General features: G+C 58.7%; 42 protein-coding genes and 7 pseudogenes (1 of these 49 running past the window's edge). 24 read left to right on the forward strand and 25 right to left on the reverse strand.

All coding sequences use genetic code 11. The annotated features are described in order from the left end of the window. Positions 1 to 79 precede the first annotated feature (79 nt). The 8 genes from tnpB to NKJ17_RS24675 all read right to left on the reverse strand — a co-directional run bounded on the left by tnpB (position 80) and on the right by NKJ17_RS24675 (position 4,195). A complete protein-coding gene (gene tnpB, locus NKJ17_RS24640; RefSeq protein ID WP_352480788.1) occupies positions 80 to 433 on the reverse strand; it encodes an IS66 family insertion sequence element accessory protein TnpB in 354 nt (117 codons plus the stop codon). Further along, positions 430 to 720 carry a transposase gene (locus tag NKJ17_RS24645; RefSeq protein ID WP_352690386.1) on the reverse strand — a complete coding sequence of 97 codons (291 nt, stop codon included), beginning with the start codon at positions 718 to 720 and terminating at the stop codon, positions 430 to 432. The genes tnpB and NKJ17_RS24645 overlap by 4 nt, the downstream gene beginning before the upstream one ends. A 1,277-nt stretch (positions 721 to 1,997) precedes the next feature. Beyond that, on the reverse strand, positions 1,998 to 2,177 hold the full coding sequence (locus NKJ17_RS24650; RefSeq protein WP_031195317.1) for a hypothetical protein: 180 nt from the start codon (positions 2,175 to 2,177) through the stop codon (positions 1,998 to 2,000). Positions 2,178 to 2,350: 173 nt separating this feature from the next. Further along, a complete protein-coding gene (locus tag NKJ17_RS24655) occupies positions 2,351 to 2,869 on the reverse strand; it encodes a hypothetical protein (protein ID WP_352690389.1) in 519 nt (172 codons plus the stop codon). Positions 2,870 to 2,871: 2 nt separating this feature from the next. Then, complete coding sequence (locus NKJ17_RS24660) at positions 2,872 to 3,093, reverse strand: hypothetical protein (RefSeq protein ID WP_352690392.1); 222 nt, start codon at positions 3,091 to 3,093, stop codon at positions 2,872 to 2,874. Positions 3,094 to 3,124: 31 nt separating this feature from the next. Then, positions 3,125 to 3,313 carry a helix-turn-helix transcriptional regulator gene (locus NKJ17_RS24665; RefSeq protein ID WP_352451790.1) on the reverse strand — a complete coding sequence of 63 codons (189 nt, stop codon included), beginning with the start codon at positions 3,311 to 3,313 and terminating at the stop codon, positions 3,125 to 3,127. 5 nt (positions 3,314 to 3,318) lie between these two features. Further along, a complete protein-coding gene (locus NKJ17_RS24670) occupies positions 3,319 to 3,579 on the reverse strand; it encodes a phage integrase central domain-containing protein (protein WP_352451791.1) in 261 nt (86 codons plus the stop codon). A 349-nt stretch (positions 3,580 to 3,928) separates the two neighbouring features. Further along, on the reverse strand, positions 3,929 to 4,195 hold the full coding sequence (locus NKJ17_RS24675) for a DNA -binding domain-containing protein (protein ID WP_352690504.1): 267 nt from the start codon (positions 4,193 to 4,195) through the stop codon (positions 3,929 to 3,931). A gap of 646 nt (positions 4,196 to 4,841) precedes the next feature. On the opposite strand from NKJ17_RS24675, the gene NKJ17_RS24680 reads away from it, so the two are divergent. Further along, positions 4,842 to 5,312: a Ros/MucR family transcriptional regulator gene (locus NKJ17_RS24680; RefSeq protein ID WP_352690395.1), complete on the forward strand. Its 471-nt coding sequence runs from the start codon at positions 4,842 to 4,844 to the stop codon at positions 5,310 to 5,312. A gap of 233 nt (positions 5,313 to 5,545) precedes the next feature. Here the strand turns inward: NKJ17_RS24680 and NKJ17_RS24685 are convergent, their stop codons facing one another. After that, positions 5,546 to 5,758 (reverse strand): cold-shock protein, encoded by a 213-nt coding sequence (locus tag NKJ17_RS24685; RefSeq protein ID WP_352690398.1) that lies wholly within the window; start codon positions 5,756 to 5,758, stop codon positions 5,546 to 5,548. A 309-nt stretch (positions 5,759 to 6,067) separates the two neighbouring features. On the opposite strand from NKJ17_RS24685, the gene NKJ17_RS24690 reads away from it, so the two are divergent. Both NKJ17_RS24690 and NKJ17_RS24695 read left to right on the forward strand, forming a co-directional pair. Continuing rightward, complete coding sequence (locus NKJ17_RS24690; RefSeq protein ID WP_352451793.1) at positions 6,068 to 6,520, forward strand: hypothetical protein; 453 nt, start codon at positions 6,068 to 6,070, stop codon at positions 6,518 to 6,520. Positions 6,521 to 6,904: 384 nt separating this feature from the next. Then, positions 6,905 to 7,324, forward strand: coding sequence for a hypothetical protein (locus NKJ17_RS24695; RefSeq protein WP_352690401.1), 420 nt, complete (start codon positions 6,905 to 6,907; stop codon positions 7,322 to 7,324). A 69-nt stretch (positions 7,325 to 7,393) separates the two neighbouring features. On the opposite strand, the gene NKJ17_RS24700 is transcribed toward NKJ17_RS24695, so the two are convergent. From NKJ17_RS24700 to tyrS, 4 genes are all read right to left on the reverse strand, one after another. Beyond that, positions 7,394 to 7,936 (reverse strand): DUF309 domain-containing protein, encoded by a 543-nt coding sequence (locus NKJ17_RS24700; RefSeq protein WP_352451795.1) that lies wholly within the window; start codon positions 7,934 to 7,936, stop codon positions 7,394 to 7,396. A gap of 440 nt (positions 7,937 to 8,376) precedes the next feature. Continuing rightward, positions 8,377 to 8,763 (reverse strand): hypothetical protein, encoded by a 387-nt coding sequence (locus tag NKJ17_RS24705; RefSeq protein WP_352451796.1) that lies wholly within the window; start codon positions 8,761 to 8,763, stop codon positions 8,377 to 8,379. Positions 8,764 to 10,510: 1,747 nt separating this feature from the next. Further along, entirely contained in the window at positions 10,511 to 10,789 is a 279-nt protein-coding gene (locus tag NKJ17_RS24710; RefSeq protein ID WP_352690403.1) for a hypothetical protein, read from the reverse strand. 323 nt (positions 10,790 to 11,112) lie between these two features. Continuing rightward, entirely contained in the window at positions 11,113 to 12,372 is a 1,260-nt protein-coding gene (gene tyrS, locus NKJ17_RS24715; protein ID WP_352690406.1) for a tyrosine--tRNA ligase, read from the reverse strand. 469 nt (positions 12,373 to 12,841) lie between these two features. Here tyrS and NKJ17_RS24720 point away from each other — a divergent pair. Then, a pseudogene (locus NKJ17_RS24720) lies at positions 12,842 to 13,013 on the forward strand (IS6 family transposase); the annotation flags it as partial. An 84-nt stretch (positions 13,014 to 13,097) separates the two neighbouring features. Continuing rightward, the gene (locus NKJ17_RS24725; RefSeq protein WP_352690409.1) at positions 13,098 to 15,017 is read left to right on the forward strand and encodes a potassium transporter Kup; all 1,920 of its coding nucleotides are present in this window, start codon (positions 13,098 to 13,100) and stop codon (positions 15,015 to 15,017) included. A gap of 201 nt (positions 15,018 to 15,218) precedes the next feature. Here NKJ17_RS24725 and NKJ17_RS24730 read toward each other — a convergent pair whose 3' ends face one another. Then, positions 15,219 to 15,596: a flagellar export protein FliJ gene (locus NKJ17_RS24730; RefSeq protein ID WP_352451800.1), complete on the reverse strand. Its 378-nt coding sequence runs from the start codon at positions 15,594 to 15,596 to the stop codon at positions 15,219 to 15,221. A 299-nt stretch (positions 15,597 to 15,895) separates the two neighbouring features. Between NKJ17_RS24730 and NKJ17_RS24735 the strand changes: the two genes are divergently transcribed. Both NKJ17_RS24735 and NKJ17_RS24740 read left to right on the forward strand, forming a co-directional pair. After that, positions 15,896 to 16,600: an IS6 family transposase gene (locus tag NKJ17_RS24735; RefSeq protein ID WP_352690411.1), complete on the forward strand. Its 705-nt coding sequence runs from the start codon at positions 15,896 to 15,898 to the stop codon at positions 16,598 to 16,600. 224 nt (positions 16,601 to 16,824) lie between these two features. After that, positions 16,825 to 16,975 (forward strand): annotated as a pseudogene (locus NKJ17_RS24740) (IS6 family transposase); the annotation flags it as partial. A 23-nt stretch (positions 16,976 to 16,998) separates the two neighbouring features. Here NKJ17_RS24740 and NKJ17_RS24745 read toward each other — a convergent pair. Continuing rightward, positions 16,999 to 18,185 (reverse strand): IS3 family transposase gene (locus NKJ17_RS24745; protein WP_352690413.1). Its coding sequence is split into 2 segments (ribosomal slippage): positions 16,999 to 17,933 and positions 17,933 to 18,185, totalling 1,188 coding nucleotides; the frame shifts between segments, so codons are not numbered across the junction. 53 nt (positions 18,186 to 18,238) lie between these two features. Between NKJ17_RS24745 and NKJ17_RS24750 the strand changes: the two are divergent. The 3 genes and pseudogenes from NKJ17_RS24750 to NKJ17_RS24760 all read left to right on the forward strand — a co-directional run. Then, positions 18,239 to 18,610 (forward strand): annotated as a pseudogene (locus NKJ17_RS24750) (DDE-type integrase/transposase/recombinase); the annotation flags it as partial. A 468-nt stretch (positions 18,611 to 19,078) separates the two neighbouring features. Further along, positions 19,079 to 19,756: a 2OG-Fe dioxygenase family protein gene (locus tag NKJ17_RS24755; protein ID WP_352690414.1), complete on the forward strand. Its 678-nt coding sequence runs from the start codon at positions 19,079 to 19,081 to the stop codon at positions 19,754 to 19,756. 1,094 nt (positions 19,757 to 20,850) lie between these two features. After that, positions 20,851 to 21,045, forward strand: a pseudogene (locus tag NKJ17_RS24760) (integrase core domain-containing protein); the annotation flags it as partial. 558 nt (positions 21,046 to 21,603) lie between these two features. Here the strand turns inward: NKJ17_RS24760 and NKJ17_RS24765 are convergent. The 5 genes and pseudogenes from NKJ17_RS24765 to NKJ17_RS24785 form a co-directional block, all read right to left on the reverse strand. Next, positions 21,604 to 22,562 (reverse strand): annotated as a pseudogene (locus tag NKJ17_RS24765) (IS110 family RNA-guided transposase); the annotation flags it as partial. 90 nt (positions 22,563 to 22,652) lie between these two features. Then, positions 22,653 to 22,927, reverse strand: a pseudogene (locus tag NKJ17_RS24770) (transposase); the annotation flags it as partial. 726 nt (positions 22,928 to 23,653) lie between these two features. Next, positions 23,654 to 23,830 (reverse strand): hypothetical protein, encoded by a 177-nt coding sequence (locus NKJ17_RS24775; RefSeq protein ID WP_352690416.1) that lies wholly within the window; start codon positions 23,828 to 23,830, stop codon positions 23,654 to 23,656. A 64-nt stretch (positions 23,831 to 23,894) separates the two neighbouring features. Continuing rightward, complete coding sequence (locus NKJ17_RS24780; RefSeq protein WP_352690418.1) at positions 23,895 to 24,755, reverse strand: matrixin family metalloprotease; 861 nt, start codon at positions 24,753 to 24,755, stop codon at positions 23,895 to 23,897. An 87-nt stretch (positions 24,756 to 24,842) separates the two neighbouring features. Beyond that, on the reverse strand, positions 24,843 to 26,363 hold the full coding sequence (locus NKJ17_RS24785; RefSeq protein ID WP_352690421.1) for a hypothetical protein: 1,521 nt from the start codon (positions 26,361 to 26,363) through the stop codon (positions 24,843 to 24,845). Positions 26,364 to 27,319: 956 nt separating this feature from the next. Here NKJ17_RS24785 and NKJ17_RS24790 point away from each other — a divergent pair. Beyond that, positions 27,320 to 29,269, forward strand: coding sequence for a C1 family peptidase (locus NKJ17_RS24790; protein WP_352690424.1), 1,950 nt, complete (start codon positions 27,320 to 27,322; stop codon positions 29,267 to 29,269). 218 nt (positions 29,270 to 29,487) lie between these two features. On the opposite strand, the gene NKJ17_RS24795 is transcribed toward NKJ17_RS24790, so the two are convergent. After that, positions 29,488 to 29,808, reverse strand: a complete 321-nt coding sequence (locus NKJ17_RS24795; protein WP_352642569.1) for a hypothetical protein — start codon at positions 29,806 to 29,808, stop codon at positions 29,488 to 29,490. A 147-nt stretch (positions 29,809 to 29,955) separates the two neighbouring features. Here NKJ17_RS24795 and NKJ17_RS24800 point away from each other — a divergent pair, with 147 nt between their 5' ends. After that, positions 29,956 to 32,520, forward strand: a complete 2,565-nt coding sequence (locus tag NKJ17_RS24800) for a caspase family protein (protein WP_352690428.1) — start codon at positions 29,956 to 29,958, stop codon at positions 32,518 to 32,520. Positions 32,521 to 33,146: 626 nt separating this feature from the next. Further along, positions 33,147 to 33,402, forward strand: a pseudogene (locus NKJ17_RS24805) (HU family DNA-binding protein). A gap of 16 nt (positions 33,403 to 33,418) precedes the next feature. Here NKJ17_RS24805 and NKJ17_RS24810 read toward each other — a convergent pair. Continuing rightward, positions 33,419 to 33,658 (reverse strand): hypothetical protein, encoded by a 240-nt coding sequence (locus NKJ17_RS24810; RefSeq protein ID WP_352690512.1) that lies wholly within the window; start codon positions 33,656 to 33,658, stop codon positions 33,419 to 33,421. Here NKJ17_RS24810 and NKJ17_RS24815 point away from each other — a divergent pair. Continuing rightward, entirely contained in the window at positions 33,554 to 33,868 is a 315-nt protein-coding gene (locus NKJ17_RS24815) for a WGR domain-containing protein (protein WP_352690508.1), read from the forward strand. The genes NKJ17_RS24810 and NKJ17_RS24815 overlap by 105 nt on opposite strands. A gap of 374 nt (positions 33,869 to 34,242) precedes the next feature. Here the strand turns inward: NKJ17_RS24815 and NKJ17_RS24820 are convergent, their stop codons facing one another. Continuing rightward, a complete protein-coding gene (locus NKJ17_RS24820; RefSeq protein ID WP_352690431.1) occupies positions 34,243 to 35,571 on the reverse strand; it encodes a hypothetical protein in 1,329 nt (442 codons plus the stop codon). Positions 35,572 to 35,718: 147 nt separating this feature from the next. Here NKJ17_RS24820 and NKJ17_RS24825 point away from each other — a divergent pair, with 147 nt between their 5' ends. From NKJ17_RS24825 to NKJ17_RS24840, 4 genes are all read left to right on the forward strand, one after another. Next, the gene (locus tag NKJ17_RS24825) at positions 35,719 to 36,975 is read left to right on the forward strand and encodes an endonuclease/exonuclease/phosphatase family protein (protein WP_352690434.1); all 1,257 of its coding nucleotides are present in this window, start codon (positions 35,719 to 35,721) and stop codon (positions 36,973 to 36,975) included. 268 nt (positions 36,976 to 37,243) lie between these two features. Beyond that, positions 37,244 to 39,058, forward strand: a complete 1,815-nt coding sequence (locus NKJ17_RS24830; RefSeq protein WP_352690436.1) for a hypothetical protein — start codon at positions 37,244 to 37,246, stop codon at positions 39,056 to 39,058. After that, positions 39,058 to 40,602 carry a hypothetical protein gene (locus NKJ17_RS24835; protein WP_352690439.1) on the forward strand — a complete coding sequence of 515 codons (1,545 nt, stop codon included), beginning with the start codon at positions 39,058 to 39,060 and terminating at the stop codon, positions 40,600 to 40,602. The genes NKJ17_RS24830 and NKJ17_RS24835 overlap by 1 nt, the downstream gene beginning before the upstream one ends. Continuing rightward, complete coding sequence (locus tag NKJ17_RS24840; RefSeq protein ID WP_352690442.1) at positions 40,599 to 45,929, forward strand: FtsK/SpoIIIE domain-containing protein; 5,331 nt, start codon at positions 40,599 to 40,601, stop codon at positions 45,927 to 45,929. The genes NKJ17_RS24835 and NKJ17_RS24840 overlap by 4 nt, the downstream gene beginning before the upstream one ends. On the opposite strand, the gene NKJ17_RS24845 is transcribed toward NKJ17_RS24840, so the two are convergent. Continuing rightward, the gene (locus tag NKJ17_RS24845; protein ID WP_352690445.1) at positions 45,917 to 46,369 is read right to left on the reverse strand and encodes a hypothetical protein; all 453 of its coding nucleotides are present in this window, start codon (positions 46,367 to 46,369) and stop codon (positions 45,917 to 45,919) included. The genes NKJ17_RS24840 and NKJ17_RS24845 overlap by 13 nt on opposite strands. 131 nt (positions 46,370 to 46,500) lie before the next feature. On the opposite strand from NKJ17_RS24845, the gene NKJ17_RS24850 reads away from it, so the two are divergent. The 6 genes from NKJ17_RS24850 (at position 46,501) to NKJ17_RS24875 (ending at position 57,326) form a co-directional block, all read left to right on the forward strand. Then, the gene (locus NKJ17_RS24850) at positions 46,501 to 47,634 is read left to right on the forward strand and encodes a cysteine desulfurase family protein (RefSeq protein WP_352690448.1); all 1,134 of its coding nucleotides are present in this window, start codon (positions 46,501 to 46,503) and stop codon (positions 47,632 to 47,634) included. Between the two features lie 40 nt (positions 47,635 to 47,674). Further along, on the forward strand, positions 47,675 to 48,610 hold the full coding sequence (locus NKJ17_RS24855; protein ID WP_352690451.1) for a DUF4007 family protein: 936 nt from the start codon (positions 47,675 to 47,677) through the stop codon (positions 48,608 to 48,610). Further along, positions 48,607 to 51,948, forward strand: a complete 3,342-nt coding sequence (locus tag NKJ17_RS24860; RefSeq protein WP_352690454.1) for a hypothetical protein — start codon at positions 48,607 to 48,609, stop codon at positions 51,946 to 51,948. The genes NKJ17_RS24855 and NKJ17_RS24860 overlap by 4 nt, the downstream gene beginning before the upstream one ends. After that, positions 51,945 to 52,793 carry a phosphoadenosine phosphosulfate reductase domain-containing protein gene (locus NKJ17_RS24865; RefSeq protein WP_352690457.1) on the forward strand — a complete coding sequence of 283 codons (849 nt, stop codon included), beginning with the start codon at positions 51,945 to 51,947 and terminating at the stop codon, positions 52,791 to 52,793. The genes NKJ17_RS24860 and NKJ17_RS24865 overlap by 4 nt, the downstream gene beginning before the upstream one ends. Positions 52,794 to 52,977: 184 nt before the next feature. Beyond that, entirely contained in the window at positions 52,978 to 55,344 is a 2,367-nt protein-coding gene (locus NKJ17_RS24870; RefSeq protein ID WP_352690460.1) for a sensor histidine kinase, read from the forward strand. Then, entirely contained in the window at positions 55,341 to 57,326 is a 1,986-nt protein-coding gene (locus tag NKJ17_RS24875; RefSeq protein ID WP_352690463.1) for a hypothetical protein, read from the forward strand. Before NKJ17_RS24870 ends, NKJ17_RS24875 begins: the two co-directional genes overlap by 4 nt. 279 nt (positions 57,327 to 57,605) lie before the next feature. On the opposite strand, the gene NKJ17_RS24880 is transcribed toward NKJ17_RS24875, so the two are convergent. Further along, positions 57,606 to 57,671 carry the 3' end of a type I restriction endonuclease gene (locus tag NKJ17_RS24880; protein ID WP_352690466.1) on the reverse strand. Its footprint extends 2,292 nt past the window's final position, so 66 of the gene's 2,358 nt are visible here — the last part of the coding sequence; its start codon lies off the right edge, out of view; it ends in the stop codon at positions 57,606 to 57,608.

Raw genomic sequence — 57,671 nt, forward strand, 5'->3', positions numbered from 1 at the left:
TCAGATTCATGCACTAAATCAACCACATGATCTCCGATAACGCCATTGGAGACAAGGCACCTGAGTCACTGTGCCACACTCATCCGGCCAGCTGCGGACGCCGTGCCCGCTCGGGGCGAACCAGTCTCCAATCCAGCCCTTCGAACAAGGCCGCGAACATCGCCGGCGACATGCGCATCACGCCGTCGCGAACCTGCGGCCAGACGAACTTCGAGCCCTCGAGCCGCTTGTGCACCAGCACAAGGCCGGTGCGATCCCACACCAAAATCTTGATCCTGTCAGCCCTTTTGGCCCGGAACACGAAGGCTGCCCCACAGAACGGGTCGAGGCCTAGCATCTCCTGCACAGCCAATGCCAATCCGTCCATGCCGCGCCGGAAGTCAACCGGCCGGGTCGCCACGTAGATCTTCAGATCGTTGCCCGGTGCAATCATCGCGAGGCCCGAACCGCTCGGATCACCTGCGACAGCTGTTCGAGGTCAACCGCCGTTCGGATCACCATGTCGTCGATCACGATCTCCACCTTCGCCGGCGTCGATTTCGATGGCCTCATCCTCCGCTGAGGCACCGATGTTTCGTCCACCATCAACTGCGCGAACATCGGCGCCATGCTTTCCGGCAGTGCCAGTTGTCCCTGACGAAGGCGACGCCGCCAATCGTAGACCTGCCAGCGGGTCGCGCCATGCTTGCGTGCGACCGCCGCCACCTGCACCCCCGGCATCAGGCTCTCGGCCGCAATCCGGGCTCTCTCAGCCTCCGAGCGAACCCGCCGTCCCGTTGGACCTTCCAGAACCTCGAGCCGGCCTGCGTAGCCAGCTGTTGGGGCGTCCAAATCGACGTCCATTTTGCCGTCTGCTCCCACGTAGGCCCTCCGTCTCTCGCGATCGGGGGGGATTCTTCGCACATTCACCTCATGCCCCGCACGAGGGGAGCGGCGTGGCGCTTACGGAAATTCGTGATTGCGATGGTTTAAAAAAAACACCGTCGCAGCCCTGAAGGCTGGACGGTGAGCGCACGCAGCCTGGCCGGAACGCGCGCAATAATTCCCGCCTCTGGTGCCAGATTGACGGGTTGCGCCTGACGATGACGAGGCGTAGGGCCCAAAGCGGGTGGGACGCCGAAGCGCCCCATTCGTTGCTGTTGCCCCTTTAGGTTTTTGGGGCCACGATTTGGCACACGTCCCTAAGCGGCCCTGATTCTCGGGTTGTCATTCGCCACCGCCAACTTCGCCCACTTGCCAGCCGCCAATAGCTCAGCGCCTCCGCGACGGTCTGCATATCCGCCTTTAGCGCCGAAAGCCTTGCCGACCTCAGCAACGTTGCCGCCTGCTAAGATGACCTCGATGACAGTATCGATATTGGCCGGTGGGGTGATCGGATCGGCAGTTCCAGCCAGCCGTACGTCTCCACGACTCCTGCCCAACTTAAGCTGGCCTAGTCCGCCTATTGCACCCAGAAAGAATGCGCCAGGTGCGATCTCTGGAGGATGGAAGCTGAAGCAAGTTGCCGACGTGAATACTGCGTCGGGATGTATCCACTCCTGCGATTTTATAGAGACACCTGGCGACACCGCATCCCAGTTGCCTGCTCGTGCCGGTTCCGGTTCGGCATCGCCGAGCCGCGGTTGGGCAGACGGCAGCGCTATGCAGGGATCCAACGAACGTGGATCTGGATTCTTCCCTCTTGGCCTGCCGTCCTTTCGGCTCCGGTCGACATGCAGTGGGCAGGTTGTCGTTGGCGGCCTGCGGAAGGCGCTCTCGAACGATGAGCCACAATGCGGCGGCCCTTCCCGTCGTGCTTTTTCAGCCAATTCCAAGCTGGCCGACCGCCACGAAAACGAAGCCGTACAGCGGTGCGCTTCTCCGCCGGGTTGGCCTTCACGAAGGCGTCTGTTGCTTCTAGTATTTCCTTGCGGGTGGTCTTTGTCATGGGTGGTCATCCCAATTCGAGAAACCGGCCAGGCCGGGTAGTCCGTTTCCGCAATGCGCGGGACGGGTAGTCAGTCGTCATCCTTTAAATCTTCGGCTTCGTCCTTGAGCTTCTGCCAGTCAGCGCCGTGCTTCCGCAATAATGTGCGCGCCTGTTTGGCCGATAGGTCCGTGACTTCGGTAAGGTGCTCTACCTCAAGTTCTGCGCCCTTCTTAACGCGGCTATCGTCGCTCTTTTTCTTCACGGCCATATCTCCGCGCTCCTCGCCCATCGATCAGAGGCAACGAGCGCTAGTGAGCATTGTTCCGGACCTGTGGAACTATCTGCCCGCCGCATTGGTTTCTCCATTGAAAGGAGGACGATCATGCTAAAATGTTTACTTGGTCTTGGCGCGCTCATGCGGTGTTCCAAATCGGCCGAGACTTACAACGACAATCCTCCTAAGTCCCGCTTCAAGATGACCTGGTTTGACGACATTGCTGATAGCCGCCCTGAGAACTTTCTCATCAAGGGCGTCTCTCTATCGATGTAAATAATCCCGGCCGTGTCGGCGTCACATTCTGGAATGTTGTCGACCACAACGCACCAGCGGAGGGCCTCACTGATATCTGCAGGTTCGTTGTCGGGTCGCGGGTGTAACAGTTCGCGCTTGAACGTGTAGTGGTCCCAGGCCACGTCTTCCGGCGCAACCATGATCGATCCGCCTGTCCTGGCCATATTGCCGTAGTGAAAACTGGCCAGCCTCTCTGCGTCGCCATTGTTGATAAGGTCGAGGAACGTTTTTGCTTCAGTGTGGGTGCGGTCATTCGGCGTCGGCTCCATGAGCGCGGCAACAGCGGCGCTGGCAATTTCGGCAACAAGAGAACGAGAAAACGTGACGACGCGCCCACCATGAGCGTTCGGCGCGAAAACGGCGAAGCCGCCATCGGGTCGCTTGGACACCTTCAGATTATGCGCATTGCTGTCATTTCAATCAATTCGCCAAGGAAGCGGATGCTGACTAAGCCCTGCGCTTCTCGATCTTTGTCTGTTCGGTCGATGGGCCACTCCTCTTGCAGTAGGTGCAAGCCGGTTGCGAACTTTTCCCTATTGAAGTCCGGAACATCCTCTATCAAGCGGATCAGAAGATGCTGCAGGAACGCCTTCTCGGTAGCCTTCCAAAGCATAAACATTTCGCAACAGTTTCGGCATTGTGGCTCATGCTGCCGCGCTCGCGGCGATACGCTTATCAATCCACTCTTCGACCTCGGCACGCATATATGCACTACGTCGTTCGGATAGCGAAACGGGCTTCGGGAACCCCCCGGCTTCCGCCATCAAAATCAATAGTGTACGAGAAAGAGACGTCGCTGCCCCGCGCGTGAGCTTCTGTCGAGCCGGAAGCATATCCTTCAGGCCTCTCCGCCAGTCGGCAGGGTTGAAAGCCGCCTCGCCTTCGCGTAACCCATTACTGCTGCAATGCACATGCGGAGGCGGTCAGCAGTCTCTGGTATCTTCTCCCAGATCGGCTTCAGCGTCTCGACCACGTCGTCGCGCGCGATCTCGGCGATCGGCCTCTTGTGCAGCGGCTTGGCATATTCACGCAACGTCATCGACCACTGCGCGTTGTGCTTCCCATTGCGGAAAGACTTCTCCTTCACCGCTATCTTCATCGGAAAGCTAGCCGGGAAAGTGTCTCGCTTGACGATTCGAAAGACCCGCTGTTTATAGCTTTTTCATCGGCTTCTTTCGTTATCGTTGGCGTCGGAATTGTCCTGCCTGCATGGTTGGCTTTTCATGTTGGCGGTTCGGGTTTGGTTGGCCTCGTGTTGCTGTCGTCCAGCGTGGCGGGTCTGGTGCTCGCACCGGTCGCCGGCCATCTGGTCGATCGTCATGATGGAGCAAAGAACTGAGGTCTTTCAATTTGAACCTAATTCCCGCAGCCCCGACCGTGAGACCGCTCTTTTCGCGGACGCCGTAACCACATCTGAACAGGCGGAGCGTGTCGCCGCCTGTTCGCCCTCATCCGGCGAACAATTCCTTGTAACCGGTCGTCACCATCCAGTTCGCCCGATCGAGATGGCTTCGCACAGTTTTCCGAGCCCGCTCCGGCTCTTGCACCGGATCGATGCCGAGGATGACCTGCGCCATCTCCTCATAGCTTGCCTCGTCGGCACCTGCATCCAGGAGCCTCAGGTAGGTCGTGAAGTGCTGACGGTCGTAGCTGGTCAGGCTGTCAGACCAGGGCACTTCTTCTGTAAGACCTGGTTTAACGTCTGGATATTTCATCATGACATCGGGCTCCGGAAGTAAGTGATCGAAGAGCGATTGTTCTTTTCGACAGCCTAACCAAGGATGGGAAACATCGTAGCTAAGACACCATCGCGATCATGACCCGCAAGCGCCCGCTCGAGGCGATATGCGCATCTTCTGAGCGGTTCGACCCAGGTGAGGGATGAATTGCAAAAAGCTCAAGACCGTGCGGCGCGCACATCGGGTTTCGCATTGTTGGCCATCAAGGTCGTTTGTGACCACAGGATTAACAGGCAAAGCTTGTGCTTGAATTACCGTGATGCTCAGCATCGGTTCAACCACCGTATTCGAGTTCGTAGCGCCTGCCGAGGGCGCGCTGGCCGGGGCGCAGGTCAAATCGAAAGTCAAGAACCGAAGCCTAGCTACCGCATCCGTAAGGGCTTCGTGAGCTGCGGAAGGACGACCTTGGGGCTTCATGGAGGGCGCAAAACATCTTTGGCGCTTCGTTTTGCCCGGCCGACAGCGCGCAGATCAACACGCGCACGACGGCGGATGCAGCGCTATGGTCCTCGGCGCCGACGAGCATCGCGATAGTCCTGCCGGGCTGTATTTGCTTTCAGCGGGGACCGCCACTATGAAGCGACGCTTCGCCGACTGTGTTTCAGGCTGCCCGGAGAATTTCATGACAGAAGAAGCCGCAAAAAACATTGACACCCTCATCGAGCTCACGGCCGATGTCGTCTCAGCCTATGTCTCCAACAATCCGGTCCCGGTGGGGGATCTCCCTGCCCTGATCGGCCAAGTGCACGCGGCGCTGAAAGGCACGGCTGCAGGCGTCACCGCACAAAAGCCGGTTGCGCTTACGCCTGCTGTCCCAATCAGGAAGTCGGTGACACCGGACTACATCATCTCCCTTGAAGACGGCAAGAAGTTCAAATCGCTAAAGCGCCATCTGTCGACCCACCATGGCCTGACGCCAGATGAATATCGCGCCAAATGGGGCCTGTCGGCAGATTATCCCATGGTCGCGCCGAATTACTCTGCCGCACGCTCGACTTTGGCCAAGACGATGGGGCTCGGCCGCAAACCGAAAGAGCCGGAAACGCCGGAGCCGGCACCGGCGAAGCGGACCCGCAAGAAGGTCGCAGCTTAGAATTTCGGCAATCGAGGTTCGTGCTGGAGCGCGCAGCTACCGTCGGCATCTGCGCAGAATACGAGAAGGCGGGGACAGCCCGCCTTCAACTGCAAACATCCTTGTTTCACAAGAAGCGCCTCCGCCAGCAATGTGCTGCGCCGAACCCTATTCTCGCCCGCTCTTGTCTAGCGGCCGTCAGTACATCCGGACTTGCCGCGTCCTTCCGGCTCTTGCCGGGGGCAGGAGAAAAATCAACCAGCTTTGCTGAGGCTGCCAGCGGAGGATTTGCCGGTGCGGCGATCCTGCTCGATCTCATAGTTGATCTTCTGGCCGTCAGCGAGGGTCGAGAGGCCCGCGCGTTCGACAGCGGAAATGTGGACGAAAACATCCGGACCGCCATTGTCGGGCTGGATAAATCCAAATCCCTTGGTGCTGTTGAACCACTTCACGGTTCCAGTCGCCATACGCGTATTCCTTGTAAAGTTTGCAAACGTTCTGGTTCGGCGATCATGCCGGGCCGGTTCATAGTATAACGCAGCAAATGCGAAAGACCGCAAGGCCCGGAGCGACACGCCGTGGTAGGCGCATCGTGGAGCCAGTGGACTGGCCGCGACCAAGCGGCAGTCGCAAAGGCAGACGAAACTTAACGCACCACGTGGTGAACCTTGCAATGAGGAGTCGGGGGCCGGCACCTCGTACGATCGCCATCGTCAAGAGGAGTCGAAGCATTAATCACTCCGGCCAGTGCGGATGCGATCGATCATGCGAGCGTTTTGCTGGATCAGTTCAAAGGTGAGTCAGGAACAACCGCCCAAGCGATCGACGACTTCCTGCTTGATCTGATGACCCTGGTGGTTGTTGTAGAAAACACCCGCAAGAGGCTCTACAATCTGGCAGGCGCGCGTGAGATTGACCAGGATCAGGCTTGTTCGAGGCTGATTAGAGCGCCCACTCTCGCGAAGAAGGGGGCCGATCTGATCATCGACAAAATCGAGCGCAGCAAAGCTGACCTATGGGTGATCGCTGCGCGATTCCTCATGCGCCACCCAGCGTCTGGATCAACGACAACGAGGGCTGCGGAACAAGCCTCGTCAGCGCCACCTGTTGCGACTTCTCAACCCACTCTAAGGGTTGATCGGTGGAGGGAAGCCGATGCGATGTGCACCAAGTGCAGCTTTGGGATTGCCGAGCGCTTGCGAGTGCAATCTGTGCCCGGCCACCCATGACATCCGGCATGCGGACCATCAGCAGCATAATCAGTCGCAGGTGACCGATTCAAAAAATGCGTTGGACGGGTCGATTTACTCGGGAACATGCGAGCATGGAAAAGGTGGCGGCCATCCTCATTGCATTTTGAATATTCTGCGGCTTCGCGATGGGCCTACTAAAGGCGACTGCGTAGGCGATATGGTCATTATGGCGGTCATGCTGACGGCAAGACATCAGATCGGGAGCCTGGGCCTAGGCTCCGGCGGTGAGCCGCTTTAGTCGTGGCTTGGCCGATAGCAACGTCTTCGAAAATGGGTTGGAAAATGCATGGGGGCGGGTGGACGAAAGCGTGCGATCGGCCTAGACGACATTCGCACTCCCCCAAATCCGCCGAGAGCACTATGAAGCAGCAGCGACCTTTTGTCGTCGAGATCAAACAGAAGCGTGGGCTCATGAAGCGGCCACAGTCAATCTGGGGCAGCATCGACCTGGCCGCCATCGCGAACGATATCGCGGAAGCGAAGACTGAAGGTGAGATCGCTGAAGTGCCGATTCTTCCTTGTAAAGATATCCGTTCTCGGCCCATGGCCGCCGTTGGTCAAGGGGTCCCCGATGCCAAGGACGTGACCATTCCCGACGGATCGCTTCCTAAGCAGCCGACGGTTGAGAAAGCGCCGGTTCCGAAGGCATCGAACCCACCGACTGAAGACAGACGGACCCGCCAGAAAAAGCGGTGGGAGAAAAATGTTGCTTTGCCGAGAGGTGAACGATGGAAGCGGCGCCTGCCATGGGTGCTCCGCCAGCGCCGGGCTGTGCCGTAGGTCAACCGCACCAGGATTGAAGCTGCCCGTGTCGAACTGTCCATGACGGGCCGGCAGTGCACTTGCCTATCAGACGCCCTCGGATTTAGGGGCGAGAATGAAATAGAAAACGGGCTCAGGCTGGCCAGGCATCGGCTCTCGCAAAACAGCCGGGAAAGTTGTGGCCGTTTCGGCGTGTACCGCGAGCGCGGCAGGTGTCATTCCGAGTGCGGCCTCAAAGGGCCGGCTCGGCAGAGGCGCCAGCCGACGAAAAAGCGCTGCAGCTCTCGCCGCATGGCGCGCGGCAGCGACCCGCTTTCCCTCGCGGATCTTCACCCCGGCCGCCGCCAACAGGATCAGTCCCTTGAAGAAAAGGCGATGCTGAGTGCTTTGTTTCGCAGCGTGCCAAAGAGGCTCCCAAGCCTCATGGGCTTCCCAGTAATAGCCGTGATTGAAAAGGTCGATACCCCATCGGAACGCGTTTGAGCTGAGTGATTCCTCGACGGCAACAACGGTCCCCGGGTCGCTTTGGTAACTGTGACCCAGCGGGTCGCGAACCGGATGCGGATGTTTGCCAGGCAGGTATGCGTAGCCCGGGAAATTCTTTTCGGGTAGCAAGCGACGACGTGACATAGACCCCAGCAATCATGAAAGCACGTCGATGACAATTCATGTCCTATGGAATCTGATGGGACACCGCCTGCATTGGCTGCTGGGTCCTTCCATCCCTGAGATTTCAGCCTCCGCCGTACACGCACGACGCCGGACGTCTTCGGTGGCAGACGCCGATAGCGCTTGACCGTCTTGAAGCCCGACTACTCGCGCACCGAAGACTGACGCTGCTTCTGCGAGCAGCAAGCCCGGTCGCAAGGCCGAAGGCGACCCCAAGGTAGTTCGGATCGATCTCCGCCCGGAGCCAGTCGCGCCGGCGTTCAACGTGAGCAGTTTGAGGACGGGAACGAAGCTGGGTCTCACTGCGGAGCGGCTGCTGCTGGCGGGGATTCGCGCGCTGGTGCCTCATCGCCGCCGCGCCATCTGCTTAGCCCGCAAGGTAGGAAGCGGCGCTCAGCCGGCTAGAACCGGGCGAAGTGACCAGAGCTCCGAAGTTTGGCTAGCAGGATGATGGCCGTTCCGCGGTGGTCAACCCTCGCTTGCTCACGCAGCGGAGACGCATCCCAGGCAGCCAATTCTGCCACCAAAAGGGCGGTGTCCCCGTTTACCGATGCGCATCTAAGTTGTCCGTACTTGTCCATCACGATTATTGCTGTGCCGGTGACGCCATATCCAATCGCGGCCATCCGCTGAACGCAAATATCGCCGTCGACACGAACATCGAAAAGAACCGATCCTGCGGTTTTCTCCGCAGCGTCAGCCACACGATCACAGAACGGCCGATGCAGGCCTTCGATATTGCCGAGTGACTGCTCAAACAACGCCAATTCAACATGCTGCGCCACCATGGCTGCAAAATGCGCGCCGGCTGGCACAATCGACAATAGGCCAGGGCTGACTATCCACGCACCAATCGCCCTCCCGATGCCTACATCGCAACTGCGCTCTTGGCGGGCGCTACTTCGCTTGTCCGCGGCATGCCCAAGCCGTTGGAGCGCTCCTCGAACAGATTGCCCATAACATCACAGCCCAAGATGGCCAATAGGACGAACGACCTTGTAATATCGCTTCATTCGTCCTCCCGAGCGCCGCGCTTCTTTTCCACAAGCGTTTCGGCTTGCCGGAAATTAGGAATCCGCATGGCTTTTCGGTTGGGTGTTGGCAGGAAGACTTATGCGCGGGCGAGGATGGATCAAGGCGTTGCGTCAGGACGACGCTCGGCAAGTGCGTGCGCATTGCGGAACTGGAGCGCGATCTCATGGCGACCAAATGAGGAGTCTCGGAATTATTCTTGTACGATTTCGCGAGTCACATTCTTCCTGCCAGTCGAACCGGCAGATTGCGAATTCAGTGGCGAGTATATGTCCGCGATTTAGCGGAACGACTGTCCCGTTTTTGCGAAATGCGCACTCACTCAGCGGAGACGCATTCCACGCAGCCAATTCCGCCACCAAAAGGGCGGTGTCCCCGTTTACCGACGCGCATCTAAGTTCTCCGTTGTTCCCCAACACGATTATTGCTGTGCCTGTTACCTCAATCGACCGTTCTGCGATCGTGTGGCTGACGCTGCGGAAAAAACCGCAGGGTCGGTTCTGTTCGATGTTCGCGTCGACGGCGATAGCTGCGTTCAGCGGATGGCTGCGATTGGATATGGCGTTTAAATCCTAACGGGATTCAATAATCCCTGTGGGACGGCACGTCCTGTGTCCTGCAGCGCGTTGTTGAGCGCATGGCCCATATAGCGGATTGATGATGGTGAAGGCCTCGGGCTCTCCTCGGCTCCGGCACCGGCACGGAACGTGTCGGCCGGCACCGCAAAGGGCGTTCGGCCGGCCGGAGAGAGGTCGAGGCAGCAAGCATTCCCAGTGGGGAAGTCAGGCTGTTTGGCTGTCGCATCCACGAAAGGTCGCGCCACAGAAACTTGATTGCCAGTCAAATTTTGTTTTCTCGACGCTTCACGAATTAGCATTGGATGCTTCGCTGTTGGGCGTGAAGGAAGATAGGCTGGGGATGGCGCGGCCCGAGCGAACCCACAAAGCCTTCACACGATGCAGATAAGGCACGGGACCTCGTCGAAAGTGTCGACAGGCTGGCTGGCGTTGCTCATGACTGAGCGGAAATAGAGCACGGCAAGACGGTGGAGACCATCGCGCTCGACAGCAAGAACAATTCTCCAGAGGCGATCATCATTATCGATCCGGCGGTCGGGAGGCCTGGTCGGCTTAGCGGGGCTACGACGATGCGACATCCAACAGATATGCGGCATGACTCGGTCAAGGTCGGTGCTGGAATTGCCGCCCGAAAATGGAGTCTTGGCCCAGGAATCGAGCCGCCATCGCGGACGTTGCACCGAAGCAGAGCCGGCACTGTCTCAAGTCCGGATGGCGAAGTGCGCAGCCGATGAAAGCTGCGGCAGTTGGGGGCGCGTACAAGCCGTATATGATGACGACATTCGGGGCGCCACGGAGGCGTTCCGCGTTCCTATCGCTCGAACCATGGCCATCGACGAATACGACAGGCCATCAGGTCCGCCGCGCCTTAGCGATAGATGAGTCGCAGCTTCGCCGTGCATAGCGTGATCGCGGAAGTTTGCATTTACGCGCTCCCGTCCGTTTCATTCTCCTCATCGATTTCGCGCACGGGCAGATAGGCGTTCGTTTCCAACCATTCCCGCAGCACGATCTGAATGAGGTCCGCCCGGCCGATTTCCATTTCGGCAGCAATGGAGTTGAGAGCGTCCTCGGTGGCCGGTTCCAGCGGCACGCCGGCGACGTTTCTGAGCATCAATGCCGCGCGCCGCAAGATGATCTGCAGATCCGCGCGCGAAACGTGTGTCGCTTGGCAGTTAATTAGTAAGCGCGAATTTCCCCGCACCTTTTACTGTTGAGTGCTCTGATGCATGAGGCGTCACCAAAATAGGTGGACACCTTGTGTGCGGTCGCCGTCAATGCCGATCACATCAAAGGAAACGGCCCGCCCATTGCCGCATGGAAGCGTGACAATGCTGCTCGACCTCCTACATGTTAATGCATCACGCAATATAGTAGCCAATCACCCACCCGGCCAGTTTGCTGCCTTTGCCCGGCCTTAACTACCCCCTGAGGAATGTCTCTCGACATTTCTCAGGGAACTCGACGCGAATGTCTGCAATATCCGCTAAGCGGGCAGAATTTCTGCGACAGCATCTTGCTGAAACCCTACTTTACAACAGTGTGGCGCTTCCGGCCGAGCGAAAGCCGGATCGGGAGGTCTTGGGACGATATCATTGTATCAACCTCGACGACGTTGCCGTTGATCCGCACACCTCGTCCCGAGATCGCCCTTCGCGCTTCCCCTTTGGAGGAGGTCAATCCGGCGCGTACCAGCAAATCCACAAGGGCTACTCCGGCCAAGCCCTCGGCGTCATTTAGATGAAGCGTCGGTAGCCCCTCTGCGGCTTCGCCCTGCCCAAATGCTTGGCTAGCCGTGGCCTCCGCCTGTTTGGCGGCGTTAGTTCCATGTGCCAGGGCCGTAGCTTCGTTGGCGAGACGTTCTTTGACGGCGTTTAGCTCGGTTCCTTCAGCCTGTCCAAATCGCTCGATCTCGTCCATCGGCAGATCGGTGAAAAGCTTCAGGAACCGAACGACATCAGCGTCTTCCGTGTTACGCCAGAATTGCCAGTAATCGTATGGCGAAAGGCGATCTTCGTTGAGCCACACAGCTCCGGCAGCCGTCTTACCCATCTTGACACCTGAAGGAGTCGTCAGAAGCGGCGTAGTCACTCCGAAGACTTCCTTTCCATCCGTCCGCCGTATCAAGTCGATGCCATTGATGATGTTCCCCCACTGGTCGGCTCCACCCATCTGCAGACGGCAACCGGTCCGGCGGGATAGCTCAAGGAAGTCGAACGCTTGGAGGATCATGTAGTTGAATTCTAAGAAGCTCAGGTTCTCCTGCTTTTCCAGCCGCGACTTCACACTGTCGAAAGAGAGCATCCGATTGACGGAGAAATGCCTGCCGACGTCTCTCAGCATGTCGATCCAACGAATGCTGTCCAGCCAGTCGGCATTGTTCACCATCACGGCATCCGTCGGGCCGTCTCCGAAGACAAGGAGACGGTCAAAGACCTTTCTGATCCCTTCAATGTTGGCGGCGATCCGCTCGTCCGTCAGCATCGGCCGCGCCTCCGAACGGAAGCTGGGATCGCCGATGCGAGTGGTCCCACCCCCAATGAGAACGATGGGTTTATGGCCAGTCTGCTGAAGATGACGAAGCGCCATGATCAGAAGAAGATGACCGACATGAAGACTGTCAGCCGTCGCATCGAAACCAGCGTAAGCGGGTACGATGCCTGCTTCAAAGGCGGCATCGACACCCGGCAGGTCGGTCCCTTGATTTACATAGCCGCGCTCAATGAGCGTCTTCAAAGCCGCCGAACATGGTTCGGAATGATCGGTTGCTAAATCGGGAAGTGCCATATAGGGAATCCTCCTGGTATTGCCGCCAGGGGGTCCTCTCATGAACAAAGCCGCCTGACGGCGGCTTGTTTCAAGGCATGATCGAAACGCGCCGCTCCTTATGGAAGCGTCGCATAATAGATTGCAGCGATGAGCGCGGACTTGATCATGTGCCGATGCATAAAGGACTTTATCCGCACCTGCAAGCAATCTGAAATGGCTACTTCGGGGAGCTGCCGAGCCTCTGTCGCGACGATTTGCAACTGACTTTTGCACCTCGCAGAACTCAACTTTTGCGACAACATTTCCTGCTTCCCGCTTTCCTTCTGATGTCGAGCCCAGACGCGCTTCACCTGCGCTTCGCTGCAGCAGCCGGTCAGCTTTGCCGTCCTGCTGATACGGTTGCCGCCAGACCGGAAGACAATAATGCGTTCGTGTGTCACCAGTCAGCTTGGTCCGGCATATTTCCCGGTTCCGTCGCAAACTCCAGCTGAGGTCGGGCAGGTTGAGCGTCACGCGCCATCGTTTCCTGCCGCAGATCATCGCCCATGCGGTCTGGCTCTCCTTCAGGTTCCCCTTGAGCCTGTGTCTGGTCGAGGAAATGGCGCTGGAGCGGGATCGTGGTTTGGTATGAGACAATCCGCCGGGGCAACAAATGCGGTCCGCATACGGAGCCATTACGTCGCGGCACTTGATATTGCAGTGCAGCAAGCGTAGAGCACCGCGCGCTTATCGGAGTGTCGTCCATGGCCCTTACCAGTGCTGGTAACGAGGCAGAACCTGTCGAACAATCGAGCCATTCTGAGGTCGAGCAGCACAGCACCAAGGTGCTGATGCTGGGCGCGCTCGGCGTGGTTTACGGCGATATTGGCACCAGCCCGATCTATGCTTTCCGCGAGGCATTGGTGGCATCGTCGGGGGGCGAAGTCGCCAACCGTGGCGACATCCTCGGCGTGTTGTCGCTGATCATCTGGTCGCTGACGATCATCGTCACCATCAAATATATCATGTTCGTGCTCAGGGCCGACAATCGCGGCGAGGGCGGTGTGCTGTCGCTGATGGCGCTGGCGCGCAACAGTTTCCCGACCCGCTCGGCGGTGATCCTCGGCATCGGCATCGTCGGTGCCTCGCTTTTTTTTGGTGACGCAGTCATCACGCCGGCGATCTCGGTGCTGTCGGCGGTCGAAGGCATGAACGTCGTCACGCCGACCTTCCAGCCCTATGTGGTGCCGCTGACGCTGGTCATCCTGGCGATTCTGTTTTCGGCACAGCGGTTTGGAACCGGCGGCGTCGCCCTGATCTTCGGCCCGATCACGGCAGTCTGGTTCCTGGCCATCGGCCTTTCCGGTCTCAACCACATCATCGCCGATCCGGAAATCCTGCTGGCAGTCAGCCCGCACTACATCGTCGCGTTCCTGATCAATTCACCCGACGTCGCCTTCGTGACGATCGGCGCCATCTTCCTCGCCGTCACCGGCGCCGAGGCGCTTTATGCCGATCTCGGCCACTTCGGCCGTAAGCCCATCGTGCTCGCCTGGCTGGCCATCGTGTTCCCTTGCCTGCTGCTGAACTATGCCGGGCAGGGCGCATTCGTGCTGGCGAAAAACGGAGTGGTCGGTCATCCCTTCTTCGAGATGAACGAAGGCTGGACGCTTATTCCGATGGTCGTTCTCGCCACCGCTGCGACCGTCATCGCCAGCCAGGCGGTGATCTCCGGCGCTTTTTCGCTGACCAGGCAGGCGGTGCAGCTCAACATGCTGCCGCGCCTGGAAATCCTGCATACGTCGGAAAGACAGTCCGGCCAGATCTACATGCCGCGCGTCAACATGCTGCTGGCGCTGGTGGTGATGCTGCTGGTGGTCGGCTTTGGCGAATCCAGCAAGCTTGCCTCAGCCTACGGCATTTCGGTGACCGGCAACATGCTGGTGACGACGGTGCTGCTCTACGTGATCATGAGCCGCATCTGGAAATGGCAGCTCTGGCTGGCCATCTCCCTGACAGTGGTATTCGCGTTCATCGACATCGGCTTCTTTGCCTCGAACATCGTCAAAGTGTTCGAAGGTGGCTGGGCTTCGCTGGCGGTGGCCTTCACCATTGTGCTGGCGATGTGGACCTGGATCCGCGGCACCCGCTATTTGTTCGACAAGACGCGCCGGAACGAGATTCCGCTGGATTTCCTTGCCGGCAATCTGCTGAAGAAGAAGCCGCATCTGGTGTCGGGCACCGCGGTGTTCCTGACCAGCGATCCGCTGAGCGCGCCGACCGCGCTGATGCACAGCCTCAAGCACTACAAGGTGCTGCACGAACAGAACGTCATCCTTTCGGTGGTGACGGCGCCGCAGCCTGTCGTGCCCGACAGCGAGCGCGTCAAGATGGAGACCGTCAACGAGCTGTTCATGCGCGTGACGCTGACCTTCGGCTATATGGAGCAGCCCAACATCCCGCGCGCGCTGGCCATCTGCCGCAAGCAGGGCTGGAAGTTCGACATCATGACAACGTCGTTCTTCCTGTCGCGGCGCTCGCTCAAAGCCTCGCCCAATTCCGGCATGCCGGCCTGGCAGGACAAGCTGTTCATCGGGCTGGCGCGCACGGCGGCAGATGCGACGGAATATTTCCAGATCCCGACCGGACGCGTCGTCGAGATCGGGACGCAGGTGACGATTTAGGGCATGCCGCGGTTGAGAAAGAATCGGTGCTGTCACATTGATTGAGCGGTAAAGAAATTGAGGTAGCAGCGCGCCCGGCACTGTAAAGTTTCAGCGGCTTGATGCAGCGATAGCTGGCCGGGACGGCTGTCACGCTGCGGCGACACACGCGCCAACGGCCAGTCGGGTGTCGCGAATTGAGGCGCGCTGAAGCCGTCCGGCTCAGCCGATCATGGCGCTTCGGTTGCCGGGTTCGAGGTCGTGGCCTCTGCCGCTGCGCGATTCTAGCATTTGCGCCTTGGAGAGCTCTGCTTCAGCCTCGGCGAGGCATGGCTCGGCTGTGGTTCTCTGCCGCAGAAGGTCCGATTGCGAATTCTTGAGGTTGTCACGACGTAGGCGGGCGGCCTTGGCGAACGTCGGATAAGCGAAATGATTGATATCGGAGATGCCGGCCTTCGTTTCCTCGGCGTTTATCTGGAAGTCCAGTTCTCGCGCCATGCGTTCGAAATCGGCAATCATCATGTCTAGCTGCTGCAACTGTCGCCGCTTCTCATTCACCTGAAATTGCTTCAGTCGGACCAGATTACCTCGTGGCTTCATGACTCGGTACTCCGGTACACATTTCGTCCAATCAAACCGCTCTCTCCCAGCCCCTTAACGTTAGGCCTACAGCGACTCTCACGGTTTCTGCTGCGAGAGGAAACATATTTTCCAAAATCTTTGGCCGATGGCTATGAGTTCAATGGCATCGACAAGCATGCGAGCGAGGGACTTAAGGGGCGGTAAAAAAAGGCGGAATAGGGCGATTTCACATTGTCTGCATATGAACGCGTTGAGACCTGCGGCGGGCTTGTCACACAAACCAATCGTCAAGATTTGCGACATAGACGCCGGGGGGCATGAATACGCCCGCCGTCAGCTACACGCCCCCCCGATTTCCGCCGCCTATTATTGCCCACGCGGTCTGGCTTTATTTCCGGTTTCCGCTGAGCCTGCGCCTGGTTGAGGAAATGCTGCTGGAACGCGGCATCGTGGTTTCGTATGAGACAATTCGCCGGTGGGGCATCAAGTTCGGGCCGGACTACGCTCGCTGCTTGCGCCGCAAGCCGCCGTGCCGGAATGATGTCTGGTACCTGAACGAAGTGGTCGTCACCATCGCCGGCAAAAAGCTTTGGTTGTGGCGCGCCGTCGACCAGGATGGATATGTGCTGGACGAAATCGTGCAAAACCGCCGCAACACCAAAGCCGCTAAGCGCTTGCTAACGCGGCTGTTGAAGAAGCAGGGGCTCGCGCCGAAGCGCATGATCACCGACAAGCTGCGCTCGTATGGAGCGGCAAAGCGACAGGTGATGCCGGACGTCGAGCACCGGTCGCACAAGGGGTTGAACAACAGAGCGGAGAATTCCCATGTGCCGCCGCGAAAACGGGAGCGGATGATGCAGGGGGTCCGATCGCTGGGAGGCCTGCAACGCTTCGTCTCGACCTTGTCAGCCCTCCGCAACCTCTTCGTCCCGCCCCGCCCCAAACGTTCTGCTCTCGCCATACATGTTCATCGCCTGCAAGCCATCGCCGAATCGAAGGCCGTGACTGGAACGCCCGCATGAATTCTGCAGCAGCAGCCCTCGGCCGGCCAATTTCAGACAACGTGACAAGCCCGGCCAACAAGCCTATGTCGTCAAATCGCCAAAACCGACGCAAATTGTCGGACTCCGTGGGAGGCCGCTGAGCCTCATCCGCTTCGATGAGAGCGGCGTCGGCGGGTTCTGTCGCAAAGTTTTCGGAAAGGTCATTTGCTGCATGACGCTTGCTCTTTTTTCTGGGTTTTGTCATGTTCAAAGGCCGCCATTTTCGATCGATCCGTGATCCTACTGTGCGTTCGCTGGTATCTTGCCTACAATCGCAGCCTGCGCGATCTGGAAGAGATGATGGCCGAGCGCGGCATTCACGTCGACCATTTCACTGTCCACCGCTGGGTCGTGCATTTTGACCTGCCACTGAATTTTCATCCGGCTGCAGTTAGAGCCTCGGCGGGTTTTACGCCGTATGGCGCGGGTTGAGCAACGGGTGATCGGCGGAGCTGGTCGGGGTTGCGCAGCCGATCGTCCGTTGCGGTGAGATTGGCGGCATAGGCCGCACGCGTGATGTATCCGAGCGCCGAATGTGGGCGCGATCGGTTGTAGTCGTCTGCCCATTCGGCGATGGTTGTTCGGGCATGGTCGAGGCCGAAGAACAGGGTTTCGTTCAGCAACTCGTCCCGCATCCGCCCGTTGAAGCTTTCGCAGAAGCCGTTCTGCATCGGCTTGCCTGGCGCGATGTAGTGCCATTCGATCCCGTGATCCTTCGACCATGCGAGGATGGCGTTCGAGGTGAACTCGGTGCCATGGTCGGAGACGATCATGCGCGGCTTGCCGCGGTGAGCGATCAGTTCCGTCAGTTCACGGGCAACCCGACGGCCGGAGATTGAGGTGTCCGGGATCGCGGCCAAACATTCGCGCGTCACGTCGTCGACGATGTTGAGCACGCGGAAGCGCCGGCCGCAGGCGAACTGGTCATGCACGAAATCCAGCGACCAGCGCGCATTCGGCTTTGCCTCGACTAGGATCGGCGCCCGCGTGCCGACGGCTCGTCGTCGCGCCCGACGCTTGCGTACCGTCAGTCCTTCCTCGCGGTAAAGACGATAGATACGGTTGATCCCCGATGTCTCGCCCTGGCGCCTGAGCAGAATGAACAGCCGTCGATAGCCAAAGCGTCGGCGCTCGTTGGCGAGGTCACGCAGCCGACCACGCAGCTCCGTCTCTGGCGCTCGGCGAGACTGGTAGCGGATCATCCTACGATCGGCGTCGACAAAGGAACAGGCCCGACGCTCCGATAGGCCCATGACGGCCTGCAGATGCGCGACGGCTTCGCGCTTGGCGGCGGGCCCTACCATTTTTTTGACAGAAGCTCGCGCAGTGCCGAGGCTTCGAGCATCTGGTCGGCGAGCAGCTTCTTCAGCTTGGCGTTCTCGTCTTCCAAGGCCTTCAGCCGCTTGGCGTCAGAGACGTCCATCCCGCCATACTTGGCCTTCCAGTTATACAGCGTCGCCTCCGAGACCCCGTGCTTGCGGGCCAGATCGCCCGCCTTCGCACCCGCCTCATGCTCGCGCAGAACCGCGATGATCTGCTCTTCCGTAAACCGCTTTCTCTTCATCAGTCCGTCCTTCAATCAAGGCTCGGACTCTAATCTCAGATGGAGGAAATTCTCAGTGGCAGGTCAATTTCTCGCTTGAGCTGCTGGACCGATTCAACCGGCGCAAGTGGAGCGTCACTGGAAAATGGCACATGGACGAAACCTACATCAAGGTTCGAGGCCAATGGATGTATCTCTATCGTGCTATCGACAGCCTCGACGATACGGTCGAATTCTTTTTCAGCGAGAACCGACCTACCGGCGGCCAAAAGCTTCTTACGGAAGGCCCTGCAGCGTCATGGCAGGCCGGAACGTATCGCCATCGACGGCAGCCAGACCAATCACGAGGCATCCGATCTTGCGATCTTGAAAATCGCCTGCGGCATCGATCGCGACGAGCACTGAAGTCGATCAGAATCCGCAAGAGCCAGTATTTCAACAACCAGGCTCGAACACATCTCAACCGGTGAAAAGGTTCTCGAAGTCCGCGAGGCCCCCGCGGCGGCCATCATCATCGACGCGCTGCGGCACCTCGAAACCGCTTCCCTTGGCGTCGGATCAATCGTGTTGAAGCAAGGGCTTGAGCAAGCCTGGTCCTGGAGGCGGTTTCAGGTGCATGGGGCAGTACTATTCACAAGATGTGCGAACGGGCCAAAGCGTCCGCACTCGAGGGCGTCAGCGGGAGCGTCAGCTACATAGTCGATAACACGCGCTTTTTACCTCGGTCCATCATAGCCAGCACGCCGAAATACATTACGGGCCGCCACCTTTGGGGACACCAACCCGCGAGCCACCAAGCGTCCTCTAAAACTTCCCCCTCGCCAAATTACCAAGACGGGAGGCACCCATGAAAAAGGTCGCACCCCAGGCGCTATGCAGCCTCAGTCAAGAATGCACTGATCATCTGGTGACGAATGGATGGTGGTTTTCGAGAGGTGAGCGCACCGAAGGCCCGCTTCGGCATCGAAATTGATGCTGGCTGGAAGAACTTTGCTGACCACTGGAATCGACTGCTTCTCGATGAATACATGCGTGACGGCGGGACCTATCGCTACGGGCGCTATGGTGCGTTCGAATATGACGCAGTGGAGGGAATTTTTCGGCTCCTGCCGCATGCCCCTTACGAGCAATCGAAAGCCATCAACCACTTGAATGGCGGCTTCAAGCGCTACTTTGAGCCCTTTGAACAATCCTTTATAGATCATCCGGTCTTAAACAAGATTCTGACAGGTTTCTGCAGAATTCTATGTGAAACCGCTAGACATGATCGTTGGAATATTAGGCTCCATCCCTATCGGATTGTTGCACGGGACGGTGTAAACGGCAAATCAGCACCGGAGGGCCTTCATCAGGACGGAGTGGATTTCATCGTTTCTTACATGATCGGGCGGGTTAACGTGACCGGCGGTATGAGCACGATTACTGATGCCTCGCAGCGGTTCCTCGGCGATGTCGAAATGAACCTTCCAAATGATTTCGTGATTTGCAACGATCGCAAGACGTTTCATGATGTATCACCGATCGTGACCGAAAATCCGAAAATGCCGTTCTCATATCGTGACGTCCTTGTCATCGCCTTCGAGAAACTATGAATCAAGTCTTGATCCCAAGCACGTTGCGACCAATAGCGAGATCGCTGTCCATACCTGTGGGAATGCTTGAGGCAGGGTCGGACATATCAAACGCCGCCTGATCAGTCGGATAATCTGCAAACGGGTGGAAGACCGCTCTTGTGATGTGTAGTTTGGGACTATATTCGAGGCTTGATTCCGTTGGACGCGAGTGCCTTCCGGCGCAGTACCGCCAAGAGAATTCGTCCACTGTCCGAGTCACCACACGGGCTCGCCGAACAGGAACTTGGAACGCTTCTTCATGCTGTCTTAGGTGATATAGCCGCCCGGAGTGCTGCGACATGTGCACGATAGCATCAGCTCGCGACGAAGGATTGCTAACGGCGAACTCATGCCGGTCGGCGAGGCGATACTGGCTGGAGCATCAACTCGGCCGACGAGAGTGGCCCACCATCCTAGGCAGGATCGGCCGACATGGCCGGCATCGCGCGCCGCTCTGAAAAGAGCACAGCGGGCATCCAGACGCTGCCGGGTTGACTATGGGTGTCCGAACCGCGAAAAGGGGCCGCTCTTCATGAGTGGCGTGCGCCGGCAGTCTAACCCCAAGCCCCCCGCCCAGGCTGCCGGCGCGCTTCTAGCTTTCAAATACTTGATGCATTTGCGCTTTGCGTACCTCCGTGCATGTTGCTCGATGCCAGGCGGAGGCCTCTGTATCGCGCATCGATGCAACGCCCAGGCGTTGATCCCCATCATCGCGGCGATCGCTTTGCCGCGATCGCCGCAGCCGTTTTCGAGCACGACAATCATGCCAGGCGGTGTCGGCAGCGATGCGCATGCAAAAATTCACAGATGCATGCTAGACTTAGACTAGCGCATCCTCGCCATCGCGCTCGGCTATGAAGCCGCCTTCTTAGCTACGTCGCAAAGGTTATCCGGCCAAGGCCGGTTCAATGGAATGAAATGAGGCCTTTTGGGTCCTGAACTTTCAACTTCCAGACTGCCCTTTTATGCGACTTTTGAGGCACGAAGCGTGAACATTGGCGCATAGAAGTCTGGTTTCTCACCGCCTTGAACTTCGCGCCAGAAGGGATCATTCGGCTGCGGTCCAGAGGCTTGGCAAGGCACGCTTCATCCAGACGAGCCTGCGTGAATGGGCTTACGCCCGAGCCTACAACACTTCTCATGAACGCGCCGCCGAACTGCCATGGTGGATTCATCGCTACAATTGGCACAGGCCACATGGCAGCTTACAATCAAAACCATTCATCAGCCGCGTCGGCTTCGATCGGGACAACCTGCTGAGGCTCCACAGGCTAGCTAAGAATGAAAGCAGTCTTCACCTCGCCCCGGCCGATCAGCTTGGAGCAACGGCGATAGTCCGAAGAGGAGAGCAGAGTTCCTGCGCCAACCCGATCCGTGCCATTCCGTTCTGATCCGCTGGACGCATAGCGCTCACCAGACTGTCCGAACTGTGCTGAGATATATTCTTGGGGTCGATGCCTCCCTCGACTAGTCGCGGTAGGCGACGATCTCATTTTCCGTATGTACCAAGGTAGGGAAGTTTTCGGCAGGGAAGTAAACTAGCAGGCCTCTCTGATTGGGGTCGTTGAGGTCAAGCTCCTCCTGATATTTTTCCGAACCATATCGCCCCGCGGGTCACTCGCTTCTCTTCGCGGTCGACGTTAGGCCGCCGCATGATGGGGTCAGTAGAGCGAGGCGTCTCAATCTGTTGAACGACCTTGGGAAAGTTCGTCCCAGGATCGTGCCTGCTAACGAGATCACCTTGCTCATCGTCCCCACGGGAACGATCCGGATCACGCCCTTTCGGGCGGAATCAACTCCTCCTTCGTTGGTCCGTTATCCTCATTTCATGCTGATACGCGGCCGGGTGCCTTGCCGAAGCGGAATTCTGTTGCATCACTCCACATGCGATGCAGAATGGCAGCGAGCTTGCGGGCAACAGCAACTCGGGCTCGAGCCATACCGCGCCGTTTGGCGACGTTCATGCCCCACGCTCTGAGGCTCGACCATTTCTTGCTCAGCACGAGCAGCGAATGAGCGCCTCATAGAGGGCCGTGCGGGCGAGTTCGTCACCGCATCGGCTCACCTTACCCTGAATGTCCGTTTCGCCAGATTGGTAGCGTGCCGGGGTCAGACCCAGATGCGCGCCGACATCCCTCGAGCGACGAAAGCGGTCCGGCTGATCGATCGTGGCACGAAAGGCGAGCGCGGTGATGAGTCCCACACCTGGAACGCTCATGAGTCGCCGGCAGACTTGCTCCTGGCGGGCGATAATGAGGACCTGCTTCGTCAGTCGCCCGAACTCGCGCAGCATGGTGGCCAGGATCACCAGCAGTGGCTCGACCAGAGGCATGACAACCGTATCTGCGCCAATCAGTTCGCGCACGCGATGGGCGAAAGCTGCGCGGCCTGGAATGCCGAGCTTGATGCCGGCCTCCCGCAGAATCGCCCTGACGACATTTTCGATCGTCCGCATTTCATTGAGGACCGTGCGTCGCGCAACGAGGAGGGATCGCCAGAGCCGACACTGCTGGCTCTTCACATGCACCTGTCGATACCAGCCGGTGCGCATGATCTGTGCCAGCGCGCGGGCGTCATTCCGATCCGTCTTGTTTGGCATCGTCTTCATCGCCGCATTGGCCTGCCGGGTCTCGATGCAGATGGCCGGCAGGCCATCGGCGCACATCCCGTCGTGAAGCCAGGCCGTCAGCGAACACGCTTCGAGCCCGATGCGCTCCAGCGGCAGCTCGATTTTCCGCAAGGCTTCATAAAGCGCCCTCGGCTCACTCGCCGCCCGCCCTTCCTTCGAAATCGAGGAAGTCGTTATCCCAAACTTCCATCTCGACGATGCGCCAGCGGCCGGCAAAGGCCTTGGCGAAGCTGGGAACCTTGGCCATCAGCCGGTCTCCGCCATGAGCTTTGGCAGTCGCACCAGATTGTAGGCAGCGGCTGCGAAGGTGAGGGCCCATCCGACGCGGTCGCGACCGCGGAACCTGATCTGGTGCTGGCCGGCCACGACCTTGATCCAACCGAATGCCTCTTCGATGCGACGCGCTGGCTGACGGCATAGCCGCCATGCCGCGTCGTGCGCCCGTCGATCGCGGAACTGCGGACGCCCATATTCTGCGCCACGTGCGGCGTCACCCTTATCGAGCGCAGCTCATTGACGAAGAGATTTGCACCCTCGGAACAAACGTCCGAGCCACTTAAGGCGAGGAGGTCGCGTCGACCTTAATCAAGACGCTTCGGTGCGAGTGGATCCACGGCTTCATCGCCGACTTCTTCAACACTATCGATCTGAATCAGATTTTTCGCCTGGGCCCCCAGCCAGACTCTCACAGACGGAACTGTGCATGGCGGAAATGAGAGGCGAATCAATCGGATTGCCGGTGTCGGGATCGAGCCCATGCGCGCGTCCTTATATAGACTCGTCAGCAAGACGAAGTCATGCGCAGCTGGCTCAAGCGATTGCTGTCCGTCCGAAAAATTCGGGCAATGATCTATCCCCTGCAATAAGCACGATACGAAGAGGTTGGGCCGCAGGGTCGAATGTCGCGCGCAGGAGCTTCCTCAGAAAACTGGACAGTTGCCCGCAGTATCATGGTGCCTCGCCCATCTCTCCCTGATCTTTTAGCAAGCGTTCCCAGAAGAATCGCGCTTGATAAGCAGTTACAGCAAGCGTCGTTACACCGAGGAACGTCAAGTCGTCCTTCCCGCTAATCAGTTTAAGAATTAGAATCAGGGTTAGCGGGGCGCAGCAAAGCGGAGGCAGGAAACTCGCAACGGTAAATCTTGCGGTGCCACCGCCTTTAAAATAGACGCTCCCCAGATACCGCTCCTATGGTCCCAATCAGAACAGCTACCAGATTGATGACATCGCTGGTCACACCGATAGCTTCATTCGAGGGAAGCGCGAAGGGACTGACGAAAGCGCCACCAGGGAGGTAACATATTTCCGAGAAATAAGATCACCGCTCCGACTGTGACGGCCTTTTGCAAGACCTTCATCGGTGAGAGCGTTAAAATCACAACCGCCAAAGCGACCGATGCGACAAAGACGACGAGCGAAATCATATTACTGCTCCTATCCACCTAAGGCCGCAGGTTCTCGAAATGATAGAAGTTGGCCGTATCAATCTCAGGGCGACAAAAGCTGCTGTACCCTGGCTAAGGTTTGCGCAGGTTCCATGGCCGAGATGATTTCTGTCGGCTCGCCACTCGTGTGGAACGGCGTCATAAATTTGATCGGGGTTCCGTTGATTTCTGTTAACTGGCCGCTCCAAGCCAGTGAATAGAGCTTCTTCAGGTCGGCAGTGTCGTCTGCGGTCAACTTACTGTCCGCGCCGTAGTTCATGATGCTGAACTTCTTATGCGTCCCAAAAATGATGGAGGGCCAAGCGGTCTCACTGACCTGCGCGAAAAAATGCCTAAGTCCAAAAATGTGACCGATTTCGTGAACTAAGGTCTCAATCTGCTCTGTCGGGTCTTGTTCGAATATCTTGGGATAGATAGTCACGACGTGCCGCCCGCCGTCGGGGAAGAACGCGCTGGCCAGTACGCAACCGTTGACGTCGCAGTCGTCGCTGTGTTTCACCACAATCTCGAAATCCCAGGCGTCGTCTCGCTGCGCGAACTTGATTGGCACTGCATCGCCCCAACCAAGAATGGCCTTCGCGAACAAATCCTCAACTTGAGCCTTGACTTTGGCGGGATCTGCAAACGATTGCACGGAGCTCTCACGGAACTTCCAGCGCAGCGTTGTTCCTTTTGCCCACAAAGGAATAAAGCCTTCTGAGGCGTCGACGACGATTTCTAACGGGGATTTGCCCTTTGGGGTCTTGTGCCCGCGTTCTTCGGTGTCGCAGCGGACACCCTCGCGGATGACGTGGACAAGGGGCTTGGTATTGCGCTCGGCGGCTTTATCGTCCCGGAGTTCCGGCGAAACGCTGGCTTTGGTGGACTTCGCGGGCGATAGTGTCTTTTCTTTTGTCCGTGCCATATGAAAGTTTCTCCCCATCCGTGATGAAACGCATTCGGCGATCTTGGTCTGCCGGGTTCCCGACTTGCAGCGCCCCGCTAAACCCTTTTACGCTGGGACATTCTTAAACCAGCTTGCCCGCGTCCCGGGCAAAGCCTGCCCGTGGTCTTCCATTGCTGAAGGCGCAGCGTCCGGTTCGGGGCCGTAAATAATCCTTAAGGCCGCTTGCATCGTCGGCACATCCAAGACCCGTCCCGAGTGACCAGGATGATTGTGCCCAGCGTGATGGGTTGGGGATGATGACGCACGCGCTCCCTCCCACGGCTCGTCGTTCTTCACCCAAGTCCCGTCGACCGCGAACCATTCCACACCGTCAAGGGTCATTGGCTTGACCACTCCAGGTCGCACAGCTTCGTGGGCGCGATACCAGTCGTTGATGCGGTCATCGACCCACCCGTGCAGCCGCCAAAAAATCGGATTAATATGCGATGAAAAAGTCTCGCCTAGATAGTCGTACTCGGGATCCAGCCATTTTTCATCGAAGTCCAGTGCGTCGCGGCCGTTGGGAAGCGGCAAACCGCGCCTGGCCACATCACCGGTAGGGTCGCGGGTCACCGAGGTCCACCGCATATGCATCCAATTGTGGATGGTGAACTCAATCCGTGAACCAAGCTCGCCGAGCGACAGGGAGGCGAGGTAGTCCGCGGAGGTATAAAGCGCCTCCCATGCCTGGAATCGGCCATAAAGCGTTGAGGTTTTCCTCAATTCGAACAGCCAATTCGTCGTGTCAGGGTCACCCGGCACGACCCACGCTGGCGGCAGGGAGTATCCGTCGAGATTGCCAATCTGCGACGCCTTCGTTTCGGGCGCAAACGACGAGGGGAACTGCTGCTGCGGCAGACGTCGCCAGGTCCCGACAGAGGGATCCATAGCTCGAACCTCCTTCACCATGCGCCGGTGCATGTAGAAAAAATCTTCGCCCGAACCGTTGGCAAGTCGATCGGCCGCCAGACTTGCTCGCTCTTTGGTTTTTGGGCCAGGCTGCCAACCGGTTGCGCGCAGAGCCTCCTTCTTGGGGTCGCTCAGGTTGTCCCATGTGTCGCGCGAGGCGTGCCAAAGCGCATGATGGTAGCGATGCTCTGCCGAGCTCATCATGTCGATGATGCTTTTCGCTAGGGGTATCGTTTTGCGTGGTTCAAGGAAATCCGACTTGACCGCGACAAAAGAGAACACTGAACCCGCCGGCGCTCCATTATGGGCCACGGTGCGCGTCACGGTCCCTACGATCGTTGGGCGATTGCGCGGTGCGTCCGGCCACTCGGGGGATAGGTAGCCCCGGTAGTCGTAGATCCAGCCGTCATACTCGGATTGAGGCTTGCCCTTGGCACGCCAGCTGATCACCGCAGGGTTGCCAGGTATAACGGTGCCTTCAACGAGTAAGTAGGGTTCGGTACCTACACAAAGATCTGGGCGCTCCCCCAATAAACCATAGATGTGCCCGTCCTCGCTAACTTCGAGGGATAGTTCGGCTTCCCAGACTGTCAGTTTGCCAAAATCGCCAACATTCCCCGGCACATTTAGAAAGCTACGGTACGTCCAGATGCCAGGGATATCTAGATTGATACCCATCGACGCCCCCCACCCATTCATTTCCGCTTCCTTATATTAGCAATAAAGCTTGGCGAGTCGACTCCTATTTGTCGTAATGTCGAAGTTGGCGGGTGCACCTTGAACAAATCAGCGCACTAGATTCAGTTAAGACCCCATATGAATTTGCGAATGAGCGTCATCGAGGGTTTTCTCTGAAATCGACATGTATGATGAGCGAGCTCCAAACGTCCGGGAGTAGCGCGAGAACAGCTGAAGCCGGCGTGTCTGCAAACGCTCAGGCGGGTGGAGGCCGTCTCGGATTCGGAAGCGGCTGTTGTGTTGCGGTCCTTGCCGACGACGACTGTCATACCACCGTCTTCATGTTGTCATAGATGGCTTGGGTCTTGATTTTCATTGGGACTCGTTCTTTAGTTATGTTCGAGGGCTACGTTTTCTGCAGAATAAACTGCGTTCAGACCTTGCGTTTGGCGTGAGTATTGTGGCGGACCGCAAGGCTTACGGGGTCGAGCATTTATGCGCGATCGTATGCCAGGAGATGCTTAGCTGGATTGACGAGATGTCGGTCCACGAGATCGTCTAACGTTAATGTTTTTTTCACGCAGGCGGCGATTACTGCGGCGCACCGCGGACCGCCTTCCCAAGAAACACCCAAGCATTCGGACCTGATTCACTGCGATGCCTATCGAAGAAGCGAATAAAAACGCGTAGGCTTCAGCGTCATTCGGATCGTCCGCGGGGTCTACAACGGCTACAGAAGGTTTAAGTACGACTTGCAAGGAGTGAAGCCAGACGAGCAGTTCTCTCGGGACCGCCAGCGGTGCGACTTTGATATCTGCCTCCAAAAATTCTACCCCCTACAACGGGAGTGGCCCTCGGGCGCAGATCTATGTGGAAAATGTCAATGCATTCACCGAATATTGCGCAGCCGACCGGCGACCGACGCACACTTACGTTCCGGGATCATGGGTGGGGAAATGGCAAGGGCTGCAGCTACAAAGAGAACCTTCGACGCACTGCCTGACACGATTGACTTCCGAGATGCAATCTTTACGCCGACACTTATCCGTGTCGCACCCGAAAGTGATATCAGCGCCTATTATGGCCTTGGCATACCCGTCCTGGATCAGGGCCGAGAAGGCGCATGCACCGGCTTCGGTTTGGCGACGGTCGCAAACTATCTCCTGAGGGTCCGAGAAAGGAATCCGGCGGCCGACGAAGTAAGTGCCTGGATGCTTTACGCGATGGCCAAGCGTTATGATGAGTGGCCCGGGCAAAATTACGAGGGATCCAGTGCGAGGGGAGCCATGAAGGGATGGTTCAAGCACGGTCTTTGCGCTTATGCGCTCTGGAAGGAACGCGATCCCGATCCCACTGTTGAGGAAAAGCGGTCGGCGGACGCGCTTGCTCGTCCGCTCGGCGCTTATTTTCGCGTGAATCACAAAGACCTCGTCGGCATGCACGCGGCGATTAACGAAACCGGCATTTTGTATGCCACGGCGCGCGTTCACGACGGATGGCAGTCGGTCAAGCCGGAACAGGAGAATATTGAATATCGTCCCGGGCAGATTGGCGGGCACGCCTTTGCGATCGTAGGTTACAATCGCCGAGGCTTCTGGGTTCAAAACAGCTGGGGGGAAAAGTGGGGCGCAAAAGGGCTGGCAAACCTGTCCTACACGGACTGGCTCGCGAACGGCACAGACGTATGGGTCGCGTCACTCGGCGCACCCGTCGACCTGACCTCGTCGCTTGCTACCGCAAACATGAGAGCGGACGCTCCGCGCAGCTACCAAAGCCAGGTTTATGCAGACCTTCGTCCATACATCATCACATCAAAGAACAATGGTGTCTTGGACGACAAGGGCACCTATGGCTTAACCCCTGCTGGGTTGAAAACTCTGATAACTGAGCGGATGCCGCGCGCCATGTCTTCATGGCAAACTAGGCGTGTGCTGCTCTATGCTCACGGCGGTTTGGTCGGTCAGGACGCTGCGGTGCAAACGGTTTCAAGCAATCTCGCGCCGTTGCTTCAATCGCAGGTCTATCCTCTCTCATTCATCTGGCGCTCGGACGTTTGGACGACTTTGTCAAACATATTGAGGGACGCAATTGGGCGTCGGCGGGACGAAGGCCTCCTGGACAAAGCCAAAGATTTCATGCTCGACAGGCTAGACGACACTCTGGAGGTCGGCGCGCGAAACCTCGGAGGTAAAGCGCTGTGGGACGAGATGAAAGAAAACGCGCGGATGGCGACGGAAGAGAAACTTGGCTCGGCGAACTTGGTAACCGACCATCTCATCAAGCTCCACAAGGACGGTGAGATTGATGAGGTCCATCTCGTCGGACATAGCGCCGGATCGATATTTCATGCCCCGGTCGTTTCGAAATTCGCCAAGGCCAAAGTCCCCTTAAAAACTGTCAGTCTTTGGGCGCCTGCGTGCACAGTCGCGCTCTTCAATGAGACCTATTTGCCAGCGCTCAAGAAGGGAATGATCGAGAAATTCGATCTTTATACGCTTGACGACCCAACGGAGCAGGACGACGATTGCGCCGGCATCTATCATAAGTCGCTGCTTTATCTTGTCAGCAACGCGTTTGAAACAACACCTCACATCCCTGCTCTAAAGGACGGAGTCCCTATCCTCGGCATGGAAAGATTTGCCAAAGATGCGCTGGGGACGCTATTCGACGGAACAACCAAGCAGTGGAATTTAGCTCCGGGTCAAGCCTCTAAAGCAAGGCACCACGGCGATTTCGATAACGACGAAGGGACATTACTGTCAACGCTGCATCGAGTGCTCGATGGTTCCGTAACCAAGATAGCCAAGGATCTCGCGAAGCGTAGGCCGACTGGCTCCAACATACAAAAGCGAGAATTCAGGCAGTCCCTCGACCAAAAGCTCGGCCAGCCTTCCGCAGCGAAGTGAAACCCATGCTTCCTAAGTCCCGGTGGGCCAGTCCGTCTACGCTGATACGCCTGGATATGTTACGGAGTTCAGAGCTCACGGAGCTTACTCTCCACGAACCGCAACACTTGGTGGCCACCTGCCTGCGGCTTCCCGCTCGCTGTGATCGTCGACTATGGATCGGCAAGAAGCGGGGGGCCGCCTCGGCTTACATTGAGCTTTGCCGCTAGGCGGGTCTTTCAACCGCGAAAGAAATCCATCAGATTGGCCCGTGGTGAGCGCGCGGTCTCCGCGCCGGCAGCGCCAGAGATTACTTTCTGTAGTATGAGAGGGGTCAAGAGTCCAATTTGGAATGCCGTCAATGCCTGCGCTTGGCTTCCAAAATTCAACCAAGTAAAAGCACCCGAGACAAATATCATCAGCGCTGTGATAATCCAGTACGGTGCACTTTTTAGATACTCTGGAAACCGTGGATTTGTCTTCAGGCCATACCAATGAACAAGCTCGGCGACGAAGCCCCCAAAAAGGCCAACCAGGAAAACGCTCAGCGCAGTGGTCAACGCTACTCCGCCACTCATGTCCAATCCTCCAGTTCGACTGCCAACCAGTCCAGATATGTTTGTAGTATAGCTGCCGATCGCTTTTCCAGTCCCATCTACATGAGTTCGCGGTCTCGGCTGCGTTATTCTGTGGAGGGAGCCTTTTCCTTGGCCAATGCAATTGCCGTTCTCTCTTCCAGCGATCCGCCCACCGGTCTCCATGATGAGGATCTTACGCGCAAGTCGCTGGAGACCATGTTTCGAGACATAGGGTCCAGGGAGGGGCAGCAAGCATGCGAACTCATTCTGGTGCTCTCGGGTCATGGTGACCAGACTGGGGAAGAGACTTGGTTCTGTACCTATGACGCTCGTCCTGATGGGATTGACCTGGCGGGCAGCGATCTTGCCGATCTGGTCATGCTTGCCAGACCGGCCAAGGTATCGGCGGTACTTGACTTCTGCCATGCCGGCGGCGTCGCGCAAGATTTTCAGGCGTCCTTGTCAAAACAAATTGGCCACGAAAATGTCCTGATCCTTGCTGGCGCATCCACGCGGCAACTGGCCTACGAGCACCCTGCCCTTGGCAGGGGTTTGTTCACGATCGCGCTGCACGAGGCACTCGTCGACAAGAGACTGTTCGCGCTCGCCGGACTGCGCAAATCCACAATAGCAACGCCGTTTGACGTATCGCTATCGAGTGACCTGTCGCGGCTTTTTGTGTTCGCAAGGGAGCGCACCGAACAGCTCGCCTATCTATTTGCGGGCGGTCGCATGCAGACGCCGGAGCTGCATGGCGCTGGCCATCTTGAGCTTTCCTGGTCTGATGCAACAATCGGTCCTCCTTCTGCACCGGAACCGCGACGAGCGCTGGCCGGCAGAATCAGACGTGTGTTTGGCTGGGGTGTAACGATCGCCGCTACAATCGGCCTGTTGCTTTACTTCCTGCAGTACCACATCGCTGTTCAGCCGAACGGCTGGATCGAGTTGCGGCCCGGCCCGGCCTGGATGTCCTCGTTGCTTCCCGTTGCGGTAGGATCGGGTGTCCAGTTGGCAGTCGCAGTCGACGATCTTGAGCCCGCTTCGCCTCGCTGGGACGAGGAGCGGATCAACGCCCGAACCGCCCTGATGCGCGGCGGCATAGGCGGGCTGGTCAATCACCCGGTAGGTGATCAAGAAAACTGGGAGTTTCGGCTGACATCCGAATTATCCAAGGAAGCTGCCCGCCGAATGGATTTCGTCTCGTCACGCATTGACATGACCAGTATCTGCGAGGCGACAAACATTCGGCGCGATCGAATCCGCGAATATCAGTTTGCACTCGAAGCTGCGTTGCTCGATCGGGCACGGTCCTGCCCCCCTACTTATTTTCTTTTGAATGGCCCCGAGATCGTCGACCTCTACGCCGTCGAAGACGTGCAGACGATCGCCGACTACGGGCTTTCGGGGCTTTCCGACCAGGCAATACGGACTTATTTGGCGGGCCTTGCCTTGGCCTATCGTGAGCTCGGGGATGAGGACACGAGGCGACGCTCACTGGAAGCGGCAGTATTGTTGATCTCCGTTCGCGCTGAACGCGGAGCGGTCAAATCGGCGGATTGGCTTGCCTTATTGCGATTCGTCGAGGAGATAGCACGAAGCCCCAAGCTTGCCGTCGCACCTAACACCGCAGTGTTTCCGCGTCTGGCCAAGTGCGGAATGAGTTGGTGTGAACTGTCGATGAAAATTGTCGAATATTTTGCCGCGGGCCCGGAAGCCTCCGGCATGGGCAGCGCGGCAGGCTTGATGATGTGGCTGATGGCGAAAGACTCTGAGAGACAGGCGGCGGAAGGGGACGCCACTCGTTCATGGTCGCTCCCGCCCCTCCTGTTGCTTGCTCGCCGCGGCGAACTCGACGAACGAGACCTCGACCTGATCATTCGGCGTTTTGGCTTGTTCGTCCTTAATGACGAGATGTTCTATCCAGACGCCATCTGGTTGCCGAGATTTGCGCGCGTGGTTCCCCTCAGCAAAGAGTGGACCACTGCGCTGTGGAACTGTGCGCTTGACACAACAGGCAAAGACCCGCGCTGCCTCCCTCTCGATTCTGGTTTAGCTGCACGCGTGCTTGCCGCGCAGGGTCGCTTCCTCAGCACCGCGGCATTGGCCCGACTGGTCTCGCGACTCGACGATAGCATCAAGGATGAGCGCGATATCGCGGCGTATGCATCCGAAATGATCGACCTTGCATGCTGGGCGCCCATGCCCGATCGCTGGGTCTCAGGTCTGGAAAGAGGCGTCGCCTACGACGTACAGATAGCGCCGCCGCGCGCTGCCGATCCACTGACAGGCGTACAAATCATCGAAGTCACCGACGTCTCCGTAGCGCAGGCGCTGTCCGCGTCGCTGAAGAGCGATCACGGCAGCACGTCGGCGACAATCGACCTGCTCAAAAGGTACGCGTCCAACCACTTTTCCTATGCGGGCCTTGACATCGTCTATCGCGCGCTGGCGCACAAGCTGCGACAGATGGACGATCCAACCGGCCTTGACCTCGCGCGTTCGCTCCAGGACTCGAAATCGGATACACAGGCACGGGCAGTTCTCCTACGCGCCCTGTCGATCGCAACGAAGCTCGACGGGCTAAAAGACGCTCGTATCGTGGAGGGTCCCGGTTTCTGGCGTCTCGATGCGGTCCTGGCAGCGCGCAAGCAGCTTGGCGATTACCAGTTTGAACTGGATCATTTCTGCGAATAGTGGCCTGCTGCCGGTTTCTCGGACACGCTGTTAAATTAAGCTAGCATGGCTTTCTCCTCGAACTGCGATGGGCTCAGATAGCCTCGAGCGGCGTAGCCGAAGATTTTAAAAGAGTCGCGGACGGCCACGTTGAGGCGGCTCTGGCCTTTATCCGGCATCTCGAGAATGGAGCGCGTGGGTGCGGATCACCCACGTCGGTCCAGACGAGATATTCCATCGCTATCGGACACCCAAATGGGCTTCCTACCACGAGTGGCTCAGGAGCATCGAAACGCATTACCTGTCCCGCGGGCCTCAGACGGCGTTGGAGGAATACAAGGCAGGCCGCTAGCATTAGCCCGCTCGCGACCCTTGCCGCCCACAAGATCACGCTTTCCGAGATCGCCGTTTTTTCGGAGGGATTCGACCCGCCTGCGATGATCGACTCGCTGGATCCAGCTGAGATCGAACTCTGATTTGCCGATAGCGCATTTCGTAGCCATCGGCTGACGAATGCAATCTCGATTCTCGTATTGAAATCGACGATGGCGATGAAGCAGATTGTCGGTATCGTCAGCTTGACAATAGTGTTCTAGGTTCGCCGCCCATCAACAGAGAAGGTCGAACCTAACACGGCAACAAATGAAATCGCCGACAAGATCGCCGCCGAGCAGAACCTGACCAAGGCGCAGGCCAAGGCGGTCGTCGAAAGGGTGTTCAATGAGATTTCAGAGACGTTCGGGTGCGGAGACCAGCATTGCTGGCTTCGGCAAGTTCAAGGTGAAGGACACGCCGGCGCGCGAGGGCCGTAATCCTTCGACCGGCACCATGATCAAGATTGCGGCCTCCAAGAAGCTCTCCTTTACACCGGCGAAGGCGGTTAAGGATGCGCTGAACGGCTGACGTTCGCGCCGACACATCACAGAAATGAATCGATCCGGGTCCGGTGATTCAAACCAATCATTGGACGCCGGATTCCGGCTGCGCGATTCTGCTTGCCATGATCGCGCAGCAGTATCGCCTCTATATCGAACGCCGTGACGTGGGCCGGAACATGCCCCGCTTCTACGCGCTGTCGATCGAGGAAACGCTGTTCGGCCACGCCTGCCTGGTTCGCCGATGGGGGCGGATCGGAACGACCGGCCGCACCGTCCAGCATTCGTGTTCGACGATGAGCGGGAGGCCCTCGAGCTGTTTCTCGAGCTGTTGCACGGCAAGCGGCTGCGCGGCTAAGGGACTGTCCAAACCCGCCTTTCGGGATCCCAGGACGCAAACGGCACTTCGCGCATTACTTTTACCACCGAGCGAGAATATGGTGTTTGCACCTCCAGCCGATCCTGTTGGACGAGCAGGTACTTGGAAACGATAGGATCGAAGGCGTAGGCGTCGCGTCCTCTGCTGTCAGCATGCACGCTCGATCCGGCGAGTTCTTGCTCCATCCAACGATTGAAGCGCCGAGCCGCGATCTTTCCCGGGACAAACCAGGCCTTGAGTTCATAGCTCCAGCGAGCACGGGGAAAACTCTTCCGGAAGCGTTCGACGGTGGTCCGATCATAGGGGAACGACGCCGGTGCGCCCGTCGGGACATCGTCATTCGAACTTGATCCATCCGTTCTCTTCACAATCATGGCGCCGCCGCCTCACGGCGTCTCTGGCAGGAGAGCGCTTAGCAAGGGCGCAAGTGCCCTTGGCGTCGATGTCGGCGAGAAGTCCCATCTTGTAGGGGCCAAACGGACCTTTGGCTTAGTTCGCGAGGGCCTGGTCGACCAACCGTTCAAACCGTTTGATGTCGTCCGGCCCGATGGAAACGCCATGCCGCAGGGGCAGCATCAAGAGGCGCCCGTCTTTGAATGCCTCGCGGTTCGCCCTGGTGATGTTTTCCTGCACAAAGGTCGGATAGTCCCAGAATGCGCGAGAACATATCAGGATTTTCACGTCGGTGTTTGCCAGGCTTGCGAACAGCTCGTTGAAATCTACGCGGCGTTCCTCCAGCACATCATCATCGACCCCGTCCTCGTCCTGAAAACAGGAGTAGTGGATGACAAGGAGTCTTGGCTCAGTCCCGGTCCAAATCGACGAATTCGGCGTGTCAGTGCTCCAGTCCTGCGGCAGCCGCAGAGAAACGCGCATGCTGATGCTGTTGTCATAGAGCAACTTTGCCAGCTTATCGAAAAGCAATTTGCCATAGCGATCAACTTCGCAATTGGCGACGACCACGTCGCCGGAGGTGATTTTCTCCTCAGGATCGTCAAAGAGCTCCTGATACCACCGGACGGCCAACCCATATGGCTGCGCTTCGAAATTAGCGGGCTTCACGATGCCGAAATGGTCTAGTTGCGCAAGTCCGGTGACACCGGTCGTGCAAAGCGTTGATGCGCTGGCCGGCGTGACCACTGTGACGCCTGTCCTCACCTCCCACCATAGGAATGGGACGGTCACGCCAACGGTCTCATAGCCGCACTCTGTTGGGATGCGGGCCACCATTCCCTCATCGATCCACTCGTCGCGCAGCGTGTCGAGAAAGGAATCCGGATCGTCGCTCTCGCCCAATTGCCAAAGGGTTTTGCTCGCGAATATGCCGCTTCCCAAGTTTGCTATGCCAGCGCCGTTCATAGGCGTCCCCATGAGCAGGAGTCCCTTGATGTCGGTTGTCCGAGGTGATGCCCCCGCCTTCCTTCCGGCTTTCGACCAGAAGGTATCTAAGCAGGACACGCCACCCAGGCTATGCGCGACAAAGAGCACGCTCGTGTACGGCTTGAGCGTGTCGTTCAGGTCAGTGGCGAGCTTGTGAGCGATATCCGTGATGCGCGGGCTGTCCCCGCCGAAATCCGTCACGATTGGATAAACCAGAATGTCGGCACGGTCGAAGACGTTGTCCTCATCATCGCGCGTGAGGCTGGGCCAGAAGGCGCCGGTGATCGTATTTTTGAACGTGCCCTCGATGTCTGAGTTGATCCCGTTCACGAAGACGATCAGGCGACCGGAGGGAATGGGCGCTGGGTCGATCTCAGCGCTGAACACGTTCGTCTGGAACATCAGAAACAGGCAGACAACACTTAGCGCGCGATACATTGTGGCCCCTAGTCAATTTGTCATGGAAACTGCATAAGATTGAAGCCAACGGATTGTGGTTGCGCAAGCTATGCTTGCCGCCGCTTTGCCGCAAGACGTTCCGACTTGTGCGTAGGTGCTAGCCCATTCCAATTCAGGGGGTCATTGATGCGTCGCCTATTTGTGCTTCTGAGCCTGTTGTTTTCGAGTCTGGCGGGCGCGGCTGCCGCGCGTGATATCAGCATTGCCACCTGGAATCTGGGTTGGCACATGGATCGCGCGACAGTCACGGACTGGATCGAAGCCTGCACCGCAACTTACGAGTTGGACCCGGCCACAAAAAGATACCGCCCATCGACACAGATCGGTGCGCAGTTCGGATGGGACATCAACGCATTCGATATAGAGGGTTGGGATGCCGCCCGCTTTCCTGTTTGCGATGTCTACGGAGCCAATAAGCAGGGAGTCGGATTTGCCACCGTCCGGGTCACACTCGCCGCGTACGAGCAACGCCGCACCCAAATACAAAATTTCATCGCGAACAGCGTTCCGGCCGACATCATCGCCTTTCAGGAAGTAAGCGGCAAAGAAGCTGTTCTTGAGGTTTTGCCAAACGGCGCTGCCGATTGGGAGGTCTGCTCCTTCACGACCTTCAAGGTCCAACGTCTTGCCATCGCATGGAAGAGGTCTCTGGGCAGCCAGATCGCTTGCGCGACCGAAGACCCTCTGACGCTCAAAGATGTCAGGCCACCCAAGGATCAGCCCCGGCCAGGGCTGTCCTTGGCCATCGATATCGGCGGAACGCGTCTGCAAGTCCTCAATGTGCATCTGAAATCGAGCTGCGTCTCCCCCATCGGTGGAAACCCACTGGCTGGAGATGCGTCCGCTTGCCAGATCCTGCACGACCAGATCGTCCCCCTAGAGACCTGGATCGACCGAGAGACGGCGGTCACCGACAAGACCATCCTGCTGGGCGACTTCAATCGCAACCTCTGGCACGAGCTTGAGGACTCCCGAGCGGTGCGAAGTGATGGCAGCGACCCTACAACCCCACTCCCCGCCGGCGTGCGCGTGAGCTCCCTGTTTGAGGAAGTCATCGACGGCAAGCCTGCATCGAGCGCCTTCACGATGCTCAAGGAGCTGTGTCCTCTCAATGAGGTTGGGAAGCTTCTGTGCGGGATGGGTGAGACGCGGGCACTTGATACGCCAGAAGTCGATGTCTTGAGGTTTCACAACTATCTTGGGTGCCGAAATCCCATCGGGCTCGACCACATCTTGCTGGGACCGGGCCTTGTCCCTCGAGGTGATGCGACGCATACCTCGATTGGAAGACTCGGGGGGAGTCGTCATCCCAACAAAGACAATCCCGAGCCGCTGCTCGGCATCGCAGACCATTGCCCGTTGATCGCAAGTTTTAGCTTTTAGGTCTGAGAGACTCGGCGCGTTCTTCGCTTGGCCGGTTTCATGGTCGCACAGATGAATAAGGACGTCTTATCCCCTGCGTTTAACGGGGCCCCAATCTTTGGAACCCTGCCGCGAAGGGGTGAGGAGATGGCGTTCGCCGACCCCTCGGTGTTGTATTGTTGCGTTTCACGAGTTCTACAGTAGTGTGCAACTGACTGATTTTCATGGGGCTGCGCTGGAATTCCAGGACGGTCGTCAGCGCAAGGCGGCAGTCGTGGGGGGATAGCGCATGCCGACCAACAACTGGATCCGGTTTCTTCGGAACTACGGGCCCATTCCGACCAACGACAATATGTACGACGAGACCATTCAGCGGGCGTTGGCTCGCTTGAAGATGCAGCCTATTGAGCTGCCCGCCCAGCATCTTGCGTGGCTGGTCGATAATTTCAGGTCGGACGAGTGCCAGTCCATCATCCTCACGGGCACCGCCGGCGACGGAAAGACCTATCACTGCCGACGCGTGTGGCTTGAGCTCGGAGGCACGATTGAGGACTGGAACGCCGGAGAGAAGATCCAGCGCCTCAGCTTGGGGTCTCGCCAACTCATCGTCGTCAAGGATCTGAGTGAGCTTCGCTCCGACGAGAGTAAGCCGCTGATTGAGCAGATGGCGTGGGATGTCGCAGACCCCAATTCCCCCAGGGTCTACCTGATGGCAGCCAATCATGGCCAGCTTCTCGAAAAAATGAAGACCGCCGGCAGCGACAAGACGACAAGCGCTCTGGTCGAGATGGTCGAGAATCTCCTGGTCGTTGGCCGCAGTGGGAACTCTGCGATTAAGCTCGATTTGAGGGATCTCAGCCGGTCTGCCGCCGCCGTGATGATCGATCAGGTCATTGACGCGGTGACGCTGCACCCCGGTTGGAGCGGCTGCGGGGATTGCCCGGCGCTGAATGGGGCAACCTGTCCGATCCGCGAGAACCGTGAACGGCTGATCGGGACCGACGGCAACGGTCTCTTCCGGCGACGGCTGGGCAACTTGGTCGAAGCCAGCGAACAGAATGGTGGTCACTTTACCATCCGGCAGGTTCTATCCCTTGTCACGAACATCATTCTTGGCCATCCCGATGCGCGCGACGGCCTAATGGCGTGCACCGATGTCGCCGAATTGGCAGCCGCGGGAACGGCGGAGCGTGCCAGTCCCTACCGCAATGTATTCGGCGGGAATTTGAAACCAAGCCGCGCAGAGAGAACCGAACCCTTTCGCAAGCTCAACCTGTTCGGCATCGGCTCGGAAACGAGCAACAAAGTCGACAATATGCTGGTCTACGGTGCCGACGATCCGGCGTTGGTGGAAACCTACCGAGCCCTCGTGCAAACCGATCAGGCTTACGGCGAGACGCCAGCCTATAAACGGGCGCAACAGTCCTACCTCGAGGGCGACGATCCGAGCGCTGTCGCCCGGTTTCTCGGGCTCCTTCGCGGGCAGCGTCAGCGGTTGTTCTTTACCATCTCAGACGACCTGGCAGACACGTTGGACCTCTGGGACCTGACCGTCTTTCGGTACGCCGGGCTCTATCTCGAAACCAGTCGCGCGTTTGCCGAGAAACGAGCATTGCCGCGGCAGGTGATGCCCATGCTCGTGCGCGGGCTAAATCGGGTGTTCACCGGCATGCTGATCCAGAACCAGGACGAGTTGGTGCTTGCAAGTTCGGGAAGCCAATCGCAGTCGAGAACCAGTCCCCTGCTTGAGGAATTTGTGTCGGTCGCCCGTCGTGCTGGTGAGGAGGTGGCGCTGCTCGGTGATGGGGATGGAGGCATGAGGCTGGTGGTTCGGCTTGCGCGTGATGATCCGCCTGAAGTCACGCTGCAACTGTCGACGACCCGCTTTGAGTTCTTGGGCCGCGTGGCCGAGGGCGCATTGCCTACGAGTTTTTCGCTCGAGTGCCACGAGGACCTTCTTGCGTTCAAGGCACGGCTTCTGAGCGCCGTCGAACGGCGGAGGGTCCTTGACGGTGACGATCGCAGTGACGGGATCGTCCTCAAGTTCATCGACCTCAATTCCGATGGTCGTGCATCATCGCGTAGCGTGACGGTGAGGCTCTAATGATGGAGATCCTGAAACGCCCAATTTCCCATGAGGATCGCACTGGACCCGCGTTCTGGGTCGATGAAGCGATCTGGGGGCATCGCCTGCATGACGAACAGACGCCCTGGCTGATTCTGCTTGAATTCCTTGGCGTGCTTCGATCGGAGCACGTTGCCGGCCGCGCCTTGGCGGAAGAGGAGTTCAACGCACTGTCCTATCGTCCGCAGACGCAATTGCGACTGCGCAATCTGATCTTCAACAATCCGTATCTTCTGACCATCGGGGCCGAAAAGCTTTCCGACGATGCAGCCTGGACCAAATGGCTGGAGTTGATGGAACAGAACGCCGGCGGCCTTGAGAGCCGCGACTTCAGTTACCTCCGTGGCCGCTTCGACAGCTTCGATGACTTCGCCTCTGTGGTGGGGTTCTTGCAGTCCTCCGCCATCGAAGGCACCAGCAATAAACGCTGGAGTTCAAAGTTCGTCTTCCCCTTCGGTCCCAGCGCGCTTTACGAGGATGCCGCTGTGACGGCGTCTGGTGTTTCGACTGACAGACGTTTCTTCGCTCGAACCGGCGAAGTTCTCTACCTGATGTTTTGCCGGTCCAAGCGAGCCGCCGAGCTCAAAGAACGGCTGGTCGCAAAGCTCTTTGAGCAACCAACCGTCTACGATCGGTTGGTCGCTGCGCTGCAAGGGGAGCCACAACTTGCCGAGCGTGATCGGCCGGGTTCATACTTGCCCTGCTCGACCCACCCGATCTTCGATCAACTTGCCGAGGATTGGATCGCTATTCTGGATAGCCCGATTTCGGTGTTCGACGCTCTCCCACACATCGTAACCATCACCGGGCTCAATCTTGTTCGGTACCAGCTTGACCGGGCGCGAGAACTCCTGGACTCGGTGCCCATCACGATGATCTGCGAGATCGTATCGCCACGAAAGACCGTGATCCGTGACCTTGCGGCGGACTCCTTTCAGGCGAACAATGCGCTGCCGGGTCTTGCCATTGAGCATTACGTCCGCAGTGCCGAATGTTCTCATGAGTGGCAGCACGCCGTTAAATCGGACGATGCCGTTCTCAGCGCCGCGGAGGTATTGGGACGCCAGTTCGACTGGCCGGACCCCGACGACCTACCGACCGGGATGAGCAATCCCGGCGACCTGATCGAAGAGCTCGTCGGCAGGGCGAAAACCAGACACGCGCAACATGTAGGCAAGGTGCATTCGACCTGGGCGCGGCAGATCGGGTTGAGCTCGCGTCGGTCAAGCCGCCGCGTGCGCTACGCACCGACCGACCGGCTGCTCAAGACGCTGGTTGTTTGCTGCGTGAGCGAGCGTATGGAGTTCAAGGACTTCCTCGCCGCGCTACACGACTGCTATGGCTTTGTGATCGGAGATCAACAGGCCGCGAGCATCATCGGCGCCGGAAAAGCCGATCAGGAAGACTTTTCCGACAATGCGCGGCGGCTGGAGGAACGGCTGATTAGCCTCGGCCTCCTCAACCGGCTGTCGGACTCGGCCGCCTATGTGGAAAATCCGTTTCGCCGCGAGGTGCGAGCATGAACGCCCTCGATCTGATCGGCACAGCAGGCGCTGCGGCGCTCCAGGAGCGTCTGCAGGGCCTCGGGGCCGACAGCGGAACCGCTCGTTTCATGCTCGATCGCCTCACCGGACCGCAGGTTGCCGCGATCGTCAGGCAGCTGGTTTCCGACGTTTCGATTCAGTCCCAGGTCAAGATTGCTGTGCCCCGCGCGCTTGTCGACGGCCAGGGTCTGCCCGACTCCGTGATCACCGATGAGAGGACCGTGGCGTGGCGGCATGCCGAGTGCGACCGTCCTGCGCTCCTTATCGCGAACACCGACGATGATCAGGGCGCATCGTTGCACGATGTGGCGTTGATCGGTGCCAAGGAACTCAAAGAGGGACCCGCCTATTGGGTGCTCCCTGCATCCGATGGACTCGGGCTTCCGGAAGAGCACATCGAAGCATGGCACATAGCCCTCAAGGCCTTGTCCAGTGTCGATGACTGGCCACTCGCGCAGCTCAGCAACTATGTTGCCATGACACGCGCGGCGATCGACGGCATGTCACTGCCCGTCGCGGACGCACTTGGCTGGGCGCTGCCGGCACTGCAATTGCCGCGCGACACAGGATACTTCCGATCGCAGCGGCCAAAGGATCTGCAGCAGCAAAGCCGCTGGCGACGCCTTTACGACAAACTCATCACTGACCGTAGACCGCTGCTTTCCAAGCAGCGGCCCAATCGCCAGCCGATCGAAGCCGACGAGCTGCGGGATCAGTTCGAGATGGTTCGAGAAGAGATCGCCGCCGAGCTGCACTCGGTGATCGAGGCGTTCGTCGATTCGCCAGCCGGGTGGCGCGAAGCGACCGAAAAGCTCGCTGACCTCGAGTGGGAGCAGGACAATATTCTTCTGATCTTCTCGGGCCTCAAGCTCAAGAAGCTGAAGCTTCCGGAAGAGACCGCTCAGTTTTTCGACTACGAGCGTCCCGATCGCCTGAGCGATCCGGACAAGGCGTATCTCGGCGATCTCAAGGGTCGATCCCTCAAGGAATCCCGAGAGGACGATCGCGAGTTCTTCGAAGCTCATCGGGAGGATTTGGCGGCCAACAGACAGTTGCGCGCCAAATGGGAGAAGTTCGTCTACGGACGCCCTATCGAGTGCACGGATTTCCTCGATGGCTTGGTCCGCAGCATTGAGCGGCTTTTTGCCCAGCTCGGCACGCTCAAGATGCCTCGGCGGATCGAGATCCGATCTTCACGCCGGACCAAGACGCAATGGCTGGACATGAATGCGGACGTGGCCCGCGCCTTCAGCCTCAAATACAATGCCCTGCGTCAAGTTCTCCCACAGGCGGTTAGCTGGGACACGCCGCACATTTTCGAGTTTGAGGCGCTGCTCGATGCCGCAAGCAAGAGCCGCAAATTCCGCGAGAACGTCTCGACGTCGCGCGCAAACATTCAGATCAAGTTCGACCTCACTCTGACAGTGGGAAGCGGCCCAGGTGCGGAGAAAAACACGGTCCAGTTGATCTGGCGGGCCGAGCCAAACGCGATCGGACTGGCGTTGCCCGATGACTTGGCCCGGCTCGAAAAGAACCCATTCGGCATTGCCGAAGTGTCACGCATGCTGGTCAGCAAGAAGGGAGCGATGCAGTCGGTATCGCTCGCCGACGTAGGCACTTTGCAGCCCTCGTTCCGCCAGGATGCGGGATCGTTGGTTCCACGATCAACCAATGTCGAAGACTTAAGCAAGGTCCTGCCCAGGGCCATCAAGGCAGCCGTCGCGGGCGGTCGCATGATGCCGCCTGCCGGTGCGGACCTTGGAGAGACATGGACTGCGTTCGTCGCGGGCTACTCGGCTGCCATCGAAGATTGGCGAACGAACGGCATGGGGGGAACACCCCAGCTGGAACAGGCCGAGTTGTACGCCAGGCTGCTTGAGCAACTTCGGAGCTCGGCGCCAGGGGACCTAAACCGGCGGGACCTGTGGGAACCGATCCTCAGGATCGGCACGGTTCAGATTGCCGGTTCGACGCCGGCTGCGATCGTAGCGCCGTGGCACCCGATGCGAATGGCCGCAACGGCGGTCAAGATGCGATCTCTCTGCGGCCTGATCGATCACCTGCTCAAGGCGGAGGAAGTCAATTTCGGCGACCAGCGGCTCTTTTTTGCCGATCTCCGATCTGAGCTCGCGCACCCCTACTATCCGGAGGCAGTACCGGGTTTCACCGGTGGCGAAGCGGTTCTCCTGACGGAGACGAGCACGCTCAACGACTACAGCTTCATGGAGCGGCCGGTTCGCGATCCCTCGGAAGCGTCCACCGATGTGGATCCGGCAGAGGCTGCGCGTGAGATCCGCGGGCTGATCGGCCGCTATCTCGACTTGCAGCCGCATGAGCGCGCCAATCTCAGCATCATGCTCTACAACTGCGATGCTGCTGGCCTGCCATTGGCCACGGTCAACGCGTTGGGGTCGGTCCACGAAGAAGAGGTCCACTGCAACGTCCTCGTCCGCCATCGAGACCGTTCCAAGCTCAACAAGGTCTATACCGATCTGCTGGATCAATCCGGCAACGACCCCGACGCCATCGTCGTCAGTGAAACCTCGCTCAACTTCATGTCGAAGCTGAGAATAGGGGTGATGCTTGAAGGCAGCACGGGGCGCCGCGCGCCTGACGAGCGAAGCGTGGACGTCGCGTTCCTGCATGATGTCGTATCGCGTCAGGCCAGGGAGGCCTGGTTTTCTGTCCCGCGCAACGACGACACGGACCCTTCAATTGCCGACCACGTGCCGCCTCGCTGGTCGTATCGCCGGGTCGTGGGAGAAGAACAACTCACCGCTACTAGCTATCTGGTTTCGCCCCGCCAACCTCGGGTCGGCTGGTCCTATCTCGACGCACTAGCGGCCGTGATCCGCAAACAGTCGCATCGCGACAACGAGCATTACCTGCCCGCGCGTCAGATTTCGCTGCAGGACCATGGCCTGGAGGCCATGTTCAAGGATGTTCACGGCCTGGCGGAGTGGGTCGCCACTTATGACGACCTCCTCGACAAGCGGCAGCTCATGGCGCAGGGCATCAAGGTCATCCGATATCGGCGCGAACGCACTCACGGCCGCAACATGGTGGTGTCCTCGACCTCGGACCTGCGCGTCCTGCCGGTGCTTGTCCGTCGACGCCTCGATCAACTCAGCCTCGGGCTTAGCGACGACCGTCTATCGGCGCTTGCCGAGAGAATGATAGCCGATGCGACGGCCATCTCTGGCGATGTCATATTGCGTGCGGCCAAGCGCGGCGTATCAGCGGGGGAGTTGATAGGCCTGGTTCTCAGTCGCGCACTTGTTGCTGAGGAGCTTTTGAAGCGTCCGGCATCGTGGTTCCTCCTCGACGACTACGCGCAATGGCTGGGCCAGCGAGAGGAAGGAATTGCCGACATCCTTGCGCTCAGCGTCGACCCGGGACCTGAAGGGCACCCAAGGCTTCGCGCTGTTGTAACCGAAGCGAAGTATGTCGAGGCCAGTGGTCTGGCGGAAGCCAAACGTCATTCCAGCCAGCAGTTGCGACAGACAACGCGTCGGATCGAGGACGCGCTTTTCGGCGATCCGGGGCGGCTTGACCGTGACCTATGGCTTTCGCGTCTTGCCGACATCCTGCTCGATGAACCGTCGGCTCTAAGCGCGAGCTTTTCGCTCGAGGAGGTGAGGAATGGCATCCGAAATGGCACGGTGGAGATCGATCTAAAGGGCTACTCCCATATTTTCGTTTCGGGACCCGCAGACGCGGGTGGCTCGCCCGGCGATCAGGACGAAGTGACCGAGGTTCGGGGATTGCAGGAGATCTACACGCGCGAAGGTCTGCGGCTACTGATCAAGGCCTATGAGGCCTCTGAACCGTTGATGCCGATCAGAAGCGCGCTGGGAGATCGCAGGCCGTGGGAAACATCTGAGTTTCGCGCGCCGGCACCACGCGTTCGGTGGACTACCAAGAGTGGCCCAGCCAGTGGTGCCGGCCCCGAGCCGGACGCAGCTCCGCCAAGCCCTCCGCCACCGAGACCCATGCCTCTTCCGCCCGAGCCCAACGTGAGCGCGGGAACAGCGACTGTTGCTGATGCCGGCGAGGCTCAGCCTAATGCCACTGCCCGCCCCGCCGCGCCTGATCGGGAGGAGCACGACGGGGCCGAACCGATCTCAGCGGGTAGCGAGAGCTTTGCCGGCTTGGTGTCTCGAAAAGCGGGGCAGGTGCAGTCGGCGGCTGGCGAGGACGAACAATGGCTCGAAGCGACGGCCGGCCGGCTGCGTACGGCGCTTATGGGTTACAATCTACAGGCCAAGATCGCTGGGATGCGATTGACGCCAAACGCCGCCCTGGTGCGATTTGTCGGCAGCGACCGCCTGCGCGTCGAAGACATCGAAGCTAAACAGTCCGCCCTTCTGACCACACATGGCCTGCGAGTGATCTCGATCTCGCCGCTGCCCGGCGAGATCGTGGTCGGGGTGGCAAGAGCAAAGCGGCAGATTGTCTCGATGTGGGATCTCTGGGAGCGCCGTGCCCTGAACCGCAATGCCGCCGGTCTCAACACGAGCTTCCTTCTTGGTCTGCGCGAGCTCGACGGCGAAATTCTCTATCTCAACCTGGGTGGGCCGTTCGCTGGCGTGTCACAACACGACCCGCACACGCTCATCGCCGGCGCGACGGGCAGCGGTAAATCGGTGCTGATCCAGGCGCTGATCCTCGACATCGCCGCGACCAATCCTAGCGCCCTGGTACACATTCACCTGATCGATCCGAAAATGGGCGTCGACTACTCCGCTATCGAGCGGTTGCCGCATGTGAAGGGTGGGATTATCATTGACCAGGCGTCCGCGATCGAAATGATGGAGGGGCTCGTCGTCGAGATGGACCGGCGGTACGAGCTGTTCAGGCAGAGCGGGGCTCGCGACATTCGATCGTTCAACATCAAGGCCGCGCCAGAAGCACGGCTGCCGATGAAGTTTCTCATCCACGACGAGTTCGCAGAATGGATGCTGACCGAGGACTACAAGGGTGCCGTTACCTCGATCGTTTCGAGGCTGGGGGTGAAGGCGCGAGCCGCCGGTATTCACCTCGTCTTTGCGGCACAACGGCCCGATGCCGGGGTCATGCCTGTTCAGTTGCGTGACAATCTCGGTAATCGGCTGATCTTGAAGGTCGCGAGCATCGGAACCTCAGAGATCGCACTCGGGACGAAGGGCGCAGAAAACCTGCTCGGCCTCGGGCACCTGGCCGCGCGGCTGAGCGGCGAGGCCTCGACCGTCTTCGCACAGGCACCATTCCTGTCCGATGAGGATATAGAAGACGTCGTGTCGGCTATCGCTGCTCAGGACGGCTGAGCTGGCAAAACCGGGGGCGGGGCAGGACCGAACAGGAGGACGAGGGCATAGATGACCCCGGCGCACGACATCGCGGCCGCGACCCACAACAGGAACTGAATGATCTTTACCGTTGAGGGCGGCCATTTCTTGTCCTTGTTCTTGAGCGAGACGGCGTAGTCGCCGTCGAGCTTGTTCAAATTGGTGATGTAGAGGCTGAAAGCCTGGCTGAAGCGACCCATGATGAAAACGCTGGCCACACTCACGACGGCGGCGAACAGGAAAATGCCGACGGCGATGAGCCGATCGCTCTTGAGTTGGGATGCCGCGAAGTACCACAAGCCGCCGATTGCCACTGAGAACAGCGGGGGAATCTTGTAGAGGATGTCGTTCATCGCTCTGAAGTGAGCGTATTGCTCCTTGTAGATTTCTTTGACGCTGACGTCGTTGCTTTCGGTCATGGGATACGCATCTCCTGTTCGCCCAGGCATGCTATCAGCAAATTGGCTGAGCCTCGATCGTGAACCGATTTCGAATTTTCCCCGTTCCGGATTAGGTTGAGCTTGATCCGAAGACAGAGTCAGATGCGCATATGCCGATCTATCTTGATGGCCACTCGACAACACCGCTGGCGCCGGAGGCGATGGAAGCAATGGCACCTTGGTGGCATGCTCAGGTCGGCAATCCGCACTCGCCTCACCTGAGTGGGATGCTGGCGTCACAGGCCGTTGAAACTGCGCGTTCGGAACTCGCGTCCCTCCTCGGGTCGGATCCACAGGAACTCGTCTTCACGTCGGGGGCGACCGAGGCAAACAACATCGCGATAAGGGGCATTGCTCTCGCCGCGCTTGAAGGTGGCATCGGGCGGCGTGACATTGTCGTATCGGCCATCGAGCACAAGAGTGTGCTGTCGTCCGCGAGTTCGCTGCGGAGTGCCGGCTTCCGCATCATCGAAGCGCCGGTAAAAGTGAACGGCATCATCGATATTTCAGCTCTGGAACAGTTGGTCGGCATTGAGACACTCTTGGTGTCGGTGATGGCGGTCAACAACGAGGTGGGATCCATCCAACCGCTTGCCGATGTCGTTCGTATTGCCCGTGCGGCGGGGGCGCTCGTGCATGTCGATGCTGCACAGGGCGCGGGCAAACTTCCTCTCGACTGTGCGGAGTTCGATTTAGCGAGCCTTTCGTCGCACAAAATTTACGGCCCAATGGGCATCGGTGCGCTGTTCATATCATCGGCCGCTTCTCTCCGGCCGTTGCCGGTGTTGTTCGGCGGCGGTCAGGAGGCTGGCGTGCGGCCTGGAACCGTACCGACGCCGCTCGTGGTCGGGTTTGGCGCGGCCGCCAAGGTCTCCAGGACACGGCTCGTAGCGGACGCCGCCCATTCAGGGCGGCTGTCGGCTCTGTTCCTCGAAGAGTTGCGCAGCAGGCAAGTGCAATTCATCGAGAATGTTTCCGCGCCGATTCGGGTACCCGGAAGTTTGAGTCTGAGATTTCCCGGTAATGAAGCCATGTCGATAATAGCGAAGGCCGGTGATCGTATCTCGATTTCCGAAGGATCAGCTTGCACGAGTGGGCAGATCACCGCATCGCACGTCCTACTTGCGATGGAATTTACTCACCAAGAGGCTACCGAAACTGTCCGTTTATACTTCTCTCGCTACAATAGCGAGGCGGACGCCATGGAGGCGGCAGCGGTGCTATCAGCAATAGTGGCGCGCTAGGGATTGCCAACTGGCGACACTCTCCAGTAGCATCCCCTCCATGTTGAACGACCTTCATGATCCGGCGACCGCGATTCGCGTTTCGGGCCACGAGACCTTCCCGCTTCGGCTCCTTTGGCTGAAGAAGGCGTTCGACCACGCATCCGACCCGGATGGAGTCGATCGTAGAACATTTCAGGAACAAAACGCAATCGCCACCTTCGGCGTCGGCAAAAATATGGCGCTCTCCATGCGTCATTGGGCGTTGGCGACGAAGATTCTGAGAGACAGCCCCACCCATCTTCACGCCACTGATCTAGGGCGGTTGATCTTCGCCGACGGCACCGGGCTCGACCCATACCTCGAGCATCCGTCCACTCTGTGGTTGATGCATGCACACCTCGTGAGTGAGCCGCGCGCCGCAACGACATTTTACTACGCGTTCAACCTGCTCAATCAGATTGCCTTTACCAGGGACGATCTCGTTAGGGCCATGGCAGCGATCGTCGAAGCCCGTGCAACCGCAAGGGCAACCGCCGAGACCCTCAAGCGCGACGTTGAAGTGTTCGTACGCAGCTATGCGCCCCGTCACTCCGATGCAGGGGAAGACGCGGCAGAACCGTTGCTAGTCGAGCTCGGCCTGTTGCGGGAGCAGCGGTCGACAGGCCAACTCGAATTTGTCCGTGGGCAGAAGCCTTCACTGGACAACAGCATATTTGCGCTCGTGTTAAAGCAGTTCTGGGAGCGGCAGCACTCGTTGTCCCCCACCCTCTCCGTAGAGCAGGTGCAGTATGACCCCGGGTCTCCCGGGCGTGTCTTCAAGCTTGACGAGGATAGCCTAGTGGCACGGCTGATGAGCATCGGGGACGCCACCGGCGGGAAAATGGTGTGGACCGATACGGCGGGACTCCGTCAGATCGCTCTGGCTGGCCATCTCGAGGAAATTGACGAGATCGATCTCGTCAAAGCCGGTTACCGTGGTCGGAGAGCGGCATGACCAAGCTTGCCGACATCGTCAAGGTCGAACGCCGGTTCGCGCTGTCCGCTCGGATCGACACCGATCTCAATGGAACACCGCCGCTCACCGGGTATGTGTTGCAGGCGAGCGTCCGCAAGTCGCTATTGGCCATGCTGGCGGGGATCGCCGATGGGTCGCAGTTCGCCTTCACGTGGACCGGCCCGTATGGCGGCGGCAAATCTTGTGCGGCGCTGCTTGTTGCTAATCTGGTCGCCGGCAACAAGAAACAGCGTGCTCTCGCCGAAGGGATCGTTGGGCAAGATTTGGCGGAGCAGTTTTCCTCGGCGTTTCCTGGCCGAGGACGCTCGTGGGATGTAGTTGCACTGACCGGCCGGCGCACGAGCCTGGCGGGCGCGTTGGCGGATGCGGCCGCAGAGCAATTCGAGTGGACTCAGGCGGCGCGGGATGCAGCGCGCGACGAACGAGCACTTATCGACCAATTAGAAGCGCGTGCTCGTCAAAAGGGCGGTTTGCTGATCGTCATCGACGAGCTCGGCAAGTTCCTCGAGCATGCGACGAGTTCTGCCGGCGACGTGCATATTTTGCAGGATCTCGCCGAGCGGGCAGCACGCTCTGACGGTAGGCTGGTGGTTGTCGGCATCCTGCATCAGTCGTTTGAGCAGTACGCCAACCGGCTGAGCCGGACTGGCCGGGACGAATGGGCAAAGGTTCAGGGCCGATACCAGAACGTGCCCTTCGTTGCGCAAGCCGATGAGGTCGCGGCGCTCATTGCTCGCGCCATTGGCAGCGACCAAGCTCCGGCCAGCGCCAAAGCGATCGCTGGACTGACGGCGGAGGCGATCTCCCACCGTCGACCGGTCGATGTCGTGGTGCTGACGGAAATCCTCACCCAAACGTGGCCATTGCACCCGGTTTCGGCGCTCTTGTTGGGGCCCGTGTCACGCCAACGGTTCGCACAAAACGAGCGAAGCGTTTTCGGCTTTCTATCATCATCTGAACCGAACGGATTTCAGGCGCACTTGGCTCGGACCGAGGTCGGCGGAAACGCTTGGTATGGGCCGGATCAGCTTTGGGACTATCTGGTCGCAAATTTCGGCAGCGCGCTTTCTGTTGGTCCTGAAAGCAATCGGATGACACTTGCTATGGAGGCCGTGGAGAAGGCTGCACTCTACGGCTCGCTGGCTGCCAAGCTCGCCAAGGCCGCAGCGGTCGTCGAGTTGTTCAGGAACGGCTCCGGACTCGCGGTTGCCGACGACATCCTTTCCCTTTGCGCACCAGAAGCGAAGAAGGCCGACGTCGCGGCGGCCATCGACGAGCTGGTCAACCGGGCTATCCTCATTCGGCAGCCGCGGCTTGGCGGATATGCCCTCTTCGCCGGCAGCGATTTCGACCTCGACGAGGCCATCTCCAAGGTCGCGCTGAAGCTCGACGCAGATGTCCTGGCTGATTTGCCTTCACGGCTTGGCGTGGGACCGATCGCAGCCAAGAGCCACTACTTCGCGACCGGTGCACTGCGCACATTCGATGTCGTCATTCAGTTTGCCGACGAGAGCCCGCAAAGCCCCGCTGCGTGGGCCAAGCGAACCGCTGTGTCGCTGGCCAAGACGAAGCGGCGGTCGGCAGGTCTTCTCATAATGCTGCTTCCCGATGCGCGAAGCTTCGAGGCGCCGGTTAAGGTCGCTGCCAAGCAACTCAGCCTCGAATTGGAAAACTTGGGTGTCCTGGCCGGTGTAGCCGCCAGCGAGCAGGTCTATCTGCTAAGGGATCATGCGAGCGACCTCTATGCCTTAGACCGCATCGAAGAGACGCATCCGCAGCTCGAAGGTGATCGGATCGCCCGCCGAGAGTTGTCGGCACGCAAATCGTTGATCGCCGAAATTGTTCGCAGCGACTTGCTGAAGGCCTTCTCTTTGGCCCGGTGGTGGGCATTCGGTGACAGGGCAAAGGATGCAGCCGGCAAGAAACTCGATGGCGGGGAACTGACCGTCTTGGCGTCGGCGCTTGCGAGCGCTGCTTTCAGCAGCGCACCCGCCATCCAATCGGAGTTGCTCTATCGGGACAAGCCCTCGACTGCCGCCATGGCAGGCCTGAGGACCTTGATGCATGCCATGGTTTCGAAGTCGGATGTGGCAGACCTTGGGATTGAGAACTTCCCGGTCGAGCGTGGGCTCTATCTGACGATTGTTCGGCCGTTGGGGCTGCATCGGCAGGACGATAAGGGCGTGTGGCGCTTCGCCGATCCTGCCGATGACGGGGCGGGCAAGACACTCAAGCCTGCCTGGGCGGTGTTGGGTGAGAAGCTGGTCAATCTGGCCGAACTCTTCGACACCTGGGCCGCGCGGCCATATGGCATCAAGCGCGGGGTCATGCCTGTGCTGGTATTGTCCTATCTGCTGGCGCATAGAAACGCGGTTGCGGTTTATGTCGACGGCGCTTTCCAGCCCGCCATCGACGATATCATCGCCGACCGCATTCTGCAGGATCCGGCAGCCATCGAGTTTCGCCGAATTTCGCGCTCCAAGCGGGACGACGCGTTCGTCCAGCAGCTCGCCGCACTCCTTTCGACCGAGGCAAATCCCGTTGAAGCGAAGGCGTTGCCGGTCGCATCGGCGCTCTATCAGCGCTTTCATGCTCTTCCGCTGTGGGCGCAGCGCACTCAGACGCTGGCCGAAAGTGTTCGTAAGGTTAGGGACATCGTGTTGAAAGCCAGCGACCCTGAAGCGCTGCTGTTTTCAGACCTCGCGTCCGCGCTTGAGGGAGAACCCGATCCCGGGGTCAGCGTGGTCGCCGCACTGAACAAGGCAGAGTCCGCCTATCCGAAAATGCTGGAGGAACTCCGCAAGAATCTCGCCGAGCATCTTGGGGTCGACACGAAGACATTTGAGGGGATTGGGCCGCGCTCCTCTACGGCGTCGGGGGTGTCAGCAGAGTTGCGCGTCGACGCCTTCATCATGCGCGCCGGCGCTTTCGAGGGAAACAGCGGCGACATCGAAGGATTGGCGAGCCTGCTCGTTCACAAGCCGCCGCGCAACTGGTCCGACCGCGAGCAAGAGCAGGCCATGTTCGAAATGGCTAAGCTCTGCCTGCGCTTTCGCGAGGCAGAGACATTCGCCGCGGTTCGCGGCCGCTCCCCAACCTCCCAAGCCATTTCGGTCATGGTAGGGTTGGACCCCAAGGAGAAGCCACTCTTCCATACCTTCCAGGTGTCGAAACAGGAGCTTGCGACTGCAGACAAAGCGGCAGACGACTTGATGGCGCAGCTTCGGCTAAAGGGCATGAGGCCGGCCGTAGAGCTTGCCGCTCTCGCGCGCATCGTAGAACGCCTTTCCGAAGGCAAGGGATTGGAGCCAGCATGACGATTCCGGTGCGTGAGCGTCATATCCTTGGGATATCAGGGGGGCGCGATAGCGCGGCCCTTGCCGTCCATATGCGGCAGACCCGGCCAGAGGTCGATGTCGAATACTTCTTCACCGACACCGGCAAAGAGCTGGAAGAGGTGTATTCGTTCCTCGACAAGCTTGAGGGGTTCCTGGGAAAACCGATCACCCGGCTTAATCCGGACCGGGATTTCGACTTCTGGCTTAAGGAATACAATCATTTCCTGCCCTCCCCCAAAACTCGGTGGTGCACGCGGCAGCTCAAGCTCCGTCCGCTCGAGCAGTGGCTGCGTGAGGACCTCAATGCCGGGGTTGTCGTGCATTCCTACGTGGCCATCCGGGCTGATGAACCCGGTCGCGAGGGCTATCAGGCGACCCATGGCAACATGCAGGTGCACTTCCCTCTGAGAGAGGACGGCATCAGTAGGGCCGGTGTGATCGAAACGCTCGAGAGCGCCGGCCTAGGCGAACCCGAGTACTATCGATGGCGGACTCGTTCGGGCTGCACATTCTGTTTCTTCCAGCAAAAAATCGAGTGGGTGCGATTGATGCGCGAGCACCCCGACGCGTTCGACGAGGCCAAGGGATATGAGAAGACCGCCCGCGATCACGGCTCACCCTTCACCTGGAGCCAGGGAGAGGGCCTAGATGAGCTCAGCGCCCCGGCGCGGGTCGACGAGATCGAGCGGGAGTTCGAGCAGCGCCGCGCGCGACTATTGGCGCGGCGCCGCGTGAATCCGCTCGCCGGCAATGTTGTGCCTACGATCGATGACGTCTACGGAATTGACGAGGCTGCGGCAGGATGTGTGATCTGCCACAAGTGACGAGGTGTCGCGTAATCGCCCGGGAAACCCTTGCATTGCCACTGCCAAAAGAGCTGTAGACGGCAAAGTCACCGGCATTGGGCCGGAGGTCAGAGGGAGGTTCTTGACACCTTCGCTTGATGCTAAGCTGCTGGGGACTTAGAGCAGTCAGTTCTGCCTGGATATTGCCGACCGAGGGGGCCACTTGTTCAAAATATCTGCCCGCACAGTCTTGGAGCTGGGCGCCGAGCTAATTAGCTCGGATATCATTGCCTTCTACGAACTTATCAAGAATGCCATCGACGCTCATTCTCGGAAAGGGGTGGAGCTGGTATTCAATGTCCCGCTTCGGCGCAACTCCTATCTTAAGATCCGTGCTCGTGCTCTTGAGGCGAGCAGCGCCGAGGCGCTCAGTGACCTTCGCAGCGATCTCGAGAGTCGCCTCGACCCTACCGCCGCCAACGCTCGCACATCATTCGCGCCAGCTCTGGCGAGCAAGTCCATCGAAGATTTCATTGCCAACCTTGATGACGGTTACGCCGAAGCCAACACCATAACCGTCTCCGATACAGGGGACGGTATGTCGATGGACGAACTGAAAAGCTACTACCTGACTATCGGAACCCCTTCGCGCAAACACGAGGTCGACAGCTCGATCGCCACCGGCCGGGCGACGACGCCCTATTTGGGTGAGAAGGGCATCGGGCGTCTTTCCGCCATGCGGCTGGGTGAGCGCCTAAGAGTTGAGACTGCGAAATCCGACGATCGGACTGTCAACGTTCTAGACATCAACTGGAAGGCCTTCGCTGATCTTGATGCCATGATCGAGGACGTGAAGTTCGAACCCCGTACTGGCGGCTCTAAGCCGGATGGGGCTTGGAGCGGCACACGTCTAACCATTGGTGACCTCCGGGAGGACTGGACCGAGGCGCGCCTACTGCAATTCGCTCGGTACGACTTCGCGCGACTTACTGATCCCTTCCTTGACCCTAAAAAGCGACCCCGCATTGTCCTTTCCTGGAATGGAACGCGCATCCCTATCGACTTTATGGACAAGACGCTTCTGGAAGCCGCCCACGCCTCGTTTACGGGCCGATATGAGCTCAAGGAGGGGAAGCCCGAGCTGTTTGTCCGAATGGACGCGGTCAACCTCGGCTACCCCCATCCGCGAGAGTCGGACGTCTTGACACTCACGGAGCCCGATCTTGAGGGTCTCCTCACCGGAACCTCGGGAGAAATTCCATCGACTGCGCTTGTCTCCGTTGGGCCCTTCTACTTCGAAGGTTACTGGTACAATCGCCGTCACTTCACCGCAATCGACGGCATCGGTACTCGCAATGACGTTCGCGACCTGCAGAAAACTTGGAGTGGAATTCTGCTCTTTCGCGATGGCTTCCGCGTTTTTCCCTATGGCGATGAGGAGGATGACTGGCTCGGACTAGACAGGCGCGCGCTCGGCCGCACCGGATATGTCCTGAACAAAAACCAGTTTGTCGGACACGTTCAGATCACGCGGGCAGGCAACCCCCACCTGCTCGATCAAACCAATCGCGAAGGTCTCCGGGTCAACCCAGAACAAGCTGCCTTCGTTCAAGTCCTGGGCCATGTCATCAAGGACCTACTCTGGGGCTTCTTCAAGGACGTAGACAGGCGACACAAGCTCACCCCAGTTGAGCTCGGCGACATGAGATCGCAAATCGACGAGCTGAAATCGCGCGCCTCTGCCGCGGTTGCCCGAGTTCGGAGGCTGGTTCCCAAGGACGAACAGGATGTCGTCGATGACCTTCAGCATGCACTCGTCGAGTTCCAAGATCTCACAGCACGAGCTCAGAAACGCATCGAAGAAGTCGAAGCGGATGGCAAGCAAATGATTCAAATGGCCGGCGTGGGCCTGATGGTCGAGGTCGTGGCTCATGAGCTCGCGCGCGCAACCGAGGGCGCACTACAAGCTCTGGAGGCCCTAAAAGGCCGAGATCTGCCATCCGAGCTCAAGGCGCGCCTCGACACCTTGCGCTCCGAAATGAAAAGTGTGTCCAAGCGGCTTCGCGTACTTGATCAGCTCAGCGTTTCCGGTCGCCAGCGCTCCGAAACATTCGATCTCGCAGAGCTCTTCGACGACATTCAAGAGGGCCACGCGGCGCAATTTGCGCGCCATGGCGTGTTGCTTAAGATCAACAAGCCCAAAAATCCCATTCGCGTGCGACTTGTAAAAGGCATGGTGATTCAGATCATTGAGAACCTGCTTTCCAACTCTCTCTATTGGATTCAGATGCGGCAAAACCGCGAGCCGCGGCTCGTCCCCACCATAACCGTCACCATCGAAAGCAACCCGCCCACTATCACGTTCGAGGACAATGGCAGCGGCATCGCGCACGATCACATCGAAAAGATCTTCCGACCTTTTTGGTCGCTGAAGGAAAAGTCGAAGCGGCGCGGTCTCGGGCTCTATATTGCGAAAGAGAACGCCGAACATCTTGGCGGCACCTTGTCGATATCAGACAAGCAGGACTCGCAGACACGTCGGCATAATGAGTTTGTTCTTGAGCTACCGGAAGCGGCGTTCGTCCCATGACACTTAATGCGCTTCTTAGGGACAAGGGCATCCAGACCGCGGTCATCATCGATGACGCCTATGACGAGGTGCCTAAGGCAAGCGACATCGATGCGGACGCATGGTCGACCTTCTTTGCTGATGCCGGCGCGTACGAAGACGTCTTGGTGGAGCTCTTCCCAGATTACGAGAACATCGACGGGTCCGAGCTGATCCATAGTGATGCTTTCGTGACGGCGGTATGGAAGGGGAAGGAGGGGCTGGCGGCGCTCGCGAGCGAATTCTTCACGGATTATGAAAACAACAAGAAGGCCGACACCAAATTTCTCGCTGACCTCGAAGTTGCACTGGGTACTTTTGGAATTACCCCGATCCGCATGGGACGCACCGTTGTCGAGGCCGCCAAGACTGCCGATCTCATCTTCGCCGATCTCTTCCTTGGAAACCTCCAGGAGCCTGATGACATTGCGCAGTCAATCACGCTGGTGAAGGAGCTGATGGTTGCACGTCAAGCCTCGCCGCCGCCCGTGGTGCTCATGTCACGCAGTCATTTACTAAATGACAAGCGAGCCGACTTCCGGGACCAAGCGAAGCTCCTTGGCGCCCTGTTTAGGTTTTACCGCAAGGACGATTTGCTTAAGGCGGACAATCTTCCACGTACGCTAGAGCGCTTAGCGACGCACCTTGTTGATGCGGTAAAGATCGCAACTTTCCTATCGAATTACGAAGGGAGCCTCAAAGAGGCGGCGGCTCGTTTCTTCAAGACCGTAAGACGGCTCGATCTCTCCGACTATGGTGAGATCAGTCAGTTGCTCTTGAACTTCGAAGGGCAGCCGCTGGGCAGCTACCTTGTCGACGTGTTTGATAGCGCCCTCCAGTTTGAGATCGAGGCTGATGGCCCGACCATCGAGGCGGCCCGCGCACTCGAGGAGGTCGACCTTAGTCTCTATCCCGCTCCCCATATTGCCGGAACCAGTGACCTCCAGCATCTCGTTCACCAGACCGTCTGGCAGCATCGCGCACGGCTTGGCGTGGCCACCAACAAACTCGAACCCTCAATTGCTTTCGGCGATGTTTTCCTGCGCCGCGACTATCCCGCGCCCAGCCAGGAAACAGACCTTCGCGACGCATTCATCGTGATGACGCCGGCATGCGATCTCGTGCGCGAAGAGGGTACGAAACGAATTCTGCTGCTTGCCGGCGACGTCAGCCCGTTGACGCACACGTCGTGGGACTACGGCAATTCCCTGACGACGCCTCTGGGCCGCTTAGAGGACGGCAGCGCCATTCGACTGGAATGGGATGCTAAAGACTTGCGATCCGAGAATCGCGCTGCTATTGGAAAACTGCTTGCGGCTAACGGACCCTATTTCCTGTTTCAGCGAATGCGGGAAAACTATGCGCTCGACCTGCAACAATCGCTGTTAACGCGCCTTGGTCGGGTGGGATTACCCGCCAAAATGCCGGCGACGTTTCCTGTGACGGTCACCGTCTCGTATTTCGACGATACAAAGACCCTGCAGACCCTCAACCTGCCGACGCTCGCTCAAGATGGAGCCGTCTGCTACCTCGGACGTGACGAGGATAATGCCGAGAATGCCCGCCTCGTCATGACTGAAGCCGCTATTGATGAACTGATGGCCGCGGTTGCGGCAATTCCTGACGACAAGGTCATTCCGAAGGGAAAGGACCCGCTCAAAGCCCTCAAAACAACCGACACTTTACCCCGGCTTCTGCAAAGGGGCCTGCCACTCGGCAAGCTGGCTGGCGGATATGGCGAGATCCGCTCGCACGAGAAACCCGCGGACGGCACAAAACCTCCGCTTTTGGGCTTTATCACCAGAAACCCAAAGGCAAAGCAAAATAACCAGAACGGCGGAGTACTCATAACGGTGGAGCACGATTCGATATTCATCGCCGCCAACGTCTCCGCGCCAATAGCGGAGACTGCCGTCTTCGAGGAAGCCGTCGCGGCCCAGGTTGGTGGTGAGGCAGCGGGCTAGTGGGTTCCATCGAGCGCCAGGCGGTGTCGCTCTCTCGTGGCTAAGCTGCCGTGCGCTTTGGGACAACCATGGTCTCAATCGCCTGTTGTCACCAGTTTGGACCCCTGTTGTAACTAATATGGCGACGATGGGAAATCTCGTCAGGTTCGATAGTCTGGCAAAGTCCGTCTGGGCTTTGAGAACACCATTCCCAACCCTGCCTATGACGCCACGGATGCGAGCCTGCAGTTGGGATCGAGTATCGTTCGGCTCGAAACATCTGCAGATACTTCGGGGCTGTCACCTATCATTTGGGTGGATGTCTGACGCAAGCCTCTCGAACAAAGGCTTCAAAAACTCCGCTCG

The organism is Mesorhizobium sp. M0208, assembly GCF_040322015.1.
Lineage (GTDB): Bacteria > Pseudomonadota > Alphaproteobacteria > Rhizobiales > Rhizobiaceae > Mesorhizobium.

Coding starts and splice junctions, on each gene's coding strand:
- tnpB (WP_352480788.1), bottom strand. CDS start 433: ATGATTGCACCGGGCAACGATCTGAAGATCTACGTGGCGACCCGGCCG.
- NKJ17_RS24645 (WP_352690386.1), bottom strand. CDS start 720: ATGCCGGGGGTGCAGGTGGCGGCGGTCGCACGCAAGCATGGCGCGACC.
- NKJ17_RS24650 (WP_031195317.1), bottom strand. CDS start 2,177: ATGGCCGTGAAGAAAAAGAGCGACGATAGCCGCGTTAAGAAGGGCGCA.
- NKJ17_RS24660 (WP_352690392.1), bottom strand. CDS start 3,093: ATGCTTTGGAAGGCTACCGAGAAGGCGTTCCTGCAGCATCTTCTGATC.
- NKJ17_RS24665 (WP_352451790.1), bottom strand. CDS start 3,313: ATGCTTCCGGCTCGACAGAAGCTCACGCGCGGGGCAGCGACGTCTCTT.
- NKJ17_RS24670 (WP_352451791.1), bottom strand. CDS start 3,579: ATGAAGATAGCGGTGAAGGAGAAGTCTTTCCGCAATGGGAAGCACAAC.
- NKJ17_RS24675 (WP_352690504.1), bottom strand. CDS start 4,195: ATGAAATATCCAGACGTTAAACCAGGTCTTACAGAAGAAGTGCCCTGG.
- NKJ17_RS24680 (WP_352690395.1), top strand. CDS start 4,842: ATGACAGAAGAAGCCGCAAAAAACATTGACACCCTCATCGAGCTCACG.
- NKJ17_RS24685 (WP_352690398.1), bottom strand. CDS start 5,758: ATGGCGACTGGAACCGTGAAGTGGTTCAACAGCACCAAGGGATTTGGA.
- NKJ17_RS24695 (WP_352690401.1), top strand. CDS start 6,905: ATGAAGCAGCAGCGACCTTTTGTCGTCGAGATCAAACAGAAGCGTGGG.
- NKJ17_RS24700 (WP_352451795.1), bottom strand. CDS start 7,936: ATGTCACGTCGTCGCTTGCTACCCGAAAAGAATTTCCCGGGCTACGCA.
- NKJ17_RS24705 (WP_352451796.1), bottom strand. CDS start 8,763: ATGGTGGCGCAGCATGTTGAATTGGCGTTGTTTGAGCAGTCACTCGGC.
- tyrS (WP_352690406.1), bottom strand. CDS start 12,372: ATGGCACTTCCCGATTTAGCAACCGATCATTCCGAACCATGTTCGGCG.
- NKJ17_RS24725 (WP_352690409.1), top strand. CDS start 13,098: ATGGCCCTTACCAGTGCTGGTAACGAGGCAGAACCTGTCGAACAATCG.
- NKJ17_RS24730 (WP_352451800.1), bottom strand. CDS start 15,596: ATGAAGCCACGAGGTAATCTGGTCCGACTGAAGCAATTTCAGGTGAAT.
- NKJ17_RS24735 (WP_352690411.1), top strand. CDS start 15,896: ATGAATACGCCCGCCGTCAGCTACACGCCCCCCCGATTTCCGCCGCCT.
- NKJ17_RS24755 (WP_352690414.1), top strand. CDS start 19,079: ATGGATGGTGGTTTTCGAGAGGTGAGCGCACCGAAGGCCCGCTTCGGC.
- NKJ17_RS24775 (WP_352690416.1), bottom strand. CDS start 23,830: ATGATTTCGCTCGTCGTCTTTGTCGCATCGGTCGCTTTGGCGGTTGTG.
- NKJ17_RS24780 (WP_352690418.1), bottom strand. CDS start 24,755: ATGGCACGGACAAAAGAAAAGACACTATCGCCCGCGAAGTCCACCAAA.
- NKJ17_RS24785 (WP_352690421.1), bottom strand. CDS start 26,363: ATGGGTATCAATCTAGATATCCCTGGCATCTGGACGTACCGTAGCTTT.
- NKJ17_RS24790 (WP_352690424.1), top strand. CDS start 27,320: ATGGCAAGGGCTGCAGCTACAAAGAGAACCTTCGACGCACTGCCTGAC.
- NKJ17_RS24815 (WP_352690508.1), top strand. CDS start 33,554: ATGCCCCGCTTCTACGCGCTGTCGATCGAGGAAACGCTGTTCGGCCAC.
- NKJ17_RS24810 (WP_352690512.1), bottom strand. CDS start 33,658: ATGCTGGACGGTGCGGCCGGTCGTTCCGATCCGCCCCCATCGGCGAAC.
- NKJ17_RS24820 (WP_352690431.1), bottom strand. CDS start 35,571: ATGTATCGCGCGCTAAGTGTTGTCTGCCTGTTTCTGATGTTCCAGACG.
- NKJ17_RS24825 (WP_352690434.1), top strand. CDS start 35,719: ATGCGTCGCCTATTTGTGCTTCTGAGCCTGTTGTTTTCGAGTCTGGCG.
- NKJ17_RS24830 (WP_352690436.1), top strand. CDS start 37,244: ATGCCGACCAACAACTGGATCCGGTTTCTTCGGAACTACGGGCCCATT.
- NKJ17_RS24835 (WP_352690439.1), top strand. CDS start 39,058: ATGATGGAGATCCTGAAACGCCCAATTTCCCATGAGGATCGCACTGGA.
- NKJ17_RS24840 (WP_352690442.1), top strand. CDS start 40,599: ATGAACGCCCTCGATCTGATCGGCACAGCAGGCGCTGCGGCGCTCCAG.
- NKJ17_RS24845 (WP_352690445.1), bottom strand. CDS start 46,369: ATGACCGAAAGCAACGACGTCAGCGTCAAAGAAATCTACAAGGAGCAA.
- NKJ17_RS24850 (WP_352690448.1), top strand. CDS start 46,501: ATGCCGATCTATCTTGATGGCCACTCGACAACACCGCTGGCGCCGGAG.
- NKJ17_RS24855 (WP_352690451.1), top strand. CDS start 47,675: ATGTTGAACGACCTTCATGATCCGGCGACCGCGATTCGCGTTTCGGGC.
- NKJ17_RS24860 (WP_352690454.1), top strand. CDS start 48,607: ATGACCAAGCTTGCCGACATCGTCAAGGTCGAACGCCGGTTCGCGCTG.
- NKJ17_RS24865 (WP_352690457.1), top strand. CDS start 51,945: ATGACGATTCCGGTGCGTGAGCGTCATATCCTTGGGATATCAGGGGGG.
- NKJ17_RS24875 (WP_352690463.1), top strand. CDS start 55,341: ATGACACTTAATGCGCTTCTTAGGGACAAGGGCATCCAGACCGCGGTC.